Origin of the sequence: Streptomyces melanogenes, from assembly GCF_014649795.1 — a bacterium.
In the GTDB taxonomy this organism is placed as follows: Bacteria; Actinomycetota; Actinomycetes; order Streptomycetales; family Streptomycetaceae; genus Streptomyces; species Streptomyces noboritoensis.
In genome coordinates, this window is sequence record NZ_BMTS01000018.1 from 1 (window position 1) to 57,671 (window position 57,671).

Consider the following 57,671-nt stretch of genomic DNA (forward strand, 5'->3'; position numbering starts at 1 on the left):
GGGCACGGCTCCCCGACGGCCTTGTCGATCGCGAAGTCCGTGGACCGCGAGAACGCCAGCGCGACACAGCACAGGCCGAAGCAGTTCGCACAGTCGGCCCGCAGTTCGGATGTCTCGGACAAGGTGGGTCGTCTCCTGTGCTGTCGGCCCCGGTACGGCTCTCGATCGGACCCGTGACGGATCGCAGGGGCCCGTTTGGGCAGGTCAAGTCTATCTCCTGGGGCTCTTCCCACGGCGTGGACGCCCTGACGCCGACGGCAGGCAGCACGTGCGCGGCGGTGGCCGCCGACGAGGGGAGTGACGGGCGGGACACTCAGAGCTACGCACCGCGCTCCCCCAGCATCTCGCCCGTGCGGTAGAGCTCGATGAGCAGGGGGCGCAGCAACCGGCCGGATTCGGTGAGCGCGTAGCGCGTGCGGACCGGGAACCCCGGGAGGCGCTCCTGGGTGACCAGGCCGCGTTCCCTGAGGAGGTGCAGCCGGTCCGCGAGCACCTTGGGGCTGATGTCCGGCAACCGCTCCCGCAGCGCGCCGAAGGAGATCTCGGCCTGCATCAGCTCGCGCAGCACCAGCGTGGTCCAGCGGCCTGATACCGCCGCCAAGGCGACCTCCACCGGGCAGTCCGCGTCCGGGCGTACCGTGCGGCCCGGTGAGGACGGCACCAGGCTGGTGTCCCAATCCCCATCGTCGGTTTCCGTTTGGTGACCCACGTCAGCGCGGTCTTCACTGGCGTTGTGAACATCAACATGGATATTGCGCACCATCACGACTCTACTGTCGCTCTGACGTCCGACGCGGTGCACCATCCCTCGGTCTTCGAGGCCGCGTTCAACTCCGGCAGCGCGCAGGCCGTCGCCGCCGTCTACGAGCGGAACGCCGTGTTCGTCCCCCGCGCCGGTGAACCGGTCACCGGGGCGGAACTCCGGGCCGCGAACGCCGAGTTCCAGGCGCTGGGACTACCCATAAGCGTCCGCCCCCGGCACACCTACGTCGCCGACGACATCGCGCTGCTCATCGTCGACTGGGTCATCGACGGCGAGGCACCGGACGGAAACCATGTCCACATCGAAGGGACCGCCACGGACGTGGCCCGGCGCGGTCCGGACGGCCTATGGCGGTACGTGATCGACAACCCGTTCGGCACGGCGGACAGCTCCTCGCCTGGCGAATCGGCATCGGACAGCCCGACCGTCTGAAGAGCCGCCTTCGCCCTCGCCGCCGCCTGCGGCGACGAACACTCCCATCGCCGCCGTCGAACTCGTTGGAGGTGGTCACCGGGACCATGACAGCCTGCAGTCATGCGATCCGATGTCACACTCCACCTCCTTGACCGGACTCTCCTCCCGGAATTACTTCATGCCGCGATCGAGGACGCCGATCCGCTCGAAGTGATGCCGCCCGTGGAGGGACCCGGTGGATGGACGCCGGAGCGCCGGTCGGCGTTCCTGCGCTTCCACGAGTCACGCTCGCTGGCGGCAGACCCCGTAGAGATCACTTTCGCCATCGCTGCTTCACAGCGGATCGTGGGAGCAGCCCGGCTGTGCCCCGTGGACAAGCAGGCCGGAGTGGCGGAAGCGGGGGTGTGGATCGGACGGTCTCACCGAGGCGTCGGCGTGGGCGGTGCCGTGTGGAGGCTCCTTTTGGACCGGGCGCGCGCAGAGGGGTTCACATCCGTCTACGTGAGCACGACGCCGGACAACACCGCGGTGCGGGCTCTGATGGATCGTATCGGTGTGGATCTCGTCCGCGATGGCGAGGTGCTCACGGCGTTCGTGAATCTCGGTAACTACTGAACCGGGCAACACCCCCGATTCATGCCGCACGTGGCCGTTCAGTCCGCTGAGATCGCGTCCAGCTGGGCCCGCAGATAGGTGTGTGAATCGACACCCCGGACGTCCGTGCCCGGGTCGCACTCGTAGAAGTACACCAGCGACATCAGTTCCTCCGCCGGACTGTCGTCGGGCGGTGGCAGCACCCGGTGGCGGCCCGGCTTCCAGCGGTCGTCGGACCAACGGGCCATCAGGTCACCGATGTTGACGGTCAGCGCGGCGGGGTCGTACGGGGCGTCCTGCCAGCCGTGCTCGTCCGTGAAGACCTGGAGCCCGCCCTTGCCGTGCTGCCGGTCCAGTACCGTGACCGTGCCGAAGTCGGTGTGCGGTCCGATCCGGAACTGGCCCGGCTGCGCGACGCCGATAGTGTCCGTCCCGGGGTACCAGTTGATGTTGAAGCCCCAGGTCGGGTTTCCGGTGTGCCGGGTGAAGAAGTCCTCGGGGCGCACGAGGGCCACGGCCAGGAGCTCAAGGAGCCGCTCGGAGAGCGCCCGCATCCCGGTGAGGTAGTCGTCCAGCAGCGGCTTGAGCCCCGGGACCTCGGCGGGCCAGATGTTGGGCGCGAACCACTCCGCGTCGACGGCGGCCGTGCCGGTGGGGTGCTCGGCGGCGAAGGACAGGGACTCCTTCAGATCCGGCGGACTCTCCGTGCCCTCGGCATAGCTGTTGGCCTCGGCCCCCGGGCCCAGCCAGCCCCTTCCGCCCACCTTCACGGCGTACGGCTGCTTGGTGGGGGCGGGGAGGTGGAAGAAGGCGCGGGCGGTGTCCCGGATGGCGGTGGGCAGGGACGGATCAATGCCGTGGCCCGTGACCAGGAGGAAGCCGGCGTTCTGGAGAGCGCGGTCGATCCGGGCGGGGTCGGGGGCGGCCAGGTCGATGGTGGGGATGAGGTCCACGGGGGAGATCTCCCCCGGCCCGCCCCTCCCCCAAACTCGGAGCCTGTCGGGCAGGGTCGCTTCCCCCTCCCTGGGAGAGGGGTCGGATGGCGTGCCGGAGGGAAGTCTGCTCGCGATCGCCACGGTCGTCGTCGGAGTCGAAGGAGAGTGCTGACATGCGCACCTTGACCTTCATTGTCGGTACCGGTCGCAGTGGGTCGACCGCGCTGTCGGGCATCGTCCATGCGCATCCGGATGTGCTCAGTCTCAACGAGCTCCTGTCGTCGGTGCAGAGCCGGGGCTTCCCGGAAGGCCGTCTGGACGGTGGGGAGTTCTGGCGGCTGCTGGCCGATCCCAACCCGCAGTTCGAGCGGATGATCCGCAACGGGGTGCCGATGCCGGAGTTCCTCTACACCCGCCGTCCCGGACGCTTCGCGACCGAGACCACGGGCATCCCCGCCCTGTCCCTGATGGTGCTCCCCCACCTGACCGACGATCCGGACGGCTTGTTCGACGAGCTGGAAAAGCAGGTGCGCGGCTGGCCGGACCGGACCGCCGCAGGCCATCACGAAGCTCTGTTCACCCTGTTGTGTACGCGATTCGGGCGCACCGCGGTGGTGGAGCGGTCGGGTTATTCACTGCACCGGGTGCCGCTGCTGCGCAAGGTCTTCCCGCAGGCCCGCTTCGTACACCTGTACAGGGGCGGACCCGACTGCGCGCTGTCCATGAGTCGGCACACGGGCTACCGGCTGATCTACCTGCTGAGGGACATCCTCGCCCGGACCGGCGCCGAGCGCGTGGAGGACCTGACCGAGGACCAGATCCACGCCCTGCCGCCCGAACTGTCGCCACTGCTGACCGAGCACTTCGATCCCGCCCTGGTACTGGACCGCGATCTGCCGCTGGACGGCTTCGCGGCACTGTGGTCGGAACTCATTGTCCAGGGTGTGGCCCACCTCAGCGACGTGCCCGCAGCGCTACGGACCACCCTCGCTTACGAGGACCTGCTCGACGATCCCCGCAAGGAACTCAGCAGGCTGGCCGCGTTCATCGGTGTCGAGCCACTCCCGCAATGGCTCGACGCGGGTGTCGCACGCCTGGACAGCAGCCGCCGAGGCGCCTCCCGGCGGCTGCCCGCGGCCGAACTCGCGGCACTGCGAGAATCCTGCGCCCCCGGCGCGGAGGCACTGGCAGACGACCAGAGGCCGGACCGTACAGACGGATCGGGGTGAGGCTCTTCGCCGCCAGGCGGACTGCCAGTGGCACAACGCGATCGGACGGCTATCCGCGGGCCGCCCCCACCGCGTCGGCGCCGGAGACAGCGGAGGCATCCACTCCGACCGAGGCCGTGGCGATGACCTCGTCCAGGACGTCGCGGGAGCGGATCAGGTCGGTGATCATGCGGTTGATGCGATCGCGTTCCGCAGCGAGTTCGTCGACCAGCCGTGGCGTGGCGATCTCGCTCGGGGCGCCGTCCGCGTCACGCATGCAGGGGAGCAACTGCGCGATCTTCTTGCTGTTCAGCCCCGCGGCGTAGAGCGCCTGGATGCGGATGACCCGGTCGACCGCCCACTCGCCGTAGTGCCGTTGACCACCCGGCGTACGCTCGGACCGCAGCAGCTCCTGCATCTCGTAATAGCGCAGCGACCGCTCGCTCACCCCGCTGCGCCGAGCCAGTTCACCGATCCGCATTTCCCACCTCGCATGTCGACCCAGGACTTGAAGAGCTTGAACCTGACACCTGTGTCAAGTTCTACCGTAACGGCATGACGAACACACGAGTTGACTCCCGCCTCTTCGAACCCGCCCGCCTCGGCGCCCTGAACCTGCCCAACCGCCTGGTGATGGCGCCGATGACCCGCAACCGCGCCGGGGACGACGGTGTCCCGCAGCCGATCATGGCCACCTACTACGCCCAGCGCGCCTCCGCGGGGCTGATCATCGCCGAGGCTTCCACGCCGAACGCCGTGGGGCAGACCTACCCCAACATCACCGCGATCTACAACGAGGCGCATGTGGCCGGATGGCGGGGCGTCACCGACGCCGTACGCGCTGCGGGCGGCCGGATGTTCCTGCAGTTGCAGCACGGCGGCCGGGTCGGCCACCCCGACAACAGCGGGCTGACGCCCGTTGCGCCCTCGCCGGTTGCGCTCCCGGACACGATCTTCACCCCCGGCGGGCACCAGACCTCCGTCGTGCCGCGTGAGATGACGATCGACGAGATCCAGGCCACCGTGGCCGACTTCGCGGCCGCTGCCCGCAACGCCATCGACGCGGGCTTCGCAGGAGTGGAGGTGCACGGCGCCAACGGCTACCTCCTGCACCAGTTCATGGCGCGGGGAACCAACCACCGCACCGACGCCTACGGCGGCTCGGTGGCCAACCGCATCCGGTTCACGGTCGAGGTGGTCAAGGCCGTCGCCGCCGCGATCGGCCCGGAGCGGGTGGGTCTGCGGATCGCGCCCGGACTCACCGTCAACGGCATAGAAGAGGGCGACACCGAGGACATCTACCCGGCGCTCATCGCCGCCCTGGCCGATGCGGGCCTCGCCTACCTGCACGTCGTCTTCGCGGATCCGGACCAGCCCCTCTTCCAGGAGATCCGCAGGACCTGGCCGGGCACGCTGATCGCCAACCCGATCCTCGGGTGGGGGAAGCCGTTGCCGGCCGACGGCGGAAAGCACGAGGGCGAGCGGCTGCTCGCCGCCGGAGCCGACCTGATCTCCTTCGGCCGCCCGTTCCTCGCCAACCCCGACCTGGTCGAACGACTGCGCATCGGCGCACCGCTCAACCCCGTACGGGACCGGGGCCTGATGTACGCCGGCGGTGAGACCGGGTACACCGACTACCCGGCGCTGGCCGACGTCGAGCACCGGGCCGAGACGCCCGAACTCGTCGGAGCGTGACCCCCGCGCGCCAGGGGCCGCCTACCGGACCCGGGTCACCCGTCGTGGGTTTCCGGCAGGCCGGCGGCCCGGATGGTGGGGAACCGGCTGCCCGTTCGGACGGCCGGTTCCTGACGGGCAACTCAGCGACAGGTCCCCCTCGGTGGCAGCAGTCCGATCCTGAGGTCCACCGCGCTTCCGGGGACGGCCAACGTGTTGGCGCCCGGAGTCTGGTCGGAGACCGTGCGGTCGTGATTGCACGTGAAGTCGATGAAGCTGGTCACCCTGCCGACGGTGAAGCCCGCGGAGTTCAGGATCGACTTGGCCGCGGCCTGGGTCTCGTCACGTACGTCCGGCACCCGCGCCAGGTTGAGCTTCTGCCAGGTCGAACCGTTGGACCACCTGATGATGTTCGGCGCCTGAAGCTTCGCGCTGTAGGTGGCGTCGTCGGGGAAGGTGACCAGGATGGTGTCACTGTTGATCACGACACCACTGGCGGTCGGACGGTGCTGGGAGGACATGTCCACCGTCAGGATGTCGTTGACGTCCGTGATCACCGGCCGCGCGGATCCCCCGTCGGTGAACGTGCCGTTGACGTCGAACACCAGCGGTGTGGCCGCCGTGACGGCGGTGCGCGTCGGCGCGGACGCCGTGTGCGCGCCCGCCGCGACGGGTGTGACGGACCCGGGTCTGAGCTGGGCGGCGTGACCCGCTCCTGCTCCCGCCACGTTCAGGGCGGTGGCCAGGGCCGCCGCGAGCAACCCTCCGAAGATCTTGTTGCGGACTCGCATGATGTCTTCCCCCTCGGGGCCGGTTCGGATGGGAGCGGGTACCGGCCCTGTTCCCCCGCGTCAGGGCCGGTCGCGCTCAGCATGGGCGGCCCCGCGGCCCGGCTGCCATACGCGGCTCTGCGTATGCCGCGCACCGCGCCGGCCCGGTAATCTGAGACCGGCCTTCGGGCGAAGGGGGACCTGATGGGACGCTCGTCATCGGTCAGCGACCTGGATCTGCGCACATTGGCGGGGATCGTCACCGAGAAGCGCACCGACGACCCGTCGCAGGGACTGCCGCCGTCTTTGCTCAGCGACCTGATGGGCCAGATCCGCTGTGACGACCTGACCGTCGCGGGCTTCGACAGCCACCGGCAGGCGTGGTGGCTGACACAGGTCGGCCCCGACGGCGACGAGACGCCCGATGAGGCCGCGGACCTGACGCATTGGGAACACTACTGGGACTGCCAACCCTGCAGTTACCCCGACCGCAGCGGCGACCTGAGCAGTGTCGTGACGATCGCGGACTTCTACTCCGCCAGGCAGTGGCACAGCACCGGTATGTACACCGACTACTACCGGCCGCTGGGAATCGAGCACGAGCTCATGCTCTGCATGCCCGCCGGAACGCCGGGGACCGTCGGCCGCGGCCGCACCTTGCGGATGTTCCTGTTCCGTGGGCCCGGCCCGGACTTCTCCGAGCGCGACCGCGCGCTGCTCACGTTGCTCCGACCTCATCTGTACGAGGCATACCTGGACGCCGAACGGCGCCGGCACCCCACTCCCCGGCTCACGCCCCGGCAGTGGCAACTGCTACACCTGCTCGCCGCGGGACACACCAATGTCCAGATCGCCCGCCGCCTCGGCGTGTCGGAGGGAACCGTGCGCAAGCACTTGGAGAACGCCTACCGGCGGCTGGACGTCTCCAACCGCATGGCCGCTGTCACCCGCGCGTTCCCGGAGGGAGTGCCTGGTCCGTTCCCGCACTCCGAGATGCCGCACGTGCAAGGTTGATCGCACTCGGGCGACCCGCCACAGGACCAGCCGTTGTGTTGGGCTCGTGTTGGGGATCTGTTAGCGGGACACGGAAGACTTCGGGAACTGACGATCAGTTGCCTTCCAGATTTTGGGGTTTCCTTGAGCAGCATCTCCCTCAAGCGTCGCGGCGCCTTCCTGTTCGCGACCGCCTCCCTTGTCACCGTCGGCGCGCTGGGCGGCACGGCCCAGGCCGTACCCAACTCCGGCTCGCTCTGGGTCGGCTACGGCAAGGCCAATGCGTACAACAGCGTTCTGTGCGTCCAGAAGCTCTCCAACTCGCTTCACTACCAGACCGGTTACCACGTGGTCGACGAGGACGGCTCCTTCGGCGGCGACACCAACGGGGCGGTCCTGGCCCTCCAGAAGTGGGCGGGCCTGCCGCAGGACGGCATCGTCGGCCCGAAGACCGGCGACGCCATCGTCATAGCCACCAAGGACGCGTACGGCTGCTACTCCTACCTGCCCACCATTCACTGATCCCCAAGTGACTCGTACCCCGTCCGGCTCTCCCAGCGGCGCGAGGGGCGTTCACGGGATCTCGTAGAATCGTGGTGTGGCATTCATGAGCAACCCGCACTACTGCTTCGTCTGATGGCGAGGCGTTGAGGGCGATGCCGGTCGGCGTCGCCCTCCTTGGTGTGCCTGTCGCGTGAACCACGTTTCCGGCGCTGCCTGTACCGAGGTGGCCGGACTCCGGGCCCGTTCCTTCCTGGGGCGGTGACTTTCGCAGCACGTGGGCAGGCACGGTCTCTTCCCTTCGCCGTTGCCAGGAGTGCCTTGTGCCCGTGTCGCTTTGTCCTGCCCTCGAACTCTTCCTCGACCTGCTGCGCTGTCCGAGGTGCCGCGCCCGCCTTCGGCCCGACCTCGGCGCGCTGCGCTGCCCGGCGAGCCACACCTTCGACCTCGCCCGCCACGGCTACGTCGGCCTTCTGACGGGCACCCGCGCCACCAGCGGCGACGACGCCGCCATGGTCCGGGCCCGGGACCGATTCCTCGCCACGGGCACGTACGAACCCATCCGACAGGCCGTGGCCCGGCTGGCGGCCGACGCCGTGCCCGAGCAGGGCACGGTCGTGGACGTCGGGTGCGGTACGGGCTACTACTTGGCCGGCGTACTCGACCAGCTGCCCGGCGCCCGTGGACTGGGCCTGGACACCTCGGTGCGCGCGCTGCGCTCGGCGGCCCGCGTCCATGAGCGAGCCGCCGCGGCGACCTGGGACGTCTTCCGTCCCTTCCCGCTGGCCGACGGGATGGCCGACGCCGTGCTGGACGTGTTCGCCCCGCGCAACCCCACCGAGTTCCACCGGATACTGCGCCCGTCCGGCCGGTTGGTCGTGGTGCGCCCCACCGGGCGGCACCTGGCGGAACTGCGCGGCCGTGGACCCGCGGTGGTCACGGTCGACCCGGCCAAGGAGCAGCGCCTGCAGCAGGCGCTGGCCCCCTTCTTCGAGGCCACTACTACCGAGCGGGTCGAGTACGTCACGTCCCTGACCAGCCCGAAGGCCCTCGACCTGGTGGGGATGACGCCGAGCGCACGCCACCTGGGCCCTGCGGATCTGCACGCTGACGGCTTCCTGCCCGACCAGGTCACCGTCTCCGTGCTGGCCACCGCCTATAGGCCACTAGCGGGCGCACGCGCCTGCTGACCGACGGCCGCGCTGGCCGCCGATCGCGACCGAGGGCCAGCGCGGCCTCTACCTCTGCCCGCTGTTCACGCCCGGCGCAGTGCGGAGCGGCCCGCGAAGCGCGCCGAGTCGCCCAGCTCCTCTTCGATCCGGATCAGTTGGTTGTACTTCGCCGTGCGGTCGGAGCGGGAGAGCGAGCCGGTCTTGATCTGGCCGCAGCCGGTCGCCACCGCCAGATCCGCGATGGTGGTGTCCTCGGTCTCGCCCGAGCGGTGCGACATGACGGCCGTCCAGCCCGCCTGGTGGGCCGTGGCCACCGCGCCCAGCGCCTCGGTCAGGGTCCCGATCTGGTTGACCTTGACCAGGACCGAGTTGCCGACGCCGGTGCGGATGCCCTCGCGCAGCAGCGTCTCGTTGGTGCAGAACACGTCGTCGCCGGTGAGCTGGCAGCGGTCGCCGACGCGGGCGGTCAGCTCGCGCCAGCCGTCCAGGTCGTTCTCCGCCATCGGGTCCTCGATGGAGACGATGGGGTACGTGTCGATGAGCTTGGCCAGGTAGTCGGCGTTCTCGGAGGGGGTGCGGCGCACCCCCTCGCCCGTGTAGTCGTACACGCCGTCGCGGAAGAACTCCGACGACGCCGGGTCCATGATCAGGCCGATGTCCGTGCCCGGGCGGTAGCCGGTGCGCTCGATGGCGGTCATCACGAAGTCGAGCGCTTCCTCGGCGGTGCGCAGCGCCGGCGCGAAGCCGCCCTCGTCGCCGACGCCCGTGGAGTGCCCGGCGGCCAGCAGGTCGCGGCGCAGGGTGTGGAAGACCTCGCTGCCCATGCGTACGGCTTCGGCGAAGGTGTCGGCGCCCACCGGCGCGATCATGAACTCCTGGAAGTCCAGCGGATTGTCGGCGTGCGCGCCGCCGTTGACGATGTTCATCATCGGCAGCGGCAGGAGGTGGACGTCGGCGCCGCCGAGGTAGCGGTAGAGGGGCTGGCGGTGGGCCGCCGCAGCGGCCTTGGCGGTGGCGAGGGAGACGCCGAGGATCGCGTTGGCGCCGAGCCGGGACTTGGTGGCGGTGCCGTCGAGGGCGACCAGCGCGGCGTCGAGACCGGCCTGGTCCGCCGCGTCCCTGCCGCGTACGGACGCCGCGATCTCCCCGTTGACGTGGGCCACCGCGCGGTCGACGCCCTTGCCGTGCCAGCGCGCGGCGTCTCCGTCGCGCAGTTCCACGGCCTCCCGGGCACCGGTGGAGGCGCCGGAGGGGACAGCCGCGCGCCCCAGGGACCCGTCCGCCAGGACGACGTCGACTTCGACCGTGGGGTTGCCTCGGCTGTCGATGATCCGGCGGGCGGTGACGGTCTCGATGGCGGCGTTGATGGTTCCGCCCGTATTCGCGGACATGGGATGTCCTTCCCGTTGTCGTGTGCCGTGGCCCCGGCTGCGACAACGCTGGCGCTGAGCCCGACAAGACCAAACCATACAGCAATGCTGCACAGTTTTGCTGTACAGCATTGCTGTGCAGGTCAGGTGCGCAGCTTTGCTGACCAACGGGGTAAAGTGCCCTATGCCCAACCCGGAAGCCGCCGCCATCGCCGTCGAACTGCGCACCGCGATGGGCAAGCTCACCCGACGCGTCAAGGACGAGGACCGCATACCGCTGGGCCAGGCCGCCGTGCTCGGCGCGCTCGACCGCAACGGCGCCATGACCACCAGCGACCTCGCTGCCGACCAGCGCGTACGCCCCCAGTCGATGGCCCGGTCGGTGGGGCTCCTCATGGAGCAGAACCTGATCACGCGCCGGGCGCACCCCACGGACGGCCGCAAGTCGCTGGTCGAGCTGTCGGACGCGGGCCGGGCCGCGCTCGAAGCGGAGCGCGGCCGCAGGGCCGGGTGGCTCGCGCAGGCCATCGAGGCCGAACTCACCGATGAGGAGCGGGCGTTGCTGGCGCGGAGCGCCGCCCTGCTGGAGCGGCTCGCCACCCGCTAGCGCCCGTCCACCACGGTCCCCGCGGGGCGGGGCATCGTTCCTCAAGCGGACGGTCCCTAGCCCACGCGGGCGGTGTCTGTCAGTCCGTAACCTTCCGGGTTCTCCGCGCGCCGAGCACGTCACTACCCTCCGAAGCGCCTGTCACACAGCGGTCGGTCCCACCGTCGCCGCGCTTCCCCAGGAGGTCACGTTGACCGCGCACCACCCCACCCGCAGGAGCATCCTCAAGTCCGCCGGCGGGCTCACCGCCGCCATGGCACTCGGCGCCGGAGGCGTGCTCGCGGCGGCGACGACGGCAGCGGCGGCCGACGACGGCTTCGGCCTGCACATCGTGGACCGCAACGAGGGCGACCCGAGGATGTGGTACTACCGGTTCCAGACCGACGCGATCGGCTGGAACCCCGGGGTCAACGTGCTGCTGCCCGACGACTACCACTGGAGCGGCCGCACCTACCCCGTCCTCTACCTCTTCCACGGCGGCGGAACGGACCAGGACTTCATCACCTTCGACCGCGAGGGCATCCGCCAGTGGACCGCCGGAAAGCCGATCATCGTCGTCATGCCCGACGGCGGCCACGCCGGCTGGTACTCCAACCCCGTCATCTCCAACGTCGGCCCCCGCAACTGGGAGCACTTCCACATCAATCAGTTACTTCCCTGGGTCGAGGCCAACTTCCACACCTTCGCCGAGTACGACGGACGGGCCGTGGCCGGGTTCTCCATGGGCGGGTTCGGCGCGCTCAAGTACGCCGCCAAGTACTACGGCCACTTCGCGTCGGTCAGCGCTCACTCCGGCCCGGCCAGCCTGCGCCGTGACAGCGGCCTCGTCGTGCACTGGGCCAACGCCTCCGCCGCCGTCCTCGACCTCAACGGCGGCACCATCTACGGCGCACCGCTGTGGGACGAGGCCCGGGTGAACGCCGACAATCCCGTCCAGCGGATCGAGAGCTACCGCAACAAGCGGGTCTTCCTCGTCGCCGGTACCAGTCCCGACCCGGTCAACTGGTTCGACACCGTCAACGAGACGCAGGTGCTCGCCGGGCAGCGCGAGTTCCGCGGTCTGCTCGACCGGGCCGGGATCCCGCACGAGTCGTACGAGGTGCCCGGCGGCCACTTCATCCGCCACGACCTGATGCAACGCGACATCGACGGCATCATCGACCGCCTGCGGAAGGCGTGACGGGAGGACGTCGCATGTCGTTCACCACGTCGCCCCGGCACGCGCTGCGCCTGGGGCTCGTGACGGTCGCGGCCCTGCTGCTCGGCCTGCTGGCCACGGCCCCCTCCGCGAGCGCCGCCCGGGCCGCCGGTTTCGTCGGCGCCTGTCCGACCACCGGTTTCATCTCCCGGTACTACAGCGCCGAACACAACGGCATCGACATCGCCAACGACCGCGGCACCCCGATCTACGCTGTCGGCGACGGCGAAGTGACGATCTCCGGGTACGAACCCGGCTACGGCCAGTGGATCCGCGTCCTGCACCCCGACGGGACCATCACCGAGTACGGCCACATGTACCAGCGGGACGTCCAGGTGGGCGACCACGTGGTGGCCGGTCAGCGGATCGCCCTGATGGGCAGCGAGGGCCAGGCCACCGGCCCGCATCTGCACCTGCGGGTCTGGGCGGACCCGGGTGCGAGCGTACGTACCGACCCCATCCCGTATCTCGCGGAGCGCGGCATCGACATGCCCTGTACGCCCGGCACCGGCCCGCACCCCAAGCCGTTGGAGTACCCGGCGGAGTCGGGACGGGTGGTGTCGGCCCGTTCGGCGGACGGCCGTCTGGAGGTCTTCGCGGCCGGGGCCGACGGCATCCACCACGCCTGGCAGCTGGGGGTCAACGGCGGCTGGTCCGAGTGGGAGCCGCTGGGAGGACCGGGTGGCGCGGAGCTGGCGATCGGCCCGAACGCCGACGGCCGCCTGGAGGTCTTCGCCCTCAACGGGACGGTCGCCCAGCACCTGTGGCAGACCGGTGTGAACGCCCCGTACGGCCAATGGGACACCTTCGGCGGCGGCGGTACGGAAGTCACCGCGGCCACCAACGCCGACGGCCGCATAGAGGTCTTCGGGACAAGCCGCGCGGGCGTCTACCACAAGTGGCAGACGGGGATCTCGACCTGGTCCGAGTGGGCCTGGCTCAACAACACCTCCGGCCCCGCCGTCAACTGACCCCTGAAGGTCCCTCCGGAAGAGAGCCATGCATCCGATCAGCAGGCGGCGCCTGCTGCGTACGGCCGGGGCGGGAGCACTCGTGCTCCCGCTCGCGGCCCGTACCGCCGCAGCCGCTCCCGCCGACGTCCCGCCCCACCAGTGGATCGACGCCGGGCCCTTCATATCCGTCCACGACCCGTCCACCCCCGGCCGACGCTGCTACCTCAACGACCCCACCCTCCTCCAGACAAACGGCCGCTGGCACCTGTTCGGCATCGTCGGCGACAGCGCCGCGCCCGGTCAGGCCCCGGACAGCAGCGCCGAGACCACCTTCGCCCACGCCTCCGCGCCCACCCCGTACGGCCCGTGGACCACCCATCCCGACGCGCTGACCGTCGATCCCGCGTACTACGGCGAACAGCACCTGTGGGCACCCCATGTGATCGAGGCCGCGGGCACCTACATGTTCTACGCCGCGGGCGGAAGCGCCGGGGCCGCCGTCAACCTGGCCACCTCCACCGACCTGTTCACCTGGACCCGCGTGCCGTCGGGACCGCTGTTCCGGGGCCGGGCGGCGCGCGACCCCATGGTGGTGCGGATCGGCGGCGACTGGGTCATGTACTACACCGAGCTCTCCGCCGACGGCCACCACCTCGTCTGCTGGCGCCGCTCCGCCGACCTGCTGCGCTGGAGTGCCCCCGGCACCGCGTTCACCGACGACAGCACCGCCGCCATGGGCGTGTCGGTCACCGAGTCGCCGTACGTCGTCGAACGGGACGGCTGGTTCTACCTGTTCATCGGGCCGCGCGGCGGCTACGACGGCACCGACGTGCTCGCCTCCCGCGACCCCTTCCGCTACACCCTCGACGGATACGCGGGCCATGTGCCCGGCCACGCCGTCGAACCCGTCACCGACGGGCGCGACTGGTACGCGAGCGCCGCGGGATGGTTCTGGCACGGACTCCGCGTCGCGCCGCTGACCTGGCAGGACTCACCGCCCGTGTGGCAGAGCCCGGACAACCCCGTGGCCGCCTCGGACGTCCACGGCCGCCTGAACGTCTTCGCGCTCGATGCCGCCGACCGCTCGATGCTGCGGCGCGTCCAGCTCGACGCGGACGCCGACACCTGGTCGGACTGGGAGCTCTTCGGCGGACCGGCCGGTGCGGTGCCCACGCTCGGCCGCGACGCCGACGGCCGCCTGGAGGTGTTCTCGCTCGCCCCGCGATGCACCAACCTGCACCACAGGGTGCAGCGCCCGGACGGCGGCTGGGACGACTGGGAGGAGTTCGGCGGTCCGGCCGCAGCCGCACCCGCCGTCGCCCGCGACGCCGACGGCAGGCTGGAGGTCTTCGCACTCAGTCCCGGCGGCACCCTGATCGCCCGCCGCCGACAGTCCTCGCCCGGCGCCCCCGTCTGGGACCCGTGGGACGCCGGATTCGGCGGACCCGCCGGAGCACCGCCGGTCGTCGGCGTCAACGCGGACGGACGCCTTGAGGTGTTCGCCCTCACCCGTGGCGGCACGGCGATCCTGCACCGCTGGCAGCAGACACCGGGCGGCGCCTGGTCCCCGTGGGAGCGCTTCGGTACGGCGGCCGGTGCGGCCCCGCGCGTCAGCCGCGACGGGAGCGGACGGCTCACCGTCGCCGCGATCGCCCCGTCCGGCGTGGCGGCCTTCCACCGGCGCCAGTCGGTGCCGAGCGGCGGCTGGGACGACTGGCAGCCGCTGTTCGGCTGGTCGACCACGGCCCCGCTGCTCGTCCCCGGCGCCGACGGCCGCCTCGAAGGCTTCACCCTCGCCCCCGGCGGCGAGCGGCTCGCCCACCGCTGGCAGCTCTCCCCCGGCGGCACCTGGGACACCGGCGAGGACAGCACCGAGTCCGGCGTCGCGCTCGCCACCACCCCCTCGGCGGCGGCCGACGCGACCGGCCGTCTGCACCTGTTCGCGGTCACCGCGGACGGCCGGATACGCACCCGCGTACAGGAACGGCCCAGCGGCGGCTGGCGTCCCTGGACCGCCTTCGGCACCCGCGCCGTCGCCCTCTGACCGGGCCCCCGCCCCGCCTTTCCCCATACGCACAGCTCCCGTTCCGGCGGTCACGGCCGCGCGCCGAAGTGGCGGATGCCACGCGGTGAAACAGCGGAGGCAGGCGGTAACGTTCCCTCTGTCGGACAACGGGGACGGTCGGCGCGCGGGACGGGGGAGCGGTGAGCGGAATTGTCATCCACCTGCCGGAGGGGAACGGCGGCGACGCGACGACGCTGCGGCTCGGCCCCGGAGAGCGCGTCCGGTTCGGCCGGGGTTCGGCCCGTACGCCCGTCGAACTCCGCCTCGACGACGAGTCGGTGTCCCGTCTCGCCGGGGAGATCCGGGCGACGGACGACCACTGGCAGCTGAGCAATCTCAGCGCCACCCACGGCTATCTGGTGGAGAATCCGGAAGGGGCCGGAGAGTACCTGCGCGTCCCGCCGCGCCGCGTCGGCGCGCCCATTCCGTTCGAGTTCTCCCGGGTGGTGCTGCCCTCCCGCCGCGAAACGCCGCTCTCCTTCCAGGTGTTCGCGCCCGACCACGTCTATCTGGACCCGCACGCGCTCGGCGGCGGGTCCTGGGAGAGCCGCACCCTCACCGCGTACTCCCTGGACGAGACCGCCACGTACTTCCTCGTGCTCGTCGCGCTCTGCGAGCCGTGGCTGCGCGACAGTTCACCGGTCGCCGTGCCGACCACCCCGCAGGTCGTCGAGCGGCTCAGCGGCCCTGGCGCCCACGCGGGGCTGACGGCCCGTGCGGTCAGTTCGCACATCGACTACCTCGCCGACGAGAAGCTGGCATCGGCCTCCCGACGGCCACGGACGGCTCCGAACGCGCGACCCGCCGCAACGGCAAGCGCGAGGCCGTCGTCGCCCTCGCCCTGAAGTTCGGGATCGTACGGGAGGAGCACCTCGCGCTGTTACCCCCGCGCACCGAGCCGGCCGAGCACGGACGGTAGGACGCGGTCATGGTGCGGAGGGGGACGGTTGCGGCGGACAGCGGCGAGCCGGAACTCCTGCCGGTGGGGCACCGGATCGGCCCGTGGATCGTCGGCGAACCGATCGGGGCGGGGGGCTGGGCGACGGTCTACGCGGGGCGGCGGGCGGAACAGGCAGCTGCGGACCCGCACGAAGACCGCCTCGCGGACGGCCTCCGGGGCCAGCCGGACCAGGACCAGCCGAACGACCCGGACGTGCACGAGGTCGCCCTCAAGGTCATGCCGACCGCCGGACTCGCACCCCGCCAGGCACGCAACGTGGCCGAGGCCGCCCACCGCGAACTCGAACTGGGCCGAGCGGCGGGCCACCCGAGGCTCGTCCGGCTCCTCGACTCGCTGGTGCTGAGCGCGCCGGACCGGCCGTCCCTGGACGGCGCGATCGTGCTCGTCACGGAGCGCGCCCGGTGCAGCCTGCGCGAGCTGCTCGCGTCATCGGTGACCGACACCGAGTGCGCCCGGCTCGTCACCGGCATCTGCGAGGGCCTGGACCACATGCACCGCAGCGGCTGGGTGCACGCCGACCTCAAGCCCGAGAACATCCTCATCGGCCGGGACGGCCAAGTGCGCCTGTCGGACTTCGGCTTCGCCATCGAGCTGACCGGCACACACGGCTGGACGGCCCCGATGGGCACCCTGGACTACCTGCCGCCCGAGCGGTGGCGGGAGCCGCTCGGCGAGCGCGGCATCCAGATACGGCCCAGCGCCGACATCTGGGCGCTCGGCATCATCATCCACGAGGTGTTCGCCCACGGTGCCTACCCCTTCCCCGGCGCGACGCCGACCGCGCGCGGCGCGGCCGTACAGGAGTACGCCGAGGACCGAGCGGCGTTACGGATGGACGGCACCGTCCCGGAGTTCTGGCGCGCCCTCGCCGCCGACTGCCTCGCCGCCACGCACGCGGCCCGCGCCCCTCACACGGCGGAAAGCCTCCTCGAACGCATCCGGACCCACGCCACCGAAGACGGAACCAGGTGTTCCGGTCCCCGCCGGCCCCGGGTCCGGCGCCGCCTGCGCTTCGCCGCCCTGCTCGTCACCCTCGGCTGCGCGGCGGCGGCCGCCGCACTCTGGGCGTACGGGGGAGCCGACGATGACACCCAAGCGCCCTCCCACATACAGGTGTTCAACGCCGAGCGCGGCTGCCAGGACCGAGCGGACCGCGAACCGCAGTGCAGCCTGGGCCTCGCGATCGACCCGCTGCGGCCCTACACCGCCGACAATGTCGTGGGCACGCGGGTATGGCACGGCGACGTCCTCGACGCGGAGTGCCAACTGCCGCAGGGCCAGCCCATCATCGACGAGGAGGACCTGCGCTCCACCACCTGGTTCCGGGTCCGCCTGCCACGCGTCGGCGCCGCCGCACCACGCCCCCACACGGCTTGGCTGCCGGCCGTCCGCACGAAGGACCGCCCGTCGCTCCCGCACTGCACCGCGCGGTGAGAACCACGGCGACACCTGACCGTCGGGCGCGTCGATGACTCTGGTGCTCGTACTACCGCGGGAAGACGACGGACGGTGACATCGTGGTGAGCCACACAAGCAGTCAGCTCTGACGCGCAACAGGGGGTGGGTCGGCACATGTGGGATGCACTGCTCGGAGCTGAGGTCGATGGATCTCGGATCTGCCCGTGCTGTGGCGGTGAGAACGAGCGGAAGTTCGCGCCGCAGAGGGACGGGAACCCGTACTTCTACTGGTGTGACAGTGCGAAGTGTCGAGCGGATCAGGAGTTCATCCGAAAGCGGGCAGCCCTGCATGGGATGACGCTTGAGCAGTATGGCGAAATTCTTGAGCGGCAAGGCCGACGGTGTCCAGTCTGTGCTGAGCACCTGGGGAAGTTCAACAGGAACACCGTGATCGACCATGATCACGAACACTGCAACAGACCGTACTCATGCGGGGAGTGCGTCCGGGGGATCTTGCATCGAAGCTGCAACTCCCTGATCAGCAAGCTGGAGCGAGACCCCGACATGTTCGACCGGATACGTGAGTACCTAGCCTCCTAGCGCTGGACGCTCGCCGCCACGCCCAGATCAAGACGCACCTCTAGTGACCGAGTACTCAGTGAGCTGGGCATCAGACGCCAGCCCCCCACTGCCATCGCGCCGCGAAGACCAGAGCATTCATCGGGCACGTGGCCTCGGCGGCCACGCCGCACGGGTCGGTGGGGGTGGCGGCGGAGGAGGTGGAGGCGGGGGTGGCTCGTTGCGGAGTAGGGGGATCGGGGTGTGCAGGTGCCAGATGCCCGGGAGGTTCAGTTGGCCCTGTCGTTTCGCCAGTGGGATCTCCTGGACGGAGAGAGACCCCTTCAGCACGCACTCCCCGCTGCGGACGGCCACCAGCTGGGCGTTGCGTACGACGGCGACGAGCCCGCTGATCCGGAAAGTCAGGTCGAGGCCCACATCAAGGGTGCCTATCTTCACACCGTCCAGCAGCACGTCGACGTAGGGGCGATGGCTCGAGGTGATCGCGTGGGTCGCGAGCGCGACGACCCTCGCTGCCTGGGGCGGCACGGGTGCGGCGCGCGGCATCGGTCAGGGCGGCGTGCTTGCGCCAGCCCCCCGCTGCCACGTCGAAAAGGTCCATGCCCAGGAAGGAATCGATGACCGCCGCCATTTCGCGCTCGACCGCCTGATCGGCCGCGGCTGTCAGGGGGCGGGTCCTTCCACTGAGGAGTTCCCTGGCCGCCCCGCCGCCGTGCAGCGGGCCGACCAGGGCTTCGACCGAGCCGGGCTTGTCCCGGCCGAACAGGAAAGCACGGACCGTGTACGGCTCTGTAGCTGCGGCAGTCGTGGTCATGGCTTCACCTCGGCAGAGGCTGATGGCTGAGGGGGCTGATCCAGGCACTACGTCACCCGGGAACCGGCCCCTCAGGCACCGCCACTCCCCTTTAATTCTCCTCCCTCTCGCCGCTCCTCGCTCGTCGTCAGCGACAGGGCGGCCAGCGCCACCGTCCGGTCATGGTCCGGCTCAGTGGACGGCCGGGCCTGCCGACGGCAGATAGCGCGGTGCGCGCCAAGCCCCCAGCCGCCGCTCCACGGCCGCACCCAACGACTGCAGACTCACGTCCTCACGATCGCCCGCCATCAGCAGCAGACCGACCGGGAGTTCACCCACAGAGCCTGCGGGCACCGACAGCGAGGGATACCCGGCGACGGCTGCGGGGGTGGAGGACGGGATCACGTCGTTGTCGCCGCGTGCGCAGTCGGTCGTCCAGGCCGGTGGGTTCGTCGGCGCGGCGATGGCGTCCAGGTGGTGGGCGGCCAGCGTCTCGTCCAGCGAGCGCCGGGCCAGGTCCGTCAGCTCCGCCCGCATGGCGCGGTACTTCGGGTCGGTGGTGGGCGGTGCGGCGAGGGCCTGCTCGAACAGTTCCTGCCCGGCGAAGCAGCTCTGCTCCTGCGGGTACGTGCGGTTGAACGCGATCAGCGCGGCCAGGTCGCGGGGCCCTTGGCGCGTACCGAGGTAGGCGTCGATGTCCCGGTGGAACTCGCTGAGCAGCGCCGGGAATTCGAGCTCGGCCAGTCGGGCCTGGTACGGGGGCGTCACCTCGACGACCTCCGCACCGGCGCCGCGCAGCCTCGCCGCCGTACGGGTCATCAAGGCGTCGACTTCCGGACCGAGCGAGGGCAGTCGCCACAGCCCGATGCGCTTGCCCCGCAAGCCGTTCTGGCGGTCCGTCGCCCTGTCCTGGTGTGCTCCCTCTTCGGTAGAGCGATCGCCCGTGAGCGCGGACAGCGTGAGCGCGGTGTCGATGACGTTGCGGGCCATGGGCCCGGCGGTGTCCTGCTCGGCGGAGATCGGCACCACTCCCTTCTGGCTCACCAGGCCGAGGCTCGGCTTGAGGCCGACCACTCCGTTCATCCCGGCCGGGCAGACGATGGATCCGTCGGTCTCGGTGCCGATCGCCACCTGGGCCAGCGACGCGGCGAGCGCGGCGGCCGACCCGGCGGAGGATCCGCACGGATTGCGGTCGAGGACGTACGGGTTGCGGGTCTGCCCGCCCACGGCCGACCACCCCGATGTCGGCTTCGCCGCCCGGAAGTTCGCCCACTCCGACAGATTGGTCTTGCCCAGGATCACCGCCCCCGCCTGCCGCAGCCGCGCCACCAGAACGGCGTCGTCGCCGGGCGGCTTGCCGGCCAGGGCGAGCGACCCGGCCGTGGTCGGCAGGTCCCGGGTGTCGACGTTGTCCTTGAGCAGCACGGGGATGCCGTCGAGCGGTCCGCGCAGCTTGCCGCTGCGATGCCGGGCGTCGCTGGCCGCGGCCTGCCGCAGGGCCGACGGGTCGGTGTACAGCACCGCGTTGATCTTCGGGTCGACGGTCTCGATCCGCCGCAGGTACGCCCGGGTCAGCGCCGACGACGTCAGGGCCCCCTTGTCCCTGCGCGCCTGCAACTCCGGGATCGTCACCGTGTCGAGGTCGATCCCGTTGAGAGACGACGCTCCGGGCGACGGCGTGTCCGCGGCGCCGACGTCCTGCGCGTTCGACCCCGGCGCGCTCGCGAGCAGCGATCCGGCGACCAGGGCGGCGATCAGTGCACCAACTCCACTCATTCTCATGGGAGTCAGCGCACTACACGCGTACCGTCCGGCGCAAGAGTCGTCCCGGTCCAGAACTCTCACGACAGGGTCCGGTCATCGGTCCCGGGGCGGAGCCTCGGCCAGCACCAGGCGGGCGGCGTCGGCCCACGTGACTGAGGCGGCGAGGCGGCTGCGTACCTCATGCATCCGTTCGAACGCCTCATCGCGGCCGGTCAGGCACTTCTCGATCCGCGCGGCCCATTCCCTGGTGTCGTCCGTGAAGTCGCCCGTGACGGGCACGATCAAGTGGTCGGCTGCGGAGCGGAGTTTCTCGCGCAGCAGCTGCGCCAGTCCGCTCTGGTCGCTGACGAGCACGGGCACACCGCGCAGGATGGCTTCCTGTCCGACCAGGCCGAACGCCTCCGAGCGGGACGGCATCACCACCAGCCCGGCGCGCAGCATGTCGGACTCCAGTTTGCGCGGGTCCGAGGAGTAGGGGCGTACCACCACGCCCAGGCCGGGACAGCCCGACCAGTCCTGAATGAGCTGCTGCTGTTCGTCGGCCTTCTCCGGCGGTGCGCCGCGGACGACCAGCTCGATCGGCTCTCCCGCCGTTCTGGTCCGCAGTTCGTGCACGATTCCGCAGGCCCGGGCGGCGATGTCGACTCCCTTGAGCCGGACGTCCTCGGTGCGGCCGACGAACAGCACCTTGTGCAGCCCCTCCGGCGGCCTGCGGGGCGCGAACGCGCTCCGCGTACCCCTCACACCGGCCGGTCCGGTGGACGTGGGCGCATCGAATCCCGGATCCAGGCGCAGCGGTTCGGGAACTCCGGCGTCCCAGAGCTCGTTGCTGAAACGCCGTTTCAACGCCGGGCCGACCGCGACCACCCGGTGCGCTGTCACCCCCAACTCGCGCTCGATCTCGGTACGTTCCTCCGCCAGCCTGGAGCGGTCGACACCGTCACCCAGCTTGTGCCATTCGATCTCGTCCGGCGCCATGTGGACGAAGTGCAGCCGACGGGCGTGCGGGAAGAAGTCCTCCTTGAGGTGGGCGGCCGCCGGTCCGGTGACGCGGGCGTGTCCGATGACCAGGTCCGGCTGCGTACCGTACGGAAGGGTGGGGCGACGGGTGAGCCGACCGTAGTCCGGGGCTCCCGGCGCGCCGGGGTGGGTGAGCAGGGTGACGCCCTTGTCCTTGGCGTCGGTCACCTCGGAGGCGTCGGCGTCCAGCACGATGCAGAAGACCTGGGCGCCCGCGGCCGCCATCGCCACACACAGGTGCCGGTTGAAGGTGCTCAGCCCGCCGCGCCCCGAGGACCATTCGGTGGCGACGACCAGGACGCGGGTCCGCGCCGACAGGACCTGGACAGCGGCCCGTTCGGTGACCGTCGCCCGATCGAAGTCGTCGAATGCGATGTCCTCGGCCGCGTCGAAGTCCGTCGCCAGATCCTCGTCCGTGGTCATGCCCGCGTCGGCGTCAGCACCCACGTCCTCGTCGGCGGGAGCCCGGGACTCCGCGGCCTCGGGAGCCGCGGTCGCCAGGTCGATGGCGCCGCTGTCGGCCAGCGCCCGCAGCAGCGGCTCCGGCGCCGCATGGCTCAGATAGGCGCTGTCCCGCACGACTTCGTCGAGGATCCGGCCGGCGGCGGCGTGGGTGGCGAGGTGTTCGAGGATGTACGGGTCCGCCGCGGCCCAGTCGCTTCGTCCGTCGGGCGTGCGCGGGACCAGGCGGACCAGTCCCCGGGCCATACGCCACTGTTGCTCCCGCTCGTCGGCGGACGCCCGCAGGAACTCGGCGAAGGCGATGTGGAAGAGCCGGTGAACCGTGGTGCCGTCGGGCCTGGTGCTCTCGACCACGAGGGTGCCCGCCCGGTCGCGGAACCGCCGAAGCTCCTCGGGCGTGCACACTTCGCCGGTCATGGCCTCGACCAGGGGCGCCCACAGTCCGGGAGGCAGGCCCGTTCCCTGCGCGTAGGCGAGCGGCGCCAGCAGGCGTTCCGAGCGTGCCTCGTCGGGGCCGAGGCGCTGGATCTGCGCCCGGAACAGCGAGGGGAGGTCCTCTGCGTCCGCCGGTATGCCGTCGGCCGCCACCGCACCCGCCGTCAGCAGGTGGAGCATCAGGAAGGAGTGGTCCACTTGGCGGTTGGCGTCGTGTCTGAGCTCCGCCAGCACCTCAGAGGCCCGGCTGGGATCCCGAGCCAGTCGATGGGCGACCTGGTACAGGGCGTCCTCGTCCCGGTACTCGGGTGAGTCGAGGTCGAGAACCTCGACGTTCGGGCCCAGTAACCCCAGGTGGGTTGTGCGGGTCGCGACGAGGAGCCGCACTGCGGGAAAGCCGCCGAGCGACCGGACGAAGTAGGCGAGCCCGTCGTCGGACGCGGATGGGGTGATCTCGTCGAGGCCGTCGAGGAGGATGACGACAGGGTCGGTCCGTGCGCTGAGCGCGGCGAGCACGGGTCCTAGGCCCGAGCCGGGGGGCCGACCCAGCGCGGCGGCCAGGTCGGCGATCAGGGACCGAACCCCGTTGACGCCTCGGCCACTGATCGGGATGACGGCCAGTCCCGGCGGGGGCAGCGTCTGGGGCGCGGTGTTCAACCTGGCCGGGCTGTCGGGGTCGGTCAGTGCCAGGAAGCGGCCGAGGAGGGCGGACTTGCCGGACCCCGGCGCGCCGGTGACCGCCAGCGGTGGCACCGCGACGCCGGGCTCCGCCCGCACCCAGGAGGCGATCCGGGCCAGGGCGTTCGTCCGCCCCACGAAGAAGTCGCCCTGCTCGGCGGCGTGCGCGACGCCACGGCTGCGCGCCTCGAAGTGGTCGCGGTGCTCGTGCCGCAGCCGGGCCACACCCACCGGGTCGAGGGCGTCGCGCGGCAGGTCAGGAACGTATCGGGGGTTCGGGAAGAAGACCTCCGTCTCCTCCGTACGGTGTCCGGTGTAGAAGGGTTCGCGAGTCGCCCCCTGGTCCCTGAGGTGGCGTTGCATACCCTCGAGCACATCGGCGAGGGGGAGGTAGCGTTGCCGCGGCCCGGCGGAGGGGTGAGTGAGCGCGTACGTCAAGGCGTCCACCAGGGACACGGCGGCGGCGTCGGTGTTCCTGTTGTATGCGACCAGGTGATACGCGCTGTCCTGGGACCCCGTGTGGGCAAGGGGCACGGCCCATCCGGCCGCCGCGCCGCCACCGGCTCCTGCCGCGCACACGTCGAGGACGGTCAGAATGCTTCCCACACCACTGACCGCGATCGCGGCGGCGAGGTCGTCGGCGGCCAATGACGTGGGCGCCCGCCCTGGTTCGCTGTCCGAAGCGAGCAGTTCGAGGCGCGGCCCGTCGACGACGCCGTGGCCTGCGTAGTACAGGACCAGCACGTCGTCCGGCCCGAGCCGGGCTTCCCTGGTCCAGCGCACCAGACCGGACTTCAGCTGCTCGGCGGTGGGAGAGGTCCCTAGCTCGGAAAGGACGCGCTCGTACCCGAAGTCCGCGAGCAGTCCGGCCACCCGTTCCGCGTCCGCCCCGGCACCGGGAAGGTCCGGCAGGTGCGGTGAGTGGTACTCGGAGACCCCGATGGCCACCACATGGCGGCGCCCCACGCTCCGACGCCCCGCTTCGCCTCCGCTCACACCCGTCCCCTCGCTCCGGCACGCAAGCGGAGACCTGTTGCCACCGCCCCTCCCTCGACGCCCGCGCCCGCTGCCCGTGGGACCGAGGCCGCCGCTGTGGGTAGGTCAGACCCTAGGGCAAGCGGCCTGGCTGCTGGGGGGCTTCTCCGGGAACTCGCCCTGGGAGCCGGGGCCTTGGCTGCGTACTCGGGGAGGGCCACCGTGACAGTCAGACCTCACCCCGCCGACCGTGAAAGAAGCCCTGTACCTCGCACAGCGCCGCGGCCTGCTGCAGCGGACCTCTCTGGGCATCGGCTTCACGCACCCGGCGGTGGCCCGCTGGTACGACGCGCGCCCCCTCCGTGGCACCGGCACCATCCGGCCCAGGGCCGCGACACGGAACGGTGCGGCGGCCACGCACTACTCCGCCTCGGACTCGAAGTCCTCCACGAAGTAGCTGTCGTGCCGGATGCGGAACTGCTTGAGTTCCTCGCCGCCGCGCTGCGCCACCTCCGCGACCTGCTCGAAGTACTCCTCGCGCGGGCCACCCGGGGAGAAGAGCATGAGCATGGACATCGGCTCGTCGGTCACGTTCTTGAAGGCGTGCAGGCCGCCGACGGGTACGTACAGGAAGTCGCCTTCGCGGCCCGTGACCCACTTCTCGCCGTTGTAGAGCTCCAGTTCGCCGGAGAGGACGTAGAAGGACTCCGACATCGCCTTGTGGAAGTGTGCCTTGGCTCCGGCGGACCGTGCAGCCAGCTCCACCTTGTACAGGCCGAATTCGCCGCCGGTCGACTCGTTGGTGGCGAGGTAGTGGGTGGAGCCTCCGGGTGAGGAGATGTCCGGCGGGGTGCTGCTCGTCCGGAAGGTGGCGTTCACTTCACCCTTGTCGCCGTGGTAGCGGGGCTCCGGGTATACGAGGTGTTCCGGGTACGACATGGTGTGCTCCTCGGTAGGTCTCCACCACATGCTGGCCCAGCCGCCATGAAGCGGCATGGGGCTAACGGATGATCTTCAGTCGGCCTGGGACGAGGGCTGTAGCCGTAGGCCGGAAGTCGTTGCCGTACTGGATAGTTCCTCGACACCTCGGTCCGGCTCACCGTGCCGCCCGCTGGATCCCTTCCAGGAACGGGACGATCGCGTCGATGAAGTGCTCGTTCCGATCGCCGGCCACCATGTGTCCCGCGTCGGCCACATCGATGCGCCGCGCGCCGGGGACCCGGTCGCAGAACTCCTCGGCGATGTCTTCGCGTACGACATCGCTGATGCCGCCTCGCACGAGCAGGATCGGCACCTCGGTGTGGCGCGCGGCGGCGAGGAGGCGCTCCGCCATGCCGGGCGGGTCCATCCGGCCCTCGAAGCTGTCCAGCAACCGGGGGTCCCAGTGCCAGACCCAGCGATCGCCGTGGCGTCGCAGGTTCTTCCGTATCCCCTCCGGGTCGTCCGGAGGCGGCCGATGCGGAAGGTAGGCGGACACCGCCGCGGCCGCCTCCCCCACGCCGGCGAATCCGTCCGGCCAGCGGCGCATGAACTCCATGATCCGACGAACCCCGCGCGGATCGGGACGGTGGGCGACGTCGACGAGGACCAGGGCGCGAATCGCCGCCCCGGGCGCCTCTCCGGCGGCGAGCAGCGAACTCAGGCCGCCGAGCGAGGCGCCGACGAATACCGGCTGCTCGCCGAGTTCGGCAACGAGCGCCCGGACGTCGTCGGCGAACAGGCCGAGGTCGTAGTCACCACCGGCCGACCATCCGCTGGCACCGTGCCCTCGTAGGTCCGGGGCGATGACCCGCCACCCCAGCGCCGCCAGCCGGGGGCCGGTCCGATCCCAGGTGTGTCGCGTTTGACCGCCGCCGTGCAGGAGGACGAGAGGCGGCGAGGACGCCTCGCCCCACACGTCGGCGGCGAGGCGGATCCCTCCCTCGCCCACGAAGCTGCGGGGCCGTGGCAGTGCGTCGGTCGTCATACCGCACCCCGTGTCCGCAGCGGCGCCAGCAGTCGGTCGCGGTGGGGATCCGCGGCCCCCGCAGCGAGTGCGACGTCGAGCGCGAACAGGGCGCGTGCGAGGAACCGGTCGTCGTCGATCAGGGCGGCGACCCACTGGTGCAGCGCGCCCACGCAGGACGTGGCGACAACGGCAGCCAAGGCGTCGGTGTCGATGTCGGCGCGCAGGAGGCCTTCGGTCCGCGCATCCGCCATCGCCCGGCGGAGCTGGGTGAGCGGACTGCGGTCGAGCACGAGGCCGCTCGCCTCCCACTCACGCACCATGCGACGCGACAGGATCGGATCGCCCACGAACAGCTGGACGGTCACCCTGACGACCTCTCTCGGGTCACGGGCTCCCCCTGCCGCCAGACGGCGTTCCAGTTCGTCCATGAACCCGGCGGCGAGCGCCTCCCAGATCTTGTCGCGCGGGCCGATCAGGTTGTACACGGTGGCCGGGGCGACCTCCGCCCGCTCGGCGATCCGCTCGGTACTGATCACCAACTCCGGGCTGTCCCGCAGGATTTCACGCGTCGCGTCGAGGATCCGGTTCCGCCGCTGGGCCTTGTTCTGCTCGCGCAGGCCCCCTTCGACCGGCTGCATACGCAGACACCCCTTCGTGAAACTTAGAGAGTTCTCTAAATTTAGACCCCGATTCCGGGCCGGGGCAAGGGTCGGGAGAGGCCGTCCCGTGCCGGCGAAGCTTGAGCGCACCGGTCGTCCGACTCAGGCACCCAGCCCGGAGTCGATGATGTGCTCGGCGAGTTCACGCGACGCGGCCGCAGGCTCGCTGCCGGGGCGGGTCGCACCGGCGGCGAGCAGTCCGTCGACGAGGATGAGCAGCTGATCGGCGGCGAACTCCGGTCGCGCGTGCCCGAGGGCGACGAACTCGTCGGCGAACAGCACGTGCAGGGTGCGTCGGTAGGCCCGGGTGACCTCGTGTGCGGGGTGGTCCCGGTCGGAGAGCGCGAGGTCGGCGGCGAGGTATCGGCAGCCGGGAAAGTCCGGGTCGGACGCGATGCGGCCGAGCCGGTCGACCACCGCGAGGAGCCGGACGCGGGGGTCGTCGCCCGCCGCGGCCATCGTCGCGCGGTACCGCTCCTCGTCCTCGGCGGTGCTGCGGCGCAGCATCTCGGCGATCAGCCCGTCCTTGCCGCCGAAGTGCTCGTACAGCGAACGCCGGGCGACGCCCGCCGCCTTGAGCAGGGCGTCCACGCCGACGCCGACGCCCTGGGTGTACGTCAACTCCTGGGCGGCGAGCAGCAGTCGTTCGCGGGGGCCCGGCTTGGCGGAGGTGGTCATGCCGTGATTGTGCCAGCCCTTGACGCGGTAGATCAACCGGTCTATCTATTGAAGTAGACCAGTTGGTCTATCTCTCCCCGGGAGGATTCGTGCCCGTACGCAGCACCGCCCGCGTCATCGAGCTCTTCAACCGCGCGTTCACCGACCACGAGGCCGGTCTGCTGGCCGACTTGGTCGCCGAGGACTGCGTCATGGAGAGCGTCCAGCCCGCGCCGACCGGAGAGCGGGTCGTCGGCCGTGAGGCGTGTACGTCGTGGTGGGCCGCGCTCGCCGACGACCGCACCTCGCAGTTCATGCCGCAGGAGGTGATCGTGGCGGGCGATCGCGCCACGATCCTGTGGCACTACCGGTTCGGGGACGGCCCGCACGACTGGGTGAGCGGTGTCAACGTCATGCGCGTCGTGGACGGCCGCATCGTCGAGGCCCTCGGCTTCAGCAAGACCGCGGGAGAGGTCCCGCTGGCTTCGGAGTCCGACGCCGTATAGCGCCCGGCGCCGACACCCATGCACCGCTCTACGAAAACCTCCACCCACGTCGTACGACACGAAGGGCATGACCCCGATGCGGAGCTACCACCTGTCCCACAGCGGAGCCGGGCTTTGCGGCCTGGCCGTCCGCGAGCACGACACCCCCGTGCCCGGCCCCGGCCAGGCGCTGGTGGCGGTGCGCGCGACATCCCTGAGTTTCCGTGAACTCATGGTGCTCGACGGGACGTACGTCCTGCCGGTCAAACCCGACGTCGTCCCCGTGTCGGACGGCGCGGGCGAAGTGGTCGCGGTCGGCGCGGGCGTCGACGCGGTGCGCATCGGGGACCGCGTCGCGGCCACCCTCTTCCCCTCGTGGCAGGACGGGCCGTTCGGCGCCGAGCACCTCGCCCAGCGCGGTGGCTCACTGGACGGCATGCTCACCGAGTTCGCCCTGGTCGACGCGGATTCACTCGTCGCCGTTCCCGCGCACCTGACGTACGAGGAAGCCGCGACGCTGCCCTGTGTGGCGGTCACCGCCTGGAACGCGCTCACCGGCGACGGAGCCGGCGTCCGCCCCGGCAGCACCGTCGTGGTGCAGGGCTCCGGCGGTGTATCCCTCTTCGCACTCCAATTCGCCAAGGTGCTGGGAGCGCGCGTGATCGCCACGACCAGCGGCCCCGCCAAGGCCGCGCGTCTGCGCGCCCTCGGCGCCGACGCCGTCATCGACTACTCGACCACACCCGACTGGGCGGGCGAGGTCCGCGCCCTCACCGACGGCCGGGGCGCCGACCGCATCGTCGACGTCGCCGGACTGCTCGACCACTCCGTCCGCGCCATCGCCCTGTCCGGCACCATCGCGTGCGTCGGTTTCGTCGGCAATGCCGCCCCACCGCTCGACTCCCGTGCCGTCTTCGCCTCCGGCGCGACCATCCGCAGCGTGGCGGTCGGCAGCCGCGCCCAGTTCGTCGCGATGAACGCGGTCATCGAGGCGCACGGACTCCGGCCCGTCATCGACAGCGTGGTCCCCTTCGACAAGGCCGAGGACGCGTACCTTCGTTACGGCAGCGGCGACGCGTTCGGCAAGGTGGTCATCAGTCACGCCTGAGCCTGCCACCTGACCCGGCGGCTCCCTCACGTACGCAGATACGACGCCCCGTTGAGGTCCAGGACCGTCCCCGAGGCCCATTCGGCCGCCGGTGAGGCCAGCCACAGCACGGCCGCCGCGATCTCCTCCGCCGACGCCACCCGCCCGAACGGGCTCTGGGCGCGGATCGCCTCACCCTCCACACCGCTCAGCCGGTGCGCGACCCGCTCCGTCTCGAAGAACCCCGGGGCGACGGAGGCGACCGCGATTCCGTACGGGGCGAGGTGCACGGCGAGGGACTGACCCAGCGCGTGCACCGCGGCCTTGGTCGCCCCGTACGCAGGGTGGTCCGGTTCGCCGCGGAAGGCCCCGCGCGAGCCGACGTTGACGATCCGGCCCCCGCCGCCCTGCTCGATCAGCCGGCGGGCCGCGAGGTGACTGAGGTTCGCCGTCGCGAGGAGGTTGACGGACACGTGGCTCTGCCAGGCGGCCGCCCAGTCCTCGTACGTGGTGGTGGCGAGCGGGTGCGGGAGGTTCACGGCGGCGTTGTTGACGAGCACGTCCAGCCCGCCGAGCCCTTGGGCGGCCGCCTCGGCGACGGCATGCGCGCCCGCCGGGTCGGACAGGTCGCCTCCGGCGAGCACGTGTCCCGTACCGGCGAGGGAGCCGAGGGTCGTCTCGGCCTCCTCGCGCCGCGAGCCGAAGTGGACGGCCACCCGGTCGCCGTTGGCGGCGAACGCCTGGGCGAGCGCACGGCCGAGCCCGCGCGAGGCACCGCTGACGAGCACGCGACGGCCGGTGGACGGGAAGACGCGTGCCGAAGGGGTGGTGCCGGTGGAAGGGAGGGGCGCTGTGGAAGTCATGTGGATCATGATGCCCTTCGGTTCGCGCGGCCGGTCAGCCCGAGTCCTCGCCGGTGCCGCGTGGTCGCCCCGGACGACGCTCCCCTTCACCGGCCGTGCGCGGCAGCGCCGTTACTCCCATTCCCACCGCATCGCCTGGAAGCCCGGCCCGGGGTCTTCGACGGTGAAGGCGGCGCGGCCGGAGGCACTGATCCAGACCTGTTCGGCGGGGTCCATGGGGCCGCCGGCGGTGGTGCCGGAGTAGCGGTGGCACCGGACGGGGACCGCGTCGGGGTGGAACTGGACCTCCAGGGTGTAGAGCCGGGCGGGGGCGCGGAAGCCGGTGCCGACCTCGCTGGTGCGGGCACCGGTGGTCCCGAAGGCGTAGGTGTACTCGATCACGTCGGTCTCGCCCTTGGTGAGTATCCGGTCCAGGAGCAGTTCCGCGACGGACAGCGGCACCGACGTGTCGGAACGTACCCTCCCTTTACGGGCATTACGGATTCCGGTGAGTTCGGGCAGTTCGCGCTGCGGGTCGTCGCCGCGGCTGATGAGCACCAGCCGGTCCACCCGCTCGTGCTCGGCGCGCAGCACCATGGTGACGGTCAGCCGCCGCTCGGCGCCGTTCTCGTCGATCTCGTACCGGTCGTGCACGGCGAGCCGGGTCAGCCCGTCGTCGTTGGAGCCCATCGCGTCGAGCAGGCCGGGCAGGCTCTTGTACTGCTGCCACAGGTCCTCGGTCTCCAGCACCCGGGGCGGGCGGTTGACCCAGCGTCCGCGCGGGCGCTGGGGACCCAGCAGGGAGACCAAGGAGTCGGTGGGCAGCCCCAGCAGTTCCTCCAGCAGTCGGACGGCCTGCCGGGACTGGGGTCGTTCGGGGCGGCTGCGGCCACGCCGCCAGTAGCTGAGAGTGGTCACGCTGACGGCGACCCCGCGAGCGGCCAGCCGGTGCTGGATGCGTTCCAGGCTGAGGCCGCTGGCGCGCACGGCACAGTCGAGCGCGACCTCGAACGGGCCGTGGCGCAGGGCGTCGGCCAGGTCTGGCGGCGGGGTTTGAGGGGGCACAGGTGATCCGTCCTGCGTGCCGTGCGGGGGACCACATGCTAGCGACATCCAGCCAAACGGCGGGTGACACAGGTCACGATCTGAACAGTCTTGGCCAGGGCCCCGATTGCGCGGGCGCGGGCGCCGACCGTTCGTTCGGCTCCGTACACGCGCGTCCATCAGGGCAGGAAACAGCGGGGACACACACCCGTTACTTGTCATGATCGTTTCACAGGGGTGCTTATTAAACAGAATTGGCAACTCATTGCCCCGGAGACGTAAATCCCGCCATTCTCCGGCCCCATGAAACGATCTCTGTTCGTCGGCACACTGTCCCTCGCGGTCAGCGGCCTTCTGATAGCCGGCGCGGGCACCCCCGCCTCCGCCGCCAAGGGTCCCCGGGCCGTCTCGCCCAAGCCGAGCAAGGCCCAGGCCCTGCGGGACGCCACCGCCGAGGTGGCCGCGAGCCCCACCACGGTCAAGGCAGGCGCCCACGACACCTTCCTGTCACACGACGTGACGGTCGACAAGGACGGCACCCGCCACGTCCACCTCGACCGCCGCTACCAGGGCCTGCCGGTCCTGGGCGGTGACGTCATCGTGCACTCGGCCCCCAACGGCGAGCTGCGCTCGACCTCGCTGACCCTCAAGGCCCCGCTGACCCTCTCGGTGACCCCGAAGATCAGCAAGCAGCGCGCCGTGGCCGTGGCCGCCGCGACGTTCAAGGGCTCCAAGAAGGGCAGCCGGGCCGACCTCGTCGTCGACGCGACGGCGGCCACGCCGACGCTCGCCTGGCAGGTCGTCGTCGACGGCACCGCCCCCGACGGCTCGCCCAGCCACGTCCACACGCTGGTCGACGCGACGACCGGCAAGGCCGGGAAGTCGTGGAACACCTTCCACAGCACGGTCGTCCCGGGCACCACCGCCAACGCGCCGCAGACCACGGCCGTCGCCGGTGCCGCCGCCTCGGGCACCGGTCACGGCTACCAGGTCGGCGACGTCACGCTGGGCACCAACAGCATTTCCGGTGGCTACGAGCTCAAGGATCCGACCCGCGGTAACGGGGAGACGCGGGACGCCCAGAACAAGACCGTCACCAACGACTCGCCGCCGGCCGGCTGGGGCGTCGCCTTCACCGACACGGACAACGTGTGGGGCAACGGCGCCCTCACCGACCGCGCCACCGTCGCCGTGGACGCCCACTACGGCATCCAGGCCACCTGGGACTACTACAAGAACGTCCACGGCCGCAACGGCATCAAGAACGACGGCGTCGGCGCCCGTTCCTTCGTCCACTACGGCGTCAACTACGCCAACGCGGGCTGGGACGACGACAGCTTCAGCATGATCTACGGCGACGGCGCCTCCGGCCAGAAGCCCTTCACCGAGCTCGACGTGGCCGGCCACGAGATGAGCCACGGCGTCACCGCGGCCACCGCGGGCCTGAACTACTTCGGTGACGCGGGCGGCATGAACGAGGCCACCTCGGACATCTTCGGCACCCTGGTCGAGTTCAACGCCAACAGCCCGGCGGACAAGCCCGACTACCTCATCGGCGAGAAGATCAGCTCCACGCCGCTGCGGTACATGGACGACCCGAAGAAGGACGGCTCCTCCCAGAGCTGCTGGACCACCAACACCAAGAACCTCGACCCGCACTACTCGTCCGGCGTCGGCAACCACTGGTTCTACCTGATGGCGGTCGGTTCCGGCTCGTCCAGCTACGGAAACAGCCCCACCTGCGACGGCGGTACGGTCACCGGGCTCGGCAACGACGCCGCCGGCAAGATCTGGTACCGCGCGCTCACCACGTACCTGACGGCCGCCTCCACGTACGCCGACGCCCGTACCGCGACCATCAAGGCCGCGACCGACCTGTACGGCGCCAGCAGCACCCAGTGCACCACCGTGGAGAAGGCCTGGAGCGGCGTCGCCGTCGCCCCGACCGCGACCACCTGCGGTGGCGGCACCACGCAGCCGCCGAGCGGCTCCAACCTGCTGTCGAACCCCGGCTTCGAGTCGGGCGCGACCACCTGGTCCGCGTCCTCCGGCGCCATCACCAACGACACCGGCGCCACCGCCCACACCGGCTCGTACTACGCCTGGCTGGACGGCTACGGCTCCACCCACACCGACACCCTGTCCCAGTCGGTGACCATCCCGGCGACGGCCGCGGCCCCGAAGCTGTCCTTCTGGCTCGCGATCGACACCAAGGAGACCGGCACCACCGCGTACGACACGCTCAAGGCGCAGGTCGTCTCCGGCACCACGACGACCACCCTGGCGACCTACTCCAACGCCACGCCGAGCGGCTACGTCCAGCGCACCCTCGACCTGTCCGCCTTCAAGGGCAAGACGGTCACCATCAAGTTCACCGGCGCCGAGGACTCCTCGCTGGCGACCAGCTTCCTGATCGACGACACCTCGGTCACCACCGGCTGATCCGGCGCACCACACTGCACCGGCCTTGAGCAACGGCCCGGACGGGATGCCCCCAACGCCCCGTCCGGGCCGTTTCACGCCCGGCCACCGGCGCACCCGTGCCCCGGGAAAACACCTCCGTCCGGCGCTTGCGCCGAGATCCGGATGGCGGTCCAATGCTGAAGATGACTGCCGTTGGTGGGCGAGACTCCACAGACGCCGGGGCCGCAGGGTGTCCGAACCCTCTTGAGGCGCTCTCCCTCGACCAGCTCCGTCGGCGCACGAGCATGAAGTGGCGCACGCATCCGGCGGACGTCCTGCCCCTGTGGGTGGCGGAGATGGACGTCCCGCTCGCGCCGCCGGTCGTCGACGCGCTGCGCGAGGCCATCGATACCGGTGACACCGGATATCCCGCCGGAAGCGATTTCGCCGAGTCGCTGGCCGGGTTCGCCTCACGCCGCTGGAAATGGGCCGGGGTGGCGGTCGACCGCACCGCCGTGGTCCCCGACGTGATGATGGGCGCGGTCCAGGTGCTGCGGCTGATCACCGACCCCGGCGACCCCGTCATCGTCAACTCCCCCGTGTACGCGCCCTTCTACGCCTTCATCTCCCATGACGACCGCCGGATCGTAGAGGCACCGCTCGGGCGGGACCTCCGCATCGACCTGGGCAGGCTGGAGGAGACCTTCCTGCGTACCCGGCAGCAGAGCGGACAGGGCAGGATCGCCTATCTGCTGAGCAGTCCGCACAACCCCACCGGCACGGTTCACACCTGCCAGGAGCTCGCCGACGTGGCGGAGCTGGCCCGCCGGTACGGCATCCGGGTCGTCGCCGACGAGATCCACGCCCCGCTCGTCCTGCCCGGCGCCGCCTTCACGCCCTACCTCGGCGTCCCCGGGGCCGAGGACGCCTTCTCGCTCATGTCGGCGACCAAGGGCTGGAACCTCGCCGGAATCAAGGCGGCACTCGCCGTCGCCGGGCCCGAGGCGGCCGCCGATCTGCGTCGGCTTCCCGAGGAGGTCCACCACGGCGCCAGCCTCCTGGGCGTCATCGCCCATACAGCGGCCTACCGCCACGGGGACCAGTGGCTCGACGCGCTGCTGACCGGGCTGGACGCCAACCGCGCGCTCCTTGGCCGGCTCGTCGCCGAGCACCTGCCCGGCATCGGCTACGCCAGGCCGGAGGGCACCTACATGGCCTGGCTCGACTGCCGGTCCCTCGGCCTCGCCCCGGAGGAAGAACCCACGGACCTCGCGGTCGTCACCGACCTGGCCGGCCCCGCCCAGCTGTTCCTGGAGGACGCCAGGGTGGCACTCTCCGCCGGCCACATCTTCGGAACGGGAGGAGCCGGGCACGTACGCCTGAACTTCGCCACGTCCCGGTCCATCCTCACCGAGGCGATCACCCGGATGGGCCGCACCACGGCCCGCCACACGCGCTAGAGGTCCTCGCCCCGACCGACGGCAGACGGACCGCCCGGATGGGCCGGTGGGCGAGGCCGTAGGGTGCTGCCTCGTGCCCGTGCTTGAGATATCCGACCTGATCACAGCGGTGGACCCGCAGAGCGGCCACCGGCTCCCGGTGTCCCGTGCCGAGGTCATCCGGCTGCTCGACGAGGCCGGAGACGCGCGGGCCGCCCGCATCGTGGCCGGCCTGCCCACCGACCGGGACGGGCTGCTCGACCCGGACGCCGTGGACCGGCTGCTGGTCAGCGTCCACGCCGAGCTCCAGCGTCTCAGCGAGGAGCTGCGGATCGGCGAGCGCCTCGTCCATCTGCTCGGTCCGCTCTTCCAGGCGATCCGGTCGACGAGCGGGCCGGGCCGGTACCGCCTGGTCGACGTCGGCTGCGGGCTGGGCTACGCGGTCCGTTGGCTGGCGGCGACCAACGCGCTGGGCCCGGACGTCGAGCTCGTCGGAGTCGACCTCGACGCCGCCTTGGTGACCGAAGCGGGCCGTCTGGCCCGCGCCGAGGGACTCGACTGCCACTTCGTCCACGGCAACGCGTTCGACCTGCCGGAGGCGGCAACCGTCTACATCTCCACCGGTGTGCTGCACCACTTCCGCGGTCCCGCCCTGAGCGAGTTCTTCCGGTCCCAGGCCGCCTCCCCCGCTCAGGCCTTCTGCCACTTCGACATCGCCGCGACCCGCCTCGCACCCGTCGGCGCGTGGATCTTCCACCTCGCCCGGATGCGCCACCCGCTCGGCCGCCACGACGGCGTCGCCTCCGCACGGCGCGCCCACAGCGACGAAACACTGCTTCGCGCCGCCGCCGTCCCCGGGATCACACCACTGCTGTACGAGCCCCGTGGGGCGGCCAACCCTTTCTGCACCACACTGCGGCCGATCATTGGAGTGCGCCCGCACCTGGAGGACCCGTTCCGCCGGTCGCTCGGGCGTGCCGCTCGCCGGCTGGTCGGCCCCGACTACCTCACCGGGCCCACCCGATGACCCCCGCCGTACCGCTCGTCCTGCTCGGCCTCGTCGACGCGGCGTTCAGCGGTTTCCGCGCGTACGCGGGCCGCGACGCCCGCATCCGCAAGCGCCGGGCAACCGCCCGGGCGTCCCTGCGCGGTCTGACCACCGGGGCCGGCCTGCTGCTCGCGCCCGCGCTGGCCGCGGCCCTCCTGTTGCTGGCGGCACCGGACCGATCCGGTATGTACGACTCCCTGACAGCAGGCGGCTTCGGCTACCTCCTCCCCCTCGCGCTCTACGCGACCGCCGTCCTGCTCTCCCTCGCCGCCTACTTCCTCCTGCCGTTCCGCGCCAGCACGCTCGCGATGGTCATCGGCCTCGGCCCCCTGACACTCCTGCGCCCGGTGGTCATCGCCGCCGCCTGCCTCGGCGCGCTCCTCAACGGCGGCGGCTGGCCCGCCCTGCTGATCGGCACGCTCGCGGGCGCGGCCGCGCTGGCGGTCGAACCCGCGGCGCACCGCCGCTGGTACGGCGACGTGCTCAGGCCGTAGCCATACGCGCGGGCCCCCTGGCCCGTCGGTGCACCACCCCGACCTGCGAAAACCCAGGTGCGACCGGTCAGTTCGGCAGTGGACACTGGGGCGATGGATGAGATCGACAGTTTCTCGGATGCGACGGCGGAGGAGGAGGCTCTCTACTTCAACCGCAGCCACCCCCTCGTGGCCAACGGGCTGCGGATGATGGAGCGCGCGGCCACCGCTCTCGCCGAGGAACCCAACCGGTACGAGGCCATCTACCCCGTACTCCATCTCCACACGGCGACGGAAGCCCTGCTGCGCGGGCGCCTGGCCATGCACTGGGCGGGCGACATCTGGCCCGCCGCCAACGGGGACCCGGACAGCAACCGTCGTACGCGCGGCGAGTACGTGGGCCTCGGGCTGCACGAGGCGGCCGACCTCGCCGGTCGCTGGTGCGACACGGACATCGCGGCGGCGCGCGCCGACCTGCTGGCTTTCGCGTACGTACGCAACCGGGCGCTGCTGTCGTCCGACCGCGACAGCGACAGCCTGGCGGCGATCCGCTGCCGGGCCCTTCCCGTACTCGACCTGATGCTCGCCTTCGTGGAGACCGACGTCCTCGGACAGCTGACGGAGGACGTCGCCGACCAGTACGCGCGTGCCGTAGGGCGCTCTCTGCGGCGGGTGCGCGCGGCCACGGCGCGGGTCCGGGAGGCGGTCGAGGAACGACGGCGTGCGATCGCGCCGCAGCTGGCGCACGCGGAGGTCGTCGTCCCCTGCCCGTACTGCGGTGAGTTCGCGGTACCGGCAGGGGACTACACGGTCGAGTGCCTCATGTGCGGGCGGGATTTCGGCTCCTCCGCCCACCACGCGGCCGCGGACCTCGCCCCGCTGGCGATCGGTGAGCCGGAACGGTGCGCGGACTGCGGCTACCACTCCGTCCTCAGCGACACCCCGACCGCCGCACGGCCCCATCACGAAGTCGATGTGTGCCTGTACGACGGCCGGGTGATTCGCGCATAGGCGAAGTGAGACGTACGCGGCGTGCTGTCGCCGCCTAATTCACCGTCAGCTCCGCGACGCCCGGATGCTTCTTGGCATCCGGATCACCCTGCACCGTGACCCGTACGTACCGTGCGAGTCGCGCGTCGCCCGCCTCCGCCCGCTGCCAGTGCCGCCCGTCGAGGGAGAGCTCGATGGTGTGGGTGGTGGGCTTGGTGTCGGTCCAGGTGGGGGTGACCTTCGTGACGCGGACCGGCCTGGCGAGGTCCGCCGTCAGCTCGCCCCGCGCCCCGTCCGGGACCCAGGCTGTGGCGGTGTTGCCGTCGAGCGCGGCGCCCGCGTACATACCGGGCTGTTCGGTCGAGGCCTTGGCCGTGGTGCAGCGGGCCGCGTTGGTGGTGGGAGTGAGGTCGGGGCGGCGGGTCTTGAGGACGGCCGAGGTGTCCTTGCTGACGATCTGCTCGCCCTGGGGTGTGTCGAGCGTCATCGGCGCGCCGTCGGTGAGGCGCACGGTGGTGTCGTGGGCGCCGAGTTGGATGTCGTAGGTGCGTCCCTGCCAGGTCAGGCCGTGCAGGGTGACGCCGCGGTCGAGCTGCGGCGGCAGCATCGGGTCGAGGTGCAGACGGTTCTCGCGCATCCGCATCCCGGTCAGGCCGTTGGTGAAGACCTGCAGGAAGCCGCCCTTGCCGGTGAGGAAGTCGTGGGCGGGCGAGCCCGCCAGGGGGTCCTGGGCGCCCGCCTTGTCTCCGCGGGCCTCGGAGAACTGCGCGAAGGGGCCTCGGACGAACGGTTTGATGGAACGCTCCAGATACGTGTACGTGGAGCAGCCCGGCTCGCCGATTCCGGCGGCGTCGATGGCGTGCACCGAGTCCGTCATGGCCGGGCCGTCCGGGTCGGTGCGCTGGGCGTAGTAGTCGAGGGTGGCGGCGTCGGCGCCCTTGGGCATCGGCCACTCCAGCGGGTACATCAGCAGGACGGTGTCGGCCTGCTTGATGGTGCTGCCGCCGTAGCCGTCGTACTGCTGGAACACCTTGTGCTGTGCGTCGTACGGGATCCTGATGCGGTCGGCGATCGCGTTCCACTCTGCGGGAGCCCGCTCGCCGAGCAGTTCGGCGGCACGGGTGGCGTGGCGCAGCGCCGTGACGGCGCCGGCGTTGGTGAAGACCGCGTCGTCGACACCGTTGCTGTACTCGTCGGGCCCGGCCGTGTCCTTGATCGAGTAGCTGCCGTCCGGGTCGCGGCTGACGCGTCCCGCCCAGAACTCGGCGATGCCCCGCAGCACCGGCCAGCCGCGCTCGCGCAGCCACTTGGCGTCCTTGGTGGCCAGGTAGTACTGCCAAGTGGCCAGGGAGATGTCGGACTGAAGGTGGATCTGGGTGCGGCAGTGCGGCGGGTCGACGCTGTGGCACTCCTGGGCCAGGTTGCCCGAACTTCCGCTGTTCCAGGGGTAGAAGAGCCCTTGGTAGCCGAGCTTGCGGGCGTTCTCGCGCGCCCCGGCGCGGGTGCGGTAGCGGTAGTCGACGACGGTCCTGGCGAGTTCGGGCCGGGTGGCGAGCAGACCCGGGTACATCCACGTCTCGGCGTCCCAGAAGACCAGGCCCGCATAGTTGTCGCTGGTCAGGCCCGCCGGAGCGATGCTGTTGGCCGCGCCCTCGCGGGTGTTGGAGAGCAGCCCGTACTGCGCGGACCGCACCCACGACTGCATCTCGCGCTGCCCGGGGACCTCGATGTCGCTGCGCCACAGCCGCGCCCAGGCGGCGGTATGCGAGCGCAGCATGGCGTCCCAACCACGGTCGGCGGCCCGCTGCGAGGCCGCGGTGGCGTCGCGGCGCGGTGCGTGCGAGGTCAGGGTGGTGTCGACGCCGACGTACTTGGTGAAGTCGTACGACTGGCCGCTGTGGACCGGGAGGGCGAGAGCCTGACGGGCTGTCATGTTCTGTGCACTCTCGGCCTGTTGGGCCTTGGCGGCGTGTGCTCCGCGTCCGGCGCGCAGGGTGGACGCGACGGCTCCGTCGACGTTCGTGCCGTCCGTCCGGAACGCCACATCCATCGTGGGCCCGGACCCGCCGGTCCGGTCACCGCCTCCGGTCTGCCGCATACGGCGTGCGCCACGGCCGTCCAGCATGTCGGTGACGGTCGCCTCGCCGCTCCAGTGCGGCGTGATGGTCAGGCGTACGGCGCCGACGTGCGCGTTGACGCGGTCGGCGAGCACCTCGTACACGAGGTCGGTCCGGCGGCCGTCGGCGGCGGTCCAGATGAGTGACGTCCGCACCAGGCCGCAGTGAAGGAAGAGTGTCTGACTGTAGTGGGAGATGCGGCCGGGCGATGTAGAAGAGTTGAAGGTATCGCCCTGCGCTCCCCCGGTGCTGACCGCGAGCGAGGTCCAGGTGGGCAGCGCCGCGACGGCCTGCCGGTCGCCGGCGGTCTGCGGGTTGTGCGCGTACAGGCCGGACACGAAGGAGCCGTCGTAGCGCGGGGTGAACAGCGGCCAGCCGGTCTTGGCCCTGCCCTCGGAGTAACCGGCGCCGTTGGGCGGTACGCGCTGCCCCAGGTAGCCGTTGCCGACGAAGGCGTGGTGGTCCTCGGCCGCATCCACCTGAGTGGTGCCGAGTGTCCAGCCGTCGCCGTCGCGGCAGGTCGTGGTCGTGGCGGCGGTGTTCCGCACCGTCTGCGAGGCCGCCGGGGGCGCTGAGGTGACCAGCGCTCCGGCCAGCAGCACTGCGGTCAGCCGGGCGGCACGCGGCCGCACACCGAGGGAGTACGTCATTGTTCTCCGTCACTCTGGTTCGCCTGCGAGGTCCTGGGACCATAAATTTCCTGAACGATCAACGTCAATAGCTGTGCGTTCTTCATCAAGTTCCGAATCAATGAGCACGGCACATACGGCGGGCGTCCGGCACACCGAACGGTCACCCGTTTGGTCCCGTGCGGGTGCTGGTGGCACGCGGACGGCGTGGACTGTTGTCGATCAGTTCCGCTTCGCCGTCTGCGAAGCGGTGGCCCCCGTCATCGTCCGTCCGGACCGACGCGGGGCGGCGCGCCCGTATGCGGCGGCAGCACACACATCTCCACGCTGGTGAAAGGAACGGGTGTGCCATGGCGAAATCCCTGCCCGCGGCGGACGAGGTCGCACAGACGCAGGCTCCGCGGTCGAGTCTGAGCCCGGACGCGGCACGGAATCTGGCGCACACGACCAAGTCCGTACCGCAGATGCAGGCGATCTCCTCCCGGTGGCTGCTGCGGATCCTTCCTTGGGTGCAGGTGTCCGGCGGCACCTATCGGGTCAACCGGCGGCTGACCTACACGATCGGCGACGGCTGGATGGACTTCGAGGCCCAGGGCACCGACATCCGTGTGATCCCCCAGGAGTTGAGGGAGATCACGGCGCTGCGGGACTTCGACGACGACGAGGTGCTCACGGCACTGGCCACCCGGTTCGAGCGGCGCGAGGTCGAGCCCGGCACCGTCATCGCGCAGACGGGAGCCGAGGCCGACCGGGTGGTGCTGATCGCGCACGGCAAGGTCGACAAGCTCGGCGCCGACGAGTAGAGCACGGCGGCTGACGCCTCCCACGGCACGCTGACCGGCGGTGACTACTTCGGTGACCAGTGCCTGGGCGGGAAGAAGGGGCGCTGGGAGTTCACCTATCGGGCCATCACGCCGTGCACGCTGATGGTCCTGCCCCGCAAGGCGTTCAAACAGGTCGCGGCCCGCGCGCCACAGCTCGGTGCGCACACGCCGACGCCCTGTCCCGCCCGCAGCCCCTGATGAACCGTCGGGGCGAGGCCGAGATCGAGGTGGCGTCGGGCCATGACGACGAGCCGACGCTGCCCGGCACGTTCGCCGACTACGAACTGGCGCCCCGGGAGTACCCACTCAGCGTCGCCCAGACCGTCCTGCGGATGCACACCCGCGTCGCCGACCTCTACAACGAGCCGATGGACCAGACCGACCAGCAGCTGCGACTGACGATCGAGGCGCTGCGCGAGCGCCAGGAGCACGAGCTGGTCAACAACCGCGACTTCGGGCTGCTGCACAACGCCGACCTCAAGCAGCGGATCTCCACCCGCAACGGGCCGCCCACTCCGGACGACATGGACGAACTCCTCTCGATGCGGCGCAAGACGAAGTTCTTCCTCGCCCACCGCCGCACCATCGCCGCCTTCGCCCGGGAGTGCACCCGCGCCGGGATCTACGCTCCGGGCACCGAGTTCAACGGCCACCACGTCTTCGCCTGGCGGGGAGTTCCCTTCCTGCCCTGCAACAAGATCCCCATATCCGACCGGCTCACCAGCTCGGTCATCGCCCTGCGCACCGGCGAGGAGGACGAGGGCGTCATCGGCCTGCACCAGACGGGCATCCCCGACGAGTACGAGCCCAGTCTGTCGGTGCGGTTCATGGGCATCGACGAGAAAGCCGTCATCTCCTACCTGGTCAGCGCCTACTACTCGGTCGCGGTGCTGCTGCCCAGCGCGCTCGGCATCCTGGAGAACGCCGAGATCGGCCAGTACGACGACTCCCGGAGCCGGGCATGAGCCGCAGCCCGAGCGGGCCGACGGGCCTGGGCACCTCGGCCGCCCGGCTGTCACCGCCGCACCAGACCCGCCCGGTGGGCGAAAGCATCGCGGTGCCGCCCCTGCACTGCCCCGGCGCGCTGCGCGACGACCCCGCGCTGGGCGAGGCGCTGAACGAACACCTGGTGGACTGGGCCAGCCAGATGGGCCTCTACCCCGGCAAGCTCGACGCCCTGCGAAGCGACGGTTTCGGCCGTCTGGTCATGCTCTGCCACCCCGAGACCGACGACCTCGACCGGCTCCTCGTCCCGGCCCGCTGCACCCTGGCCGCCTGGGCCCTGGACGACCACTACTGCGACGAGCCGGAGCTGGGCGCCCGCCCCGAGCTCCTCGGCTCCCGGCTGGCGATCGCCGCCGCCGCCGTCAACCGGGCTCGTCTGCCGCCTCCTTACGCGGCCGGGCTCGAAGACGCGGTCCGCGAGGACCCGGTGCTGCGCGCGCTGCGCTCCGCCATCGAGTACCTCGCCCTGGCGGCGACCCCCGACCAGACCGTCCGGGCCTGCCACGCCTTCGCCCTGGACATGCTGGCCCTGGGCCAGGAGGGCAGCTGGCGCACGGCTGGGCGGACACCGGCGGTGTGGGAGTACCTGACGAACCGCCAGTACAACAGCTTCCTGCCCTGCCTCGCGGTGATCGACGTCGTCGGCGGCTACCGGCTGGCCCCGCAGGTGCACGCCGACCCCCGGGTGCGCGCCGCGGTCACCACCGCCGCCCTGGCGAGCTCCCTCGTCAACGACATCTACTCGCTGGCGAGGAAGAACTCCTCCACGACCGTCGACTTCAACCTGCCGCAGGCCATCGCCGCCGAACACGCGTGTCCGCTCCAGGAAGCGGTCGAGCGCAGCGCCGCTCTGCACGACGAGCTCATGCGCCGCTTCGAGGCGGAGGCGTCCGCGCTGAGCCTGTCCGGCCCGCCGGAGCTGCGCCGCTATCTGGCCGGTATCAGCGCCTGGTGCGGCGGCAACCACGCCTGGCACCGCACCAGCGCCCGCTACGCGGCCCGCACCTCACTCTGACCCACCCACCGCCCGGAACAGGACTTCCCGTATGACCGCCACGTCCCCCACCGCACCGGTCCTGCGCACCGACTACCAGCGCTCCGTCGCCGCCTACTGGGACACCCACCAGAACGACAGCGTCAACCTGCTGCTCGGCGAGGTCGACGGCATCTACCACCACCACTACGGCGTCGGCCCCTACGACCCCGCCGTCCTCCAGGGCCCCGAAGCCACCCGCGACCAGCGGATCATCGAGGAACTGCACCGGCTGGAGAGCGCCCAGGCCGAGCTCGTACTGGACCACCTCGGCCCGCTCGCCCCCGCCGACCCCGTCCTGGACGCGGGCTCGGGCCGCGGCGGCACCAGCTTCATGGCCCACACCCGGTTCGGGTGCCGAGTCGACGGGGTGTCCATCTCCCAGTACCAGGTCGACTTCGCCACCGCCCAGTCCACCCGACGCGGCACCGCGGACCAGGTCCGCTTCCACTTCCGCAACATGCTCGACACCGGTTTGGCCACCGGCTCCCGCAAGGCCGTGTGGACCAACGAGACCACCATGTACGTGGATCTGGCAGAGGCGTTCGCGGAATTCGCCCGTCTGCTGGAGTTCGGCGGACGCTACGTCTGCGTCACCGGTTGCTCCAACGACGTCACCGGCGGCCGCTCCCAAGCCGTCAGCCGCATCGACTCCCACTACACCTGCAACATCCACCCCCGCAGCGCCTACTTCGCCGCCCTGGCCGCCAACGGACTCGTCCCCATCGACGTCATCGACCTCACCGAACAGGCCATCCCCTACTGGGAGCTGCGCGCCCGCTCCTCCGTGGCCACCGGCATCGAGGAGTCCTTCCTCACCGCCTACCGCGAGGGCAGCTTCCACTACCTCCTCATCGCCGCCGACCGCGCCTGATCCCCGGCCTCCTCAGGCGGCCGCCTCGGCGCTCTGGGCGGTCAGCGCCGCGAGCAGCCAGTCGTGGGACACGCCGGGGGTGGGCACCGGCCGTCCGTCCCCGGGTCCGGTCACCTCGGCCACCAGCTCCCAGTACCGGTCGATGCGAGGGTCCGAGCTGAGCCAGGGGCCCAGTGCGCGGCGGAAGTCGGGGGTGTCGCGGGTGCGTCGGGAGGCCGCGTACGCCTCGACGAAGCAGTCCAGCGCCTCCCCCGCGCGCGGCGCCCGCCCCCGCCGCAGTTGCGCGCCCGCCAGCTCGTACGCCTCGGCCAGGCCCGCGTAGAGCACTTCGGGGCGGAACTCCGGCGAGGAGGTGTGTGCCGCCGGCTGGCAGGGCTCGCCCGCGACGCACGGCTGCGTCACGAACGCGTTGAGCCGGGCGAAGGCCAGCACCTGCGCGGGCGCCGGCTCGTCGGGCGGTGCCGGGACCGCCACGTCGAGGAACGCCGAGCGGGCGCGGGCCGACATCCTCGGCGGCAGCCAGGCCCGCCAGAACCGCACCAGCGGGTCCGTGCTCGGCGGCGCGGCCACCGCGCCCAGCAGCCGCAGCCGGTCGGCGCGCTCCTGCGGCGCGCACTCCTGAACCAGCCGCAGACCGGCTTCGCGCCACCGCAACGCCCGCATGTGGTCGCCCAGTTCCCGCAGCTGCCCCGCGACGGCCGCCTCCAGCGCCTGCCCGCCCGTACCGTCGTCCTCGTCGAGGATCCGCCGCACCTCGGGCAGCGGCAGGTCCAGCGCGCGCAGCGAGCGGATCAGCCGCAGCCGGTCCAACGCGGCCGGGCCGTACCGGCGGTGCCCGCCCGAGCTGCGGGCAGCCTCCGGCAGCAGGCCGCGGTCGGAGTAGAAGCGGACGGTCTTGACGGTGACGCCCGCGTGCTCGGCGACTTCGCCGATGCTCCACAGACCGTCGGGGGAAAACGACACTTGAACCTCCCTCAGGGGGAGTTCCTACCGTACCGGTGAGCGCGGACAGCCGATCAAGGACAACGGGGGTGCCGTCCGCGCCCGGGACCACGCGGGCCACCGCGTACGGGGGTTCTCGACCAGAGGGAGAGGAAAGATCCATGACTGCGTTCATCCTGGTGTCCGGGACGTTCACCGGCGGTTACGTGTGGGAGGAGACGGCGGCGCGGCTGACCGCTGCGGGCGCCGAGGCGCATGCGGTGACGCTCACCGGGCTCGGCGAGCGCCGCGCGGCCGCGGGCCCCGGCACGGATCTGGAGACGCACATCGCCGACGTCCTCGCGGCGATCGACGCCGTCGACGCGGACCGGGACCTGGTGCTCGTCGGCCACGACTACGGGATCCACCCCGTGCTGGGCGCCGCCGACCGGCGTGCCGAGCGCGTGGAGCGGGTCGTCTACGTCGACGCGGGCATGCCGATGGACGGGGTGCCGGCGCTGGCCGCCGTACCCGACCAGGAACTGCGCGAGGAGCTGACGCGGCTCGCCGAGCGGGGTGGCGAGGCCGCGGCCGGGCTGCTTCCCGCCCCGGCGGACGCCGCCGGGTGGCAGCGGTGGGGCAGCACCGCCGGCGTCACCGACCAGGCGCTGGAGCGGCTGACCCGGCTCGCCGCGCCGCAGCCGCTCGGCACGCTGCTGCAGCCGCTGAACCTGACGGAGGCGATCGCGACCGTGCCGACCAGCGCCGTGCTGTGCAGCGGGAACGGGGCGGGCATCGAGCTGGTCCAGAGCTTCGTGAACCTCGGTCACCCCGCCCTGCAGGCCCTCGTCGACCCGCGGGTGTCGTTCTTCGAACTCGCCACCGGGCACTGGCCGATGCTCTCCTCCCCCGTCGAGCTGGCCGGCGCGCTGCTGGCGGCGGCCGCGGGCGAGGGCCACCGGCTGACCCCCGCCGACGAGGAACTCCCCACCTACCTGCGGCCGTTCCCGCTGGAGGTACCCGACGTGCCGCGCGAGCGAACGGGGAACGTCGACCTGTACGTGCCCGAGGCCACCGGCGACGGGCCGCTGCCCGCGGTGCTGTTCGTCCACGGCGGCCCAGTGCCCGCCGACGCCCGCCCCACCCCCCGGGACTGGCCGGTGTTCACCGGCTACGCCCGCCTCGCGGCCCACGAGGGAGTGGTGGGCGCGGTGCTCGACCACCGGCTGCACGACATCGCCGACTATCCGCTCGCGGCGCGGGACGTCGCCGCGGCGGTGGACTCGCTGCGGGCCGACCCTCGGGTCGACGCGGACCGTATCGCTCTGTGGTACTTCTCGGGCGGCAGCCTGCTCTGCGCGGAGTGGCTGGGTGCTCCGCCCGCGTGGCTGCGCTGCGTGGCGGCCACGTATCCGGTCATGGTGCCGATGCCGAACTGGGGCCTCGGCGGGAGCCGGTTCCGCCCGGTGGACGCGGTGCCCGAGGCGGGCGACCTGCCCATCGTGCTGACCCGGGTGGGTCTTGAGGTGGCCGAGATCGCCACGACCGTCGAGGAGTTCCTGGCCGCGGCCAAGGACTGCGGGGCCGAAGTGGAGGTCATCGACCTCCCCGACGGCCACCACGGCTTCGAGACGCGCGACCCCGGCGACGGGTCACGCGAGGCGATCCGTCGGGCGCTGGGCTCGGTCCTGGCACATCTGAGGGCCTGAGAGCCCGGCCGCTCCGCCTCCCGTACGCCGGTTCCCGCGTCCCCCGCGACGCGCACGACCGCTCACAACCGCGTCGCGGCCTTCGCTGCCGTTACTGTGGCGTGCGTGGCAAGTGGCAGCCGTGGCGGTGCGCGACTCTTCCGGTTCGGGCTGGTCACCATCTTGGTGGGCGCGGGGGCGGGTGCCTGCGGCGGCCTGCTGGCCTTGCTGCTGCACACGGTCCAGCATCTCGCGTACGGCTACTCCAGCGGCCCCTTCCTGGCCGCCGCCGAGGCTTCTTCGCCGTTGCGCCGCTTCCTGATGATGGGTCTGGCAGGAGTCGTCGCGGGGGTCGGCTGGTGGGCGCTGTACCGGTACGCGCGACCGCTGGTCAGCATCGAGGACGCGATCCGGGCCCGCCGGCCCCGTATGCCCGCGCTCACCACGCTGTGCCACGCACTGCTCCAGGTGGTGACCGTCGGCCTCGGTTCGCCGCTGGGCAGGGAGGTGGCGCCCCGCCAGGCGGCCGCCGCGTTCGCCACGGCGGTCTGCGCACGGGCCGGGCTGTCCGGACGGCAGGCGCAGGTCCTGTTGGCCTGCGCCGCCGGAGGCGGTCTCGCCGCCGTGTACGACGTTCCGCTCGGCGCCACCGTGTTCACCCTCGAAGTCCTCCTGGGCACCTGGGCCGTCGGCGCGGTGGTCCCGGCGGCCCTCGTGGCGGCGCTGGCGACGCTGGTCTCCTGGTCGGTGCTCCCCGACGAGCCGGTCTACACACTGCCGGACCTCACCGTCGGTGCCCCGGCGATCACCTGGTCCGTCCTGGCCGGGCCGGTCATCGGGGTCGGCGCGCACCTGTTCTCGCGCACCTGCGCCGCAGCTCGCGCACAGGCACCCCACGGCCCGGCACTGCTGCTGACCGCACCCGCCGCCTTCCTCCTGTTCGGGCTCCTGGCGATCCCCTACCCGCAGATCCTGGGCAACGGCAAAGGCCCCGCCGAGGTCGCCTTCAGCACGCAACCGGCCCTCGCCCTCGCCGCCGTGCTGCTGGCCCTGCGCATCGCCATCGTCGTCCTGAGCCTGCGCTCGGGGGCGGCCGGAGGACTGCTCACACCGTCGGTCGCCAACGGGGCACTGTTCGGCGCACTGGCCGGCGGCGGGTGGGCGGTGCTGTGGCCGGGCGACTCCCTCGCGGCATACGCGGTAGTGGGCGCGGGCGCGTTCCTGGCGGCGTCCCAGCGAATGCCGCTCACCGCCGTCGTACTGATCCTGGAGTTCACCGACGCCCATCTCGCCCTGGTCGTCCCGGTGTTGCTGGCGGTGGCGGGCGCGACGGCGGCCGAGCGGGCGTGTGCCCTGGGGGGCGGGGCCGTACCCCCACGCAAAAGGGTCCGCCAGTGAACTGGCGGACCCTTTGCGAACGATCCGGGCTGGATCAACTCGGCGTTGTCATCAGGAAACCGGTGTCCTCAGGACAGCGAATCCGTCCCACTCGGCGAACCTCTCGAAGGAGAGCACCGGACCGTTTTCATCTTCGTTGGCTGCGCAGATGTACGCGGGATGGACTCTTCCCATGGTCAGGTAGTCCAGCTCATAGAAGGCGTCCCGGCTGCTGCAGAGGATTCCGGGTTCGGACGCCGAGTACATGACGAAGGCCTTGTCGAAGTCCATGAATCGATGGGCCCGCGCCCACTCGACGGCCGACTCTCCCGACCATCCGTGCTGCTCGTAGTTGAACGAGGAGTACGGACCCTTGCTCCAGGCCAGTCGCGACGGCCCCCAGGGCAGCGTGCAGAGATACTCGTCGAACATTCTGCTCGATTCGACGGGCATGCTGACCGCCCTGCCCCCTTCGAGCCAATCAGAGATATTTTCTGATTCTGTGTACATCGCCATCCTTGGTGCGTTTCCCCGGATCGTTCGGGTGATTTTCTTCTCTAGTTCCAGGGGAAGTGGCGGGCGATATCCGCATAGTCCTGGTACTCGCCCGGAATGTGAATGGCACCGCGGGAGGAATCCGGTCCCATTTCACTGCGCTTCTTCGACCTGTCGAAGTTCTTCCACCAGTTCACATGGAATCCCTTCTTGGGGTCGTCCTTGTCCCAGTCGATGCGCCATCCGCTCTTGCCGTCAGGACTCTGCATTCCGACGTAGAGCCGATCCTTCATCGGACCGACCTCGCTCATGTACGGAACAGCATCGTCTCCCAGGCCTGCCAGCTCACGCGCCTTCGTCCGAGCGCCTCCGAAGTCCGCAGCCTCGCTCCATATTTCTTCGCACGGGTTGGCGGAGTTGTGGACGAGGACCGGGGACGGCCCGGCCAGCACATAGTACGTGTGGAGGTCGTCGACCGTGAGGTTGTAGACGGTACGCGTACCCGGCGAGGCATGTGTGGAGACGACCTCCCTCAGCTCACCTCCGGGAGTGCGCAGACGGTCGCCGGCCTTCAGGTCCAGCGCACTGAGCCAGCGATGCCGGTTCTCCACCCAGAACGGGTGGCCCGAGGTGGCCTTGAGCGAGCCGGTCGCGTCCCCGGCCGCGCCGTCGGTGTCGATGGCGATCTCGATGAGGTCGCTCTTGTCGCCGATGATCACGTCGGTGACCGAACGGGTTCCGGTCTTACCGGTGTCGGGGTCGGCGGCCAGCACCTGCTGCCCGATCCGGATGTCTCCGATGGCCTTGCGGGTGCCGTCACCCATCAGCACCAACGTCTCCGGGGTGAAGCTGTTGGGCTTCGCCTTCACCTTGCAGATCGGGACCTTCTCGAGAGCATCCTCAGCCTTCTTGACGAACTTCTTGGCCTTGGCCGATTCGTCCAGGAGCTTGCCGATGCCGGCGAGCCGGTTGATCGCCTTGACGATCTCCGGGAACTTTTCGATGGCCCTGAAGGCCTTGCCCCAGGGGAGGTTGTTGACCAATGCCCAGAAGCACGCCTCGACGTTGCCCTCGCTGACGCACTTCTGGATGTCGTCGAAATCGAAGTACTGCTTGAGGAGCTCTCCGCCGATTTCCACGACGAAGTCGGCGAAGCTCTTGTTCGCCAGCTGGCGCAGCCGCTCGTACTCCTCGGGGGATATCCCTGCGGCTCGGAGTGCCTTCTTCTCCTCGTCGTTCAGCTCGGGGAGGTCACCCTTACTGCTGGCCTCCTTGGCGGCTTCCTCACGGGCCTTGCGCTCGCGCTCCTCCTGGTCCGCCTCCGCCTTCTTGGCGACCTCGTCGGCCTCCTTGGCGTACTTGAGCGCGTTGTCGGCCGCTTCCTTCGCCGACTTGGCGTGGCCCTCGGCGGACTCCGCCAGCTTTCCTGCGGCCTCGGCGTCCTCCTTCGCCCGGGTCGCGGCGCCCTGTGCGGTGGCCGCCTCCTTCTCGGCGAGGTCGGCGGCACCGGCGGCCGCGGCGGCGTGGCGGTCCGCCTCGGCGGCGGCACCCCGGGCACGGGCGGCTTCGGCCTCGGCCTGGTTGGCGGCCTGGCGGGCCGCGGTGGCATCCGCGTACGCCTGGTTGGCCGCCGCGCGGGCGTCCTTGGCGTCCTGCTGCGCCTGGGCGTCGGCCTGGTTGGCACGGGCGGCGGCGGCCCGGGCCTTGGCGCCGTCCGCGGCGGCCTCGGCCGCGGACTTCATCGCCGCCGCGGTCGAGCGGGCGGCGTTCGCGGACGAACGGGCGGCGTCGGCGGCGGCCTTGAAGGCCGGGGCGACCTGGACATTGGCCCGCGTCGCTGCGGCCTCGGCGGCCTCGGCCGCCTTCACGGCCTCCGCTGCCTTGGCCTCGGCCGAGGTGACCTGCTCCTGACCCATCTCCTGGGCGGCGGCGGCCACCGCCGCGGCGAAGTCCGCGTCGATGTCCTTGCCGGAGAACGGCGCGGTCAGCTCGATCGCGGTGTTGGCCGGGTCGGCGATACCGGCCGCGGTGGTGCGGGCGGCGTTGGATGCCTGGACGGCGATACCGGCCTGGAGCCGGGCCATCGCGGCTTCACGGACCGCGCCTTCGGCCTCGGCCTTGGTGCGGTTGGCCGCCTGGAGGGCGTTGTTGGCCTCGACGGCGGCCAGCCCGGCCAGCCGTGCGGCCTCGTGTGCCGCGACGCCGGCCCGCGCTTCCTGCGCGGTGGCCTCGGCGGCCTGGGTGTTGGCGCGCAGCGCGGCCGCGTGGGTGGCGGCGGCCTCGGCCTCGGCGCGGTTCGCGGCCGCGTTGGCGGCGGCGGCCGCCGCCTCGGCCTTGTTCGCCGCGGCGTTGGCGCGTGCCGCGTGCGCGGTGGCTTCCGCTGCCGCCGCCCGTGCACGGGCGGCCGCACCGGCGGCCTGGGTCGCGGCGGTACGTGCCCGGACCGCCGCGCCACTGGCCGTGTCGGCGGCATTCTGTGCCTGACCGGCGGCCGTGTTCGCGGTGTCGGCGTCGGCCCGGGCGGCGGTCGCCGCGGTCTGGGCCTCGACGGAGTAGGCGGTGCCCTTGGCCGCGGCCGCCATCGACGCGGTGGCCTGCGCACGCGACGCCTTGGCGTCGGCGTCCATCCGGGCCTCGCGGGACTTGCGCCACGCCTCCCGGGACGCGGTCTCCATGCCGCGCGCGTTCTCGTCCGCCTTGGCCGCGATGCCTTCCTGCTTCTCGGCGTCCGCCCGGGCCGAGGCCGCGGTGGCCGCGGCGGCCTGGGCGTCCGCGCGTGCCGCGGACGCGGTGCGCGCCTCGGCCTCGGCTCGCGCGCGGGCCGCGGCGGCGAGGTCCCGCTCCTTTTCGGCGCGGGCGCGCGCCTGGGCCGCGAGGTCGCGTTCGCGTTCGGCGATCGCCCGCTGCTCGGCGGCGATCTTCGCCTGGCGCTGTGCCTCGACCCGCGCCTCGCGGGTCTTCTTGGCGTGCTCCCAGGCCTCCTTCTCGGCCTTCTCGGCCGCGATACGGGCCGTCTTGGCGTGGGCGGCCGCATCCGCGGCAATCTTGGCCTGCTTCTCGGCGGCCTCGGCCAGCGTGGCCGCCGCCTTGGCGTGCTGCTCGGCGTTGGCCCGCCACTGCTTGGCCTGCTGCTCGTGCAGTTCGGCCTGATTCTTGGCGTTCAGGCCCTTGGCGTCGGCCTCGGTCGCCTCGATGGCGTGCTGCGCGGTCTGGCTCGCCTTGACCGCCGCGTCGGCGGCCGCCGCGATGCCCGAGGCGACCTCGGACCACTGCGTGCCGTAGGTCAGACCGGTCTCGACGAGAACACCCGCCTGGACCTTGGCCTGCCCGGCCGCGACCTGGGCCGCCTTGGCGGCGCCGGAGGCGATGGTGACCTGGCGGGCGGCTTCGGCCTTGACGCTGTCGTAGGAGGACAGCGTCTTGCCCGCGCGGTCGGCGGACAGCATGCGGTCGGCCTGGCGCGCCTGTCCGGCCGCGGAAGTCATCGCGTTGGACGCTTCCTTGAGGGCCTTGACCGCGTTGCCGTGGGCGGTGATGAGCTTGGTACGGGCCTCGGCGGCGCGGGCGGCCTTCTCGGCCAGGTCACGGAGCTTGTCCGCGGCCTCCTGGGCCTCCTTGAGCGCCTTCTCGTGGGCGGCCCGGTCGTCCGCGTCCTTCTGGGCCGCGATCTGGTAGCCCTTTTCGAGGAACTCGGCGATGACCTTGTCGTCGCCTGTGGCCAGGGCGGCCGCGGCAGCCTTCTTGACCTCGGGGCCGCCGGAGGCGACCAGCATCTCGACGCGCTTGCGCAGCTCCGCCGCGCGCTCCTTGGCGCTCTGGTCGTTCTTCTTGTCCTGTGCGCGGGCGATGTCCGCGCCGAACGCCAGGAAGTCGGCACGAGCCTTGGCGTCGGACTTCAGGGCCCGCTCGACCTCGGCGTTGAACACCGGGCCGCCGGTGCCGCGCATCGCCTCGATGGCCTTGCGGTTCTTGACGTCCGTGCCGTCGCGCTTGTCCTTGGCGCGCTGGCGCGCCTCGGCCTCGCCGTGCTCCAGGAATTCCTTGATCGCGTTCGCGTCGCTGCTCTCCAGCGCCTTCTTCGCGGCCTCGCGGACCTCATCCTCCTCGTCGAACTCGGCGTAGTCCTCGACGAGTTGGCGGTCGCGCTCGGCGCTGAGCCGGTCCAGCTCGGAGCGCGGCGCGGGCGGCGGTGTGGTGCCGGCCTTCGGCAGGGCGGCGGCCGCACGGTCCAGCGTCGCCAGGGCGTTGGTGTACGACGCCTGTTCGGCGCGGGCCGTCGTGGCGGCAGTGGCCTCGGCGGTCGAGCCGCCCAGGATCGCCAGAACCAGCGTCGCGGACAAGGCCCCCGACGCGGCCGCGGTCGCACGGCCTCGTATCCTTCCGGCCTTCGGCCAGAATCTACCCATCACGGGATAAATCCCCCTCGATTGGAGAAACAGAAAACACCCCCCGCCCCAGGCGTCACCGCACTGAGGAGCAGGGAGGACAGGAAAAACGCTGAGAACAAAAGGAGACGCGCGGGAAAGAAGGCGCGTGATCCAGGGAAGCCGCGGGGCGTCCCTGGTGCCGGCCGACTGGTCACACCGGCCGGCACCCGGAACGGATCCGGAGATCAGCCCTTGACGCGGCTCTCCGCATCCCGGGCCCGCTCGAACATGTCCTTCCAGAAGCCGGCCGACGCGGCCGCTCCCGCCTGTTCCTCGGCCCAGGACGTCCCGTTGACCTCGGCGGGATCACCGATGCCCTTCCAGAGCCCGTTCGCGGACTCCTTCGCGGCCTTGGCGATGCTCCGCCAGTTGTCCGCCTGGGCGGCCGCTGCCTCCTGCTCCGCCAGCCACGCCTTCTGCGCGGAACCGGCGTGCTCGGACACCGCCTTCCAGGCGGCCTCCGCCTCGGCGCGGGCCTTCGCGGCGTCGGCGGCGCCCTTGACGGCCTCCTCGGCGGCCGCCGCCTTCGCGATCAGCTGCGACAGCGCGGCGCGCCGGGCCGTCTCGGCGTCGGACACGTGCAGCCGGTACGCCTCCAGGTCCAAGGACCCCCCGGTGGCCCAGCCGTACCCGTAGAACTCAGTGACGTCGGCATCCGTGGCACCCGGACGCAGCGCCCACTGCGCCGTGACCCGCACCTGCTCGCCCGGGGCGTTCCGGGCGAGCGCGGCGACGAACTCCCGGTCCGCGGCCGCGACTTCGAGGCGGTGCTGGACGTCGGCCTCACGGCTTTCCCGGTCACGCTTCTGGGCCTGCGCGTAGCCGGACTTCACGAAGGCGGCGCGGTCGGCGTCCGAGCCCTTCAGCGCCTTCTCCGCAGCCGCGCGCACCACCGGGGAGAACTGCGCGGTGTGCGTGGCCACGACCCGCTCGCAGAAACTCCGGTTCTGCGTACGGGAGTCCTTCAGGCGCTGCTTGGCGTACGCGTAACCGCCGCCGGGAGCGATCCATTCGGCGATCGCCTCGTCCCCCCGGGTGCTGCGCAGCGCGTTCCACGCGGAGACGCGCAGCTCGGCGGGCAGCTTGGAGACTGCGATGCCGTGCACGTAGTCACGCGCGCTCTGCGCGGCGGCGGCCTTCAGCGCCGCCACCGGGTCGGCCGACTGCTCAGCCGCGGCTGCGGTCGGGGGCGCTGCGGCCCACGCCGGTGCCACTCCCGCCGCCAGGACTCCCCCGCCGGTCAGCAGGGCGACCGCCGTGGCCTGCGCGACCCACCACTGACGCCTCACTGCCGGCCTCACTTGGCCTTGACCGGCTTGATCTGCCACAGCTGGGCGTCGGACTGGTTGCAGTACCACGACTGGGCCTTGACGCCGTTCTCCGTCTTGGCGCTGACGATGTCCAGGCAGCGGTCCTCGGTGTGGGCGGGGCGCAGCTGGAAGAGCTTCCTCGCCGGGTCGACGAGCACGGCCTGCCAGCGCATCTGGGCCCCGCCCGTGCACGTCCACTGCTGGACGGCCGCGCCGGCCTTGGTGCCGCTGTTCTCGACTTCGAGGCACTTATTGCCGGTGACGGTCCGCAGCTCGTAGGAGGCGCCGCCCTTGGGGACCATGCGCCACTGCTGGGCGGTGTTGTCGGTGTTGCAGGCCCACTGCTGGGCCGGCAGGCCGTCGTTGATCGCGCCGTTGTTGATTTCCAGGCACTTGCCGCTCGAGGCGACCTGGAGCTGGACGATCGCCTCAGGCAGCTTCGCCCGCGCGGCGGCCTCGTCGATGCTGGCGCGTGCCGTGTTGGCGGCTTCCCTGGCGGCCTTGGCCGCCTTGGCGGCCGCCTCTTCGGCCGTCTCGGCGTGGACGGCGGTCGCGGTGCCGGCCAGGGCGGCGACGCTGGCGGTGATGGCCAGCGTGGCACGGATGATCCGGGACATGGGGTGTTCGGTTTCCTCTCGAAGGTGGGGGGTGCTCAGGCCCGTACGAAAGCCGGTGCCGGGGCCGGTGTTCAGGCCTTGACGGGCTTGATCTGCCACTGCTGGGCCGCGCTGCCGTTGCAGTACCACAGCTGGGCGTTGGCGCCCGCGGTGGTGGCGCCGCCCTTGATGTCGAGGCAGCGGGCCGCGGTCGTGTGCGCGGGGCGCAGCTCGTAGCGGTCGTTGACGACGTCCACGAGGAACGGGCGCCAGCGCATCTGGCCGCCGCCGTTGCACCACCACTGCTGGACGTTGGAGCCGCCCTCGGTGCCGCTGTTCTCCACTTCGAGGCACTTGCCGCTGTGCTTGGGCTTCAGCTCAAGGGTGCCGTCGCCGGTGGGGGCCATCTCGAAGAGCTGGCTGTCGACGCCGTCGGCGCACGGGCTCTGCACCGCGCCTGCGCCGTTGCGCAGGCTGCCCTTGTCGATGCTCAGGCACTGACCGCTGTGCGTCGCCTGCAGCTGCACGGTGGCCACCTCGGGGGCGGCGCTGTTCGTGGTGGTGTCGGCCGCGTGGACGGCGGTGACGGTGCCGGCCAGGGCGGCCAGGCCGGCGGTGGCGGCCAGCGCGCCTCGGATGATCCGGGACATCGGGTGTTCCGTTCTGTTTCGGTTCCGCGAAGGAGTGTCTGCGAAGGAGGGGGACCGGTCGGGCCGGATCAGGGCGCGAGCGGGTTGGCCAGCTTCCAGCTGGCGTCCTGGGCGAAGTCCTTGCCGCCGTCGAAGCGGTTCTTGCCGTCCTTGGCACCCGCGTAGACGTCACCGTCGAGGTGCCGCAGCCAGCGGTCCGGCTGGCTCGCCGACTCGAACGACTTGCCCGAGCCCGCGAGGCCCGGGCGGGCGCACCAGGTGGCGGCCTTGGCGGAGCCGTCGCTTCCGTCGTGCGCGGCGGCGACGACCCGCTGGCCCTTCAGCGTCAGGAAGGAGCCGCGGTCACGGGCCGACTCGAAGGAGTAGCAGTCGGCCTTCTTGGCGAGGGAGGGCACCACGACCCAGGTGGTGTCCTCGCGGTCGGCCTGCTTGCCCTTGGCCGCGACCGGCGCGACGAAGGCCTCGCCGGCGTCCACCTTCGACTGCCGGACGAAGAAGCCGGCCGGCTTGCCGCCTGCGGGCTGCAGCGACTGGCGCATCGCGCGGTACTGGTTCTCCTCCTTGAGGAAGTCGACGACCTGCTCGTCCGTGCCGGCCAGCGCCTTGTTGGCCTTGGCCACGAACCAGGGGTTGACACCGGTCTTCGCCAGGGCGGCCGCGATCTGCTTCAGCCGCAGCTTGTTGGCCTCGGCGATCTGCTTGCGCCGGTTCTCGGCGTCGGTCTTGTACGCCTTCTCCGCGCCGGTGTGGATGAACTCGCGCCAGTCGGCCGCGTTCGGGCTCAGCGCCGCCTTCTGGGCCGCGGCGTACAGCTCGGGGCCGTTGGCGGCGACGGCCTGGCGCAGCAGCTCGCGGATGAAGTTGTCGTCGCCGAGGCTGAGCATGGCCTCGGAGGGCGTGAGGTTGAACAGCGCCGCCGCGCTCTTGCGCGCGGCCAGCTCCTGCCGGCGCTGCGCCTCCTCACGGTTCTTCTCCTCCAGCTCCTTGAGCTCGGCCGCCACATCGCGCTGGTGGGCCTCGCGGGCGCCGTTGGTGATGAACTCGCGCCAGGCGGCCGCGTCACCCGCGAGCGCTGCCGCCGCCGCGGCCTTGACCTGCGGACCGGCGGCCTGGTGCTTCATGACGGCGCGTACGAAGTTGTCGTCGCTCAGCGCCAGCAGCTCGGGGCTGCTGGGGATGCCCACCGCGATGAGCGCCTGCGACTTGGCGAGCCGGTCGGCCCGGGCGGCGGCCTCGCGCTCCTGCTCGCGCTTCTTGTCGGTCGCGTACGCCTCGTGGATGCCGCTGGTGATGAACCGTACGTGGGCCTCCGCGTCGGGGCTGAGCATGGCCTCCTCGGCCGCCATCCGCACCGCTTCGTACTTCTCGCCGCCCTCGCGGGCCTTGCGCCACAGCTCCTGGATGAAGTCCAGGTCGCCGCGCTGGAGCACGTCCCACGTGGCGTCGAGGCCGACGACCGCGGCCGCCTCCACGCGCTGCTTCTCGTCGGTACCGATGGCGGCGGCCGCGGCCACGGCCTCCCCGGGCCTGGCGACGGCGATGCCCGGCGCGGCCACGGCGGCCACGGCGGCCAGAGCGGTGGTGGTGACGACGCCGCGGGTGATGACCCTGCGCATGCGCGCAGAAGTGCTGTCTTGCTTGTCCATGCTGGTTTGGCTTGCCCTCTTCATCACGTAATGCCCCTGTAAGTAAAGGGGAGATGAAGCCGAAGTCTTGAAGAGTCCCCCAATAGGAGTCAAACCGGACTAGTTGGATATGATCTCGTCCAGCACACCCAAAAATTGATTTGCTTTTGCAATTTCATGGTGGGTGATTGACTTTCCCTTTACCTACGGTCGCGTAGGTGCCACGGGCCCGCCCATCCGTCACCCGGCGGTGTCCGCTCCCCGCAGCAGTTCCAGGCCAAGCGGTGTGCAGCTGTGCCAAACGGCCTTGCCCTCGCGCTGGGTGACGATGAGGCGGGCGTCCCGGAGGGCCTTGGCGTGCTCGGAGGCGGAGGACTTGCTGATGCCCAGCTCCTTGGCGATGTCCGAGGTGCTGAGTTCACGCGGGAGCAGATCCAGGATCGCCGCCCGCGTACGGCCCAGCAGGACGCCCAGAGGATCGGCGGGGGCCTCTTCCAGGAGCGGAAGCGGGGTGACGGCCGGATAGATCAGGACGCTCGGCGCGTCCTCGTACAGGGCCACCAGCGGCCTGGACCACAGGACGGACGGCAGCAGCACCAACCCGTGACCCGGCAGGGCGACGTCGAGGGGATCGGGCCGGGGGGAAGACCAGCACCGCCCCCTCCCACCGGCCTCCGGCCGCCAGACCGGCCAGGGTGGTGCGCAGGCCGTCCCTGGCCAGCAGCCGTGTGCGCCAGGCGCGT

The 57,671-nt window shown here is 71.3% G+C and carries 46 protein-coding genes and 4 pseudogenes; 27 read left to right on the top strand and 23 right to left on the bottom strand.

Annotation, left to right across the window (positions count from 1 at the left end; genetic code table 11):
* Positions 1-122: pseudogene (locus IE252_RS44540) on the bottom strand (pentapeptide repeat-containing protein); the annotation flags it as partial.
* Between the two features lie 197 nt (positions 123-319).
* A complete protein-coding gene (locus IE252_RS31365) occupies positions 320-661 on the bottom strand; it encodes a winged helix-turn-helix transcriptional regulator (RefSeq protein WP_229848902.1) in 342 nt (113 codons plus the stop codon).
* 72 nt (positions 662-733) lie between these two features.
* On the opposite strand from IE252_RS31365, the gene IE252_RS31370 reads away from it, so the two are divergent.
* Positions 734-1,195: a YybH family protein gene (locus IE252_RS31370; protein WP_229848903.1), complete on the top strand. Its 462-nt coding sequence runs from the start codon at positions 734-736 to the stop codon at positions 1,193-1,195.
* Between the two features lie 102 nt (positions 1,196-1,297).
* Positions 1,298-1,792 (top strand): GNAT family N-acetyltransferase, encoded by a 495-nt coding sequence (locus IE252_RS31375; RefSeq protein WP_190092821.1) that lies wholly within the window; start codon positions 1,298-1,300, stop codon positions 1,790-1,792.
* A 38-nt stretch (positions 1,793-1,830) separates the two neighbouring features.
* On the opposite strand, the gene IE252_RS31380 is transcribed toward IE252_RS31375, so the two are convergent.
* Positions 1,831-2,724 carry an isopenicillin N synthase family dioxygenase gene (locus IE252_RS31380; RefSeq protein WP_373298648.1) on the bottom strand — a complete coding sequence of 298 codons (894 nt, stop codon included), beginning with the start codon at positions 2,722-2,724 and terminating at the stop codon, positions 1,831-1,833.
* Positions 2,725-2,879: 155 nt separating this feature from the next.
* Between IE252_RS31380 and IE252_RS31385 the strand changes: the two genes are divergently transcribed.
* Positions 2,880-3,935, top strand: a complete 1,056-nt coding sequence (locus tag IE252_RS31385; RefSeq protein WP_190092822.1) for a sulfotransferase family protein — start codon at positions 2,880-2,882, stop codon at positions 3,933-3,935.
* Positions 3,936-3,984: 49 nt separating this feature from the next.
* Here the strand turns inward: IE252_RS31385 and IE252_RS31390 are convergent, their stop codons facing one another.
* Complete coding sequence (locus tag IE252_RS31390; RefSeq protein WP_190092823.1) at positions 3,985-4,395, bottom strand: MerR family transcriptional regulator; 411 nt, start codon at positions 4,393-4,395, stop codon at positions 3,985-3,987.
* Between the two features lie 74 nt (positions 4,396-4,469).
* Between IE252_RS31390 and IE252_RS31395 the strand changes: the two genes are divergently transcribed.
* On the top strand, positions 4,470-5,609 hold the full coding sequence (locus tag IE252_RS31395; RefSeq protein ID WP_190092824.1) for an alkene reductase: 1,140 nt from the start codon (positions 4,470-4,472) through the stop codon (positions 5,607-5,609).
* 122 nt (positions 5,610-5,731) lie between these two features.
* Here the strand turns inward: IE252_RS31395 and IE252_RS31400 are convergent, their stop codons facing one another.
* Complete coding sequence (locus IE252_RS31400; RefSeq protein WP_190092825.1) at positions 5,732-6,379, bottom strand: PASTA domain-containing protein; 648 nt, start codon at positions 6,377-6,379, stop codon at positions 5,732-5,734.
* Positions 6,380-6,562: 183 nt separating this feature from the next.
* Between IE252_RS31400 and IE252_RS31405 the strand changes: the two genes are divergently transcribed.
* From IE252_RS31405 to IE252_RS31415, 3 genes are all read left to right on the top strand, one after another.
* On the top strand, positions 6,563-7,372 hold the full coding sequence (locus tag IE252_RS31405) for a response regulator transcription factor (protein WP_190092826.1): 810 nt from the start codon (positions 6,563-6,565) through the stop codon (positions 7,370-7,372).
* 123 nt (positions 7,373-7,495) lie between these two features.
* The gene (locus tag IE252_RS31410) at positions 7,496-7,873 is read left to right on the top strand and encodes a peptidoglycan-binding domain-containing protein (protein ID WP_229848904.1); all 378 of its coding nucleotides are present in this window, start codon (positions 7,496-7,498) and stop codon (positions 7,871-7,873) included.
* Between the two features lie 302 nt (positions 7,874-8,175).
* The gene (locus IE252_RS31415; protein WP_190092827.1) at positions 8,176-9,042 is read left to right on the top strand and encodes a putative RNA methyltransferase; all 867 of its coding nucleotides are present in this window, start codon (positions 8,176-8,178) and stop codon (positions 9,040-9,042) included.
* Between the two features lie 65 nt (positions 9,043-9,107).
* Here the strand turns inward: IE252_RS31415 and eno are convergent, their stop codons facing one another.
* Entirely contained in the window at positions 9,108-10,415 is a 1,308-nt protein-coding gene (gene eno, locus IE252_RS31420) for a phosphopyruvate hydratase (protein ID WP_190092828.1), read from the bottom strand.
* A gap of 163 nt (positions 10,416-10,578) precedes the next feature.
* Here eno and IE252_RS31425 point away from each other — a divergent pair, with 163 nt between their 5' ends.
* From IE252_RS31425 to IE252_RS44360, 7 genes and pseudogenes are all read left to right on the top strand, one after another.
* Positions 10,579-11,001, top strand: a complete 423-nt coding sequence (locus IE252_RS31425) for a MarR family winged helix-turn-helix transcriptional regulator (RefSeq protein WP_190092829.1) — start codon at positions 10,579-10,581, stop codon at positions 10,999-11,001.
* Positions 11,002-11,254: 253 nt separating this feature from the next.
* A complete protein-coding gene (locus IE252_RS31430; protein WP_373298651.1) occupies positions 11,255-12,181 on the top strand; it encodes an alpha/beta hydrolase in 927 nt (308 codons plus the stop codon).
* A 14-nt stretch (positions 12,182-12,195) separates the two neighbouring features.
* A pseudogene (locus IE252_RS31435) lies at positions 12,196-13,161 on the top strand (peptidoglycan DD-metalloendopeptidase family protein); the annotation flags it as partial.
* A 37-nt stretch (positions 13,162-13,198) separates the two neighbouring features.
* The gene (locus IE252_RS31440) at positions 13,199-15,196 is read left to right on the top strand and encodes a DUF8189 domain-containing protein (RefSeq protein WP_190092832.1); all 1,998 of its coding nucleotides are present in this window, start codon (positions 13,199-13,201) and stop codon (positions 15,194-15,196) included.
* 161 nt (positions 15,197-15,357) lie between these two features.
* A pseudogene (locus IE252_RS31445) lies at positions 15,358-16,136 on the top strand (serine/threonine protein kinase).
* 9 nt (positions 16,137-16,145) lie between these two features.
* A complete protein-coding gene (locus IE252_RS31450) occupies positions 16,146-17,612 on the top strand; it encodes a serine/threonine-protein kinase (RefSeq protein ID WP_190092833.1) in 1,467 nt (488 codons plus the stop codon).
* Positions 17,613-17,750: 138 nt separating this feature from the next.
* Positions 17,751-18,176: an endonuclease domain-containing protein gene (locus IE252_RS44360; protein ID WP_190092834.1), complete on the top strand. Its 426-nt coding sequence runs from the start codon at positions 17,751-17,753 to the stop codon at positions 18,174-18,176.
* 964 nt (positions 18,177-19,140) lie between these two features.
* On the opposite strand, the gene IE252_RS31460 is transcribed toward IE252_RS44360, so the two are convergent.
* Both IE252_RS31460 and IE252_RS31465 read right to left on the bottom strand, forming a co-directional pair.
* Positions 19,141-20,724 (bottom strand): amidase, encoded by a 1,584-nt coding sequence (locus IE252_RS31460; protein ID WP_373298649.1) that lies wholly within the window; start codon positions 20,722-20,724, stop codon positions 19,141-19,143.
* A gap of 81 nt (positions 20,725-20,805) precedes the next feature.
* Entirely contained in the window at positions 20,806-24,303 is a 3,498-nt protein-coding gene (locus tag IE252_RS31465; protein WP_190092836.1) for a glycosyltransferase, read from the bottom strand.
* Between the two features lie 229 nt (positions 24,304-24,532).
* Here IE252_RS31465 and IE252_RS31470 point away from each other — a divergent pair, with 229 nt between their 5' ends.
* Positions 24,533-24,739, top strand: a complete 207-nt coding sequence (locus tag IE252_RS31470; protein WP_190092837.1) for a hypothetical protein — start codon at positions 24,533-24,535, stop codon at positions 24,737-24,739.
* On the opposite strand, the gene IE252_RS31475 is transcribed toward IE252_RS31470, so the two are convergent.
* The 4 genes from IE252_RS31475 to IE252_RS31490 all read right to left on the bottom strand — a co-directional run bounded on the left by IE252_RS31475 (position 24,703) and on the right by IE252_RS31490 (position 27,567).
* Positions 24,703-25,221, bottom strand: coding sequence for a cupin domain-containing protein (locus IE252_RS31475; RefSeq protein ID WP_190092838.1), 519 nt, complete (start codon positions 25,219-25,221; stop codon positions 24,703-24,705). The genes IE252_RS31470 and IE252_RS31475 overlap by 37 nt on opposite strands.
* 157 nt (positions 25,222-25,378) lie before the next feature.
* Positions 25,379-26,248 carry an alpha/beta fold hydrolase gene (locus IE252_RS31480; protein ID WP_229848905.1) on the bottom strand — a complete coding sequence of 290 codons (870 nt, stop codon included), beginning with the start codon at positions 26,246-26,248 and terminating at the stop codon, positions 25,379-25,381.
* Positions 26,245-26,868, bottom strand: coding sequence for a TetR/AcrR family transcriptional regulator (locus IE252_RS31485; RefSeq protein WP_190092839.1), 624 nt, complete (start codon positions 26,866-26,868; stop codon positions 26,245-26,247). The genes IE252_RS31480 and IE252_RS31485 overlap by 4 nt, the downstream gene beginning before the upstream one ends.
* Before the next feature lie 123 nt (positions 26,869-26,991).
* Positions 26,992-27,567, bottom strand: coding sequence for a TetR/AcrR family transcriptional regulator (locus IE252_RS31490; protein WP_190092840.1), 576 nt, complete (start codon positions 27,565-27,567; stop codon positions 26,992-26,994).
* An 89-nt stretch (positions 27,568-27,656) separates the two neighbouring features.
* Here IE252_RS31490 and IE252_RS31495 point away from each other — a divergent pair, with 89 nt between their 5' ends.
* The gene (locus IE252_RS31495) at positions 27,657-28,052 is read left to right on the top strand and encodes a nuclear transport factor 2 family protein (RefSeq protein WP_190092841.1); all 396 of its coding nucleotides are present in this window, start codon (positions 27,657-27,659) and stop codon (positions 28,050-28,052) included.
* A gap of 67 nt (positions 28,053-28,119) precedes the next feature.
* A complete protein-coding gene (locus IE252_RS31500; RefSeq protein WP_308434578.1) occupies positions 28,120-29,139 on the top strand; it encodes a zinc-dependent alcohol dehydrogenase family protein in 1,020 nt (339 codons plus the stop codon).
* Between the two features lie 26 nt (positions 29,140-29,165).
* On the opposite strand, the gene IE252_RS31505 is transcribed toward IE252_RS31500, so the two are convergent.
* Together IE252_RS31505 and IE252_RS31510 are read right to left on the bottom strand one after the other, a co-directional pair.
* A complete protein-coding gene (locus IE252_RS31505; RefSeq protein ID WP_190092842.1) occupies positions 29,166-29,981 on the bottom strand; it encodes an SDR family NAD(P)-dependent oxidoreductase in 816 nt (271 codons plus the stop codon).
* 111 nt (positions 29,982-30,092) lie between these two features.
* On the bottom strand, positions 30,093-31,025 hold the full coding sequence (locus tag IE252_RS31510) for a hypothetical protein (protein WP_190092843.1): 933 nt from the start codon (positions 31,023-31,025) through the stop codon (positions 30,093-30,095).
* Between the two features lie 282 nt (positions 31,026-31,307).
* On the opposite strand from IE252_RS31510, the gene IE252_RS31515 reads away from it, so the two are divergent.
* The 5 genes from IE252_RS31515 to IE252_RS31535 all read left to right on the top strand — a co-directional run bounded on the left by IE252_RS31515 (position 31,308) and on the right by IE252_RS31535 (position 37,378).
* A complete protein-coding gene (locus IE252_RS31515; protein WP_190092844.1) occupies positions 31,308-33,446 on the top strand; it encodes a M4 family metallopeptidase in 2,139 nt (712 codons plus the stop codon).
* Between the two features lie 155 nt (positions 33,447-33,601).
* Positions 33,602-34,867 carry a MalY/PatB family protein gene (locus IE252_RS31520; RefSeq protein ID WP_190092845.1) on the top strand — a complete coding sequence of 422 codons (1,266 nt, stop codon included), beginning with the start codon at positions 33,602-33,604 and terminating at the stop codon, positions 34,865-34,867.
* A gap of 73 nt (positions 34,868-34,940) precedes the next feature.
* On the top strand, positions 34,941-35,873 hold the full coding sequence (locus IE252_RS31525) for a class I SAM-dependent methyltransferase (RefSeq protein WP_190092846.1): 933 nt from the start codon (positions 34,941-34,943) through the stop codon (positions 35,871-35,873).
* Positions 35,870-36,388, top strand: a complete 519-nt coding sequence (locus IE252_RS31530) for a hypothetical protein (protein ID WP_190092847.1) — start codon at positions 35,870-35,872, stop codon at positions 36,386-36,388. Before IE252_RS31525 ends, IE252_RS31530 begins: the two co-directional genes overlap by 4 nt.
* Positions 36,389-36,481: 93 nt before the next feature.
* Entirely contained in the window at positions 36,482-37,378 is an 897-nt protein-coding gene (locus IE252_RS31535; protein WP_190092848.1) for a hypothetical protein, read from the top strand.
* 34 nt (positions 37,379-37,412) lie between these two features.
* Here IE252_RS31535 and IE252_RS31540 read toward each other — a convergent pair whose 3' ends face one another.
* Positions 37,413-40,124 (bottom strand): glycosyl hydrolase family 65 domain-containing protein, encoded by a 2,712-nt coding sequence (locus tag IE252_RS31540; protein WP_190092849.1) that lies wholly within the window; start codon positions 40,122-40,124, stop codon positions 37,413-37,415.
* A 341-nt stretch (positions 40,125-40,465) separates the two neighbouring features.
* Here IE252_RS31540 and IE252_RS31545 point away from each other — a divergent pair.
* From IE252_RS31545 to IE252_RS31555, 3 genes and pseudogenes are all read left to right on the top strand, one after another.
* Positions 40,466-41,892, top strand: a pseudogene (locus IE252_RS31545) (family 2B encapsulin nanocompartment shell protein).
* Positions 41,889-42,947 carry a family 2 encapsulin nanocompartment cargo protein terpene cyclase gene (locus IE252_RS31550; protein ID WP_190092850.1) on the top strand — a complete coding sequence of 353 codons (1,059 nt, stop codon included), beginning with the start codon at positions 41,889-41,891 and terminating at the stop codon, positions 42,945-42,947. Before IE252_RS31545 ends, IE252_RS31550 begins: the two are co-directional and overlap by 4 nt.
* A gap of 31 nt (positions 42,948-42,978) precedes the next feature.
* On the top strand, positions 42,979-43,839 hold the full coding sequence (locus tag IE252_RS31555) for a geranyl diphosphate 2-C-methyltransferase (protein ID WP_190092851.1): 861 nt from the start codon (positions 42,979-42,981) through the stop codon (positions 43,837-43,839).
* Positions 43,840-43,851: 12 nt separating this feature from the next.
* Here the strand turns inward: IE252_RS31555 and IE252_RS31560 are convergent, their stop codons facing one another.
* Positions 43,852-44,802, bottom strand: coding sequence for a MerR family transcriptional regulator (locus IE252_RS31560; RefSeq protein WP_190092852.1), 951 nt, complete (start codon positions 44,800-44,802; stop codon positions 43,852-43,854).
* Positions 44,803-44,942: 140 nt separating this feature from the next.
* On the opposite strand from IE252_RS31560, the gene IE252_RS31565 reads away from it, so the two are divergent.
* Together IE252_RS31565 and IE252_RS31570 are read left to right on the top strand one after the other, a co-directional pair.
* The gene (locus IE252_RS31565) at positions 44,943-46,469 is read left to right on the top strand and encodes an alpha/beta hydrolase (protein WP_190092853.1); all 1,527 of its coding nucleotides are present in this window, start codon (positions 44,943-44,945) and stop codon (positions 46,467-46,469) included.
* A 105-nt stretch (positions 46,470-46,574) separates the two neighbouring features.
* Complete coding sequence (locus IE252_RS31570) at positions 46,575-47,846, top strand: chloride channel protein (RefSeq protein WP_229848906.1); 1,272 nt, start codon at positions 46,575-46,577, stop codon at positions 47,844-47,846.
* Between the two features lie 51 nt (positions 47,847-47,897).
* Here IE252_RS31570 and IE252_RS31575 read toward each other — a convergent pair whose 3' ends face one another.
* From IE252_RS31575 to IE252_RS31605, 7 genes are all read right to left on the bottom strand, one after another.
* Positions 47,898-48,341, bottom strand: a complete 444-nt coding sequence (locus IE252_RS31575) for a hypothetical protein (RefSeq protein WP_190092855.1) — start codon at positions 48,339-48,341, stop codon at positions 47,898-47,900.
* A 41-nt stretch (positions 48,342-48,382) separates the two neighbouring features.
* The gene (locus IE252_RS31580) at positions 48,383-52,660 is read right to left on the bottom strand and encodes a polymorphic toxin-type HINT domain-containing protein (RefSeq protein WP_190092856.1); all 4,278 of its coding nucleotides are present in this window, start codon (positions 52,658-52,660) and stop codon (positions 48,383-48,385) included.
* A 272-nt stretch (positions 52,661-52,932) separates the two neighbouring features.
* Positions 52,933-54,036 (bottom strand): ALF repeat-containing protein, encoded by a 1,104-nt coding sequence (locus IE252_RS31585; RefSeq protein WP_229848907.1) that lies wholly within the window; start codon positions 54,034-54,036, stop codon positions 52,933-52,935.
* Between the two features lie 8 nt (positions 54,037-54,044).
* Positions 54,045-54,674, bottom strand: a complete 630-nt coding sequence (locus tag IE252_RS31590; protein ID WP_190092858.1) for an RICIN domain-containing protein — start codon at positions 54,672-54,674, stop codon at positions 54,045-54,047.
* Positions 54,675-54,745: 71 nt separating this feature from the next.
* The gene (locus IE252_RS31595) at positions 54,746-55,303 is read right to left on the bottom strand and encodes an RICIN domain-containing protein (protein ID WP_190092859.1); all 558 of its coding nucleotides are present in this window, start codon (positions 55,301-55,303) and stop codon (positions 54,746-54,748) included.
* Positions 55,304-55,371: 68 nt separating this feature from the next.
* Positions 55,372-56,949: an AbfB domain-containing protein gene (locus IE252_RS31600; protein ID WP_190092860.1), complete on the bottom strand. Its 1,578-nt coding sequence runs from the start codon at positions 56,947-56,949 to the stop codon at positions 55,372-55,374.
* A gap of 219 nt (positions 56,950-57,168) precedes the next feature.
* Entirely contained in the window at positions 57,169-57,525 is a 357-nt protein-coding gene (locus tag IE252_RS31605; RefSeq protein WP_190092861.1) for an ArsR/SmtB family transcription factor, read from the bottom strand.
* Positions 57,526-57,671: the final 146 nt, after the last annotated feature.

Excerpts from the sequence above, each read along its gene's own strand:
- IE252_RS31550 (WP_190092850.1), top strand. The coding sequence starts at position 41,889 with ATGAGCCGCAGCCCGAGCGGGCCGACGGGCCTGGGCACCTCGGCCGCC.
- IE252_RS31575 (WP_190092855.1), bottom strand. The coding sequence starts at position 48,341 with ATGGCGATGTACACAGAATCAGAAAATATCTCTGATTGGCTCGAAGGG.
- IE252_RS31475 (WP_190092838.1), bottom strand. The coding sequence starts at position 25,221 with ATGTCGTACCCGGAACACCTCGTATACCCGGAGCCCCGCTACCACGGC.
- IE252_RS31595 (WP_190092859.1), bottom strand. The coding sequence starts at position 55,303 with ATGTCCCGGATCATCCGAGGCGCGCTGGCCGCCACCGCCGGCCTGGCC.
- IE252_RS31395 (WP_190092824.1), top strand. The coding sequence starts at position 4,470 with ATGACGAACACACGAGTTGACTCCCGCCTCTTCGAACCCGCCCGCCTC.
- IE252_RS44360 (WP_190092834.1), top strand. The coding sequence starts at position 17,751 with ATGTGGGATGCACTGCTCGGAGCTGAGGTCGATGGATCTCGGATCTGC.
- IE252_RS31505 (WP_190092842.1), bottom strand. The coding sequence starts at position 29,981 with ATGACTTCCACAGCGCCCCTCCCTTCCACCGGCACCACCCCTTCGGCA.
- IE252_RS31385 (WP_190092822.1), top strand. The coding sequence starts at position 2,880 with ATGCGCACCTTGACCTTCATTGTCGGTACCGGTCGCAGTGGGTCGACC.
- IE252_RS31515 (WP_190092844.1), top strand. The coding sequence starts at position 31,308 with ATGAAACGATCTCTGTTCGTCGGCACACTGTCCCTCGCGGTCAGCGGC.
- IE252_RS31500 (WP_308434578.1), top strand. The coding sequence starts at position 28,120 with ATGACCCCGATGCGGAGCTACCACCTGTCCCACAGCGGAGCCGGGCTT.
- IE252_RS31450 (WP_190092833.1), top strand. The coding sequence starts at position 16,146 with ATGGTGCGGAGGGGGACGGTTGCGGCGGACAGCGGCGAGCCGGAACTC.
- IE252_RS31375 (WP_190092821.1), top strand. The coding sequence starts at position 1,298 with ATGCGATCCGATGTCACACTCCACCTCCTTGACCGGACTCTCCTCCCG.
- IE252_RS31440 (WP_190092832.1), top strand. The coding sequence starts at position 13,199 with ATGCATCCGATCAGCAGGCGGCGCCTGCTGCGTACGGCCGGGGCGGGA.
- IE252_RS31535 (WP_190092848.1), top strand. The coding sequence starts at position 36,482 with ATGGATGAGATCGACAGTTTCTCGGATGCGACGGCGGAGGAGGAGGCT.
- IE252_RS31590 (WP_190092858.1), bottom strand. The coding sequence starts at position 54,674 with ATGTCCCGGATCATCCGTGCCACGCTGGCCATCACCGCCAGCGTCGCC.
- IE252_RS31565 (WP_190092853.1), top strand. The coding sequence starts at position 44,943 with ATGACTGCGTTCATCCTGGTGTCCGGGACGTTCACCGGCGGTTACGTG.
- IE252_RS31430 (WP_373298651.1), top strand. The coding sequence starts at position 11,255 with ATGGCACTCGGCGCCGGAGGCGTGCTCGCGGCGGCGACGACGGCAGCG.
- IE252_RS31485 (WP_190092839.1), bottom strand. The coding sequence starts at position 26,868 with ATGCAGCCGGTCGAAGGGGGCCTGCGCGAGCAGAACAAGGCCCAGCGG.
- IE252_RS31480 (WP_229848905.1), bottom strand. The coding sequence starts at position 26,248 with ATGACGACCGACGCACTGCCACGGCCCCGCAGCTTCGTGGGCGAGGGA.
- eno (WP_190092828.1), bottom strand. The coding sequence starts at position 10,415 with ATGTCCGCGAATACGGGCGGAACCATCAACGCCGCCATCGAGACCGTC.
- IE252_RS31540 (WP_190092849.1), bottom strand. The coding sequence starts at position 40,124 with ATGACGTACTCCCTCGGTGTGCGGCCGCGTGCCGCCCGGCTGACCGCA.
- IE252_RS31425 (WP_190092829.1), top strand. The coding sequence starts at position 10,579 with ATGCCCAACCCGGAAGCCGCCGCCATCGCCGTCGAACTGCGCACCGCG.
- IE252_RS31520 (WP_190092845.1), top strand. The coding sequence starts at position 33,602 with ATGCTGAAGATGACTGCCGTTGGTGGGCGAGACTCCACAGACGCCGGG.
- IE252_RS31530 (WP_190092847.1), top strand. The coding sequence starts at position 35,870 with ATGACCCCCGCCGTACCGCTCGTCCTGCTCGGCCTCGTCGACGCGGCG.
- IE252_RS31600 (WP_190092860.1), bottom strand. The coding sequence starts at position 56,949 with ATGGACAAGCAAGACAGCACTTCTGCGCGCATGCGCAGGGTCATCACC.
- IE252_RS31400 (WP_190092825.1), bottom strand. The coding sequence starts at position 6,379 with ATGCGAGTCCGCAACAAGATCTTCGGAGGGTTGCTCGCGGCGGCCCTG.
- IE252_RS31555 (WP_190092851.1), top strand. The coding sequence starts at position 42,979 with ATGACCGCCACGTCCCCCACCGCACCGGTCCTGCGCACCGACTACCAG.
- IE252_RS31490 (WP_190092840.1), bottom strand. The coding sequence starts at position 27,567 with ATGACCACCTCCGCCAAGCCGGGCCCCCGCGAACGACTGCTGCTCGCC.
- IE252_RS31405 (WP_190092826.1), top strand. The coding sequence starts at position 6,563 with ATGGGACGCTCGTCATCGGTCAGCGACCTGGATCTGCGCACATTGGCG.
- IE252_RS31460 (WP_373298649.1), bottom strand. The coding sequence starts at position 20,724 with ATGAGTGGAGTTGGTGCACTGATCGCCGCCCTGGTCGCCGGATCGCTG.
- IE252_RS31390 (WP_190092823.1), bottom strand. The coding sequence starts at position 4,395 with ATGCGGATCGGTGAACTGGCTCGGCGCAGCGGGGTGAGCGAGCGGTCG.